Origin of the sequence: Streptomyces lincolnensis (genome assembly GCF_021173675.1) — a bacterium.
GTDB lineage: Bacteria > Actinomycetota > Actinomycetes > Streptomycetales > Streptomycetaceae > Streptomyces > Streptomyces lincolnensis_B.
Map to the genome: position 1 here is coordinate 677,862 of NZ_JAIHON010000004.1, position 55,142 is coordinate 733,003.

The 55,142-nt window shown below is 70.3% G+C and carries 55 protein-coding genes (2 of these 55 cut by a window edge); 26 read left to right on the forward strand and 29 right to left on the reverse strand.

Translation table 11 applies throughout. From position 1 onward, the window contains the following. On the reverse strand, window positions 1–10 hold the start of the coding sequence (gene nucS, locus K4B79_RS13935; RefSeq protein WP_232026837.1) for an endonuclease NucS. It extends 662 nt beyond the left edge of the window; the window shows 10 of its 672 coding nt (coding positions 1–10); the start codon lies at window positions 8–10; its stop codon lies off the left edge, out of view. 247 nt (window positions 11–257) lie between these two features. Here nucS and K4B79_RS13940 point away from each other — a divergent pair, with 247 nt between their 5' ends. Then, window positions 258–650: an SCO5389 family protein gene (locus K4B79_RS13940; RefSeq protein WP_067439746.1), complete on the forward strand. Its 393-nt coding sequence runs from the start codon at window positions 258–260 to the stop codon at window positions 648–650. 111 nt (window positions 651–761) lie between these two features. Here the strand turns inward: K4B79_RS13940 and K4B79_RS13945 are convergent, their stop codons facing one another. After that, on the reverse strand, window positions 762–1,790 hold the full coding sequence (locus K4B79_RS13945; protein ID WP_232026838.1) for an LLM class flavin-dependent oxidoreductase: 1,029 nt from the start codon (window positions 1,788–1,790) through the stop codon (window positions 762–764). A gap of 222 nt (window positions 1,791–2,012) precedes the next feature. On the opposite strand from K4B79_RS13945, the gene K4B79_RS13950 reads away from it, so the two are divergent. Next, the gene (locus tag K4B79_RS13950) at window positions 2,013–2,345 is read left to right on the forward strand and encodes an ATP/GTP-binding protein (protein WP_232026839.1); all 333 of its coding nucleotides are present in this window, start codon (window positions 2,013–2,015) and stop codon (window positions 2,343–2,345) included. Window positions 2,346–2,369: 24 nt separating this feature from the next. Here the strand turns inward: K4B79_RS13950 and K4B79_RS13955 are convergent, their stop codons facing one another. From K4B79_RS13955 to K4B79_RS13975, 5 genes are all read right to left on the reverse strand, one after another. Then, window positions 2,370–3,248 (reverse strand): ABC transporter permease subunit, encoded by an 879-nt coding sequence (locus K4B79_RS13955; RefSeq protein WP_232026840.1) that lies wholly within the window; start codon window positions 3,246–3,248, stop codon window positions 2,370–2,372. Further along, complete coding sequence (locus K4B79_RS13960) at window positions 3,245–4,543, reverse strand: ABC transporter ATP-binding protein (protein ID WP_232026841.1); 1,299 nt, start codon at window positions 4,541–4,543, stop codon at window positions 3,245–3,247. The genes K4B79_RS13955 and K4B79_RS13960 overlap by 4 nt, the downstream gene beginning before the upstream one ends. 131 nt (window positions 4,544–4,674) lie before the next feature. After that, entirely contained in the window at window positions 4,675–5,445 is a 771-nt protein-coding gene (locus tag K4B79_RS13965; RefSeq protein ID WP_232026842.1) for an ABC transporter permease, read from the reverse strand. A 2-nt stretch (window positions 5,446–5,447) separates the two neighbouring features. Further along, window positions 5,448–6,404 (reverse strand): ABC transporter ATP-binding protein, encoded by a 957-nt coding sequence (locus tag K4B79_RS13970; RefSeq protein WP_232026843.1) that lies wholly within the window; start codon window positions 6,402–6,404, stop codon window positions 5,448–5,450. Between the two features lie 10 nt (window positions 6,405–6,414). Continuing rightward, window positions 6,415–6,981, reverse strand: a complete 567-nt coding sequence (locus K4B79_RS13975) for an MFS transporter (RefSeq protein WP_232026844.1) — start codon at window positions 6,979–6,981, stop codon at window positions 6,415–6,417. A 66-nt stretch (window positions 6,982–7,047) separates the two neighbouring features. Here K4B79_RS13975 and K4B79_RS13980 point away from each other — a divergent pair, with 66 nt between their 5' ends. Continuing rightward, on the forward strand, window positions 7,048–7,242 hold the full coding sequence (locus K4B79_RS13980) for a TetR-like C-terminal domain-containing protein (protein ID WP_232026845.1): 195 nt from the start codon (window positions 7,048–7,050) through the stop codon (window positions 7,240–7,242). A 53-nt stretch (window positions 7,243–7,295) separates the two neighbouring features. Here K4B79_RS13980 and K4B79_RS13985 read toward each other — a convergent pair whose 3' ends face one another. The 3 genes from K4B79_RS13985 to mce all read right to left on the reverse strand — a co-directional run bounded on the left by K4B79_RS13985 (window position 7,296) and on the right by mce (window position 13,025). Next, the gene (locus K4B79_RS13985) at window positions 7,296–8,231 is read right to left on the reverse strand and encodes a cellulose-binding protein (RefSeq protein ID WP_232026846.1); all 936 of its coding nucleotides are present in this window, start codon (window positions 8,229–8,231) and stop codon (window positions 7,296–7,298) included. Between the two features lie 205 nt (window positions 8,232–8,436). Beyond that, window positions 8,437–12,351 carry a polarized growth protein Scy gene (gene scy / locus K4B79_RS13990; RefSeq protein ID WP_232026847.1) on the reverse strand — a complete coding sequence of 1,305 codons (3,915 nt, stop codon included), beginning with the start codon at window positions 12,349–12,351 and terminating at the stop codon, window positions 8,437–8,439. Window positions 12,352–12,584: 233 nt separating this feature from the next. Beyond that, window positions 12,585–13,025, reverse strand: coding sequence for a methylmalonyl-CoA epimerase (gene mce / locus K4B79_RS13995; RefSeq protein WP_093906564.1), 441 nt, complete (start codon window positions 13,023–13,025; stop codon window positions 12,585–12,587). 149 nt (window positions 13,026–13,174) lie between these two features. On the opposite strand from mce, the gene K4B79_RS14000 reads away from it, so the two are divergent. Next, window positions 13,175–14,377 carry an acetyl-CoA C-acetyltransferase gene (locus tag K4B79_RS14000; RefSeq protein WP_232026848.1) on the forward strand — a complete coding sequence of 401 codons (1,203 nt, stop codon included), beginning with the start codon at window positions 13,175–13,177 and terminating at the stop codon, window positions 14,375–14,377. Between the two features lie 49 nt (window positions 14,378–14,426). Then, entirely contained in the window at window positions 14,427–15,380 is a 954-nt protein-coding gene (gene meaB, locus K4B79_RS14005; RefSeq protein ID WP_232026849.1) for a methylmalonyl Co-A mutase-associated GTPase MeaB, read from the forward strand. 165 nt (window positions 15,381–15,545) lie between these two features. On the opposite strand, the gene K4B79_RS14010 is transcribed toward meaB, so the two are convergent. Next, window positions 15,546–16,232, reverse strand: coding sequence for a PepSY domain-containing protein (locus tag K4B79_RS14010; protein WP_232026850.1), 687 nt, complete (start codon window positions 16,230–16,232; stop codon window positions 15,546–15,548). 134 nt (window positions 16,233–16,366) lie between these two features. Here K4B79_RS14010 and K4B79_RS14015 point away from each other — a divergent pair, with 134 nt between their 5' ends. Continuing rightward, window positions 16,367–17,035 carry a response regulator transcription factor gene (locus K4B79_RS14015; RefSeq protein ID WP_232026851.1) on the forward strand — a complete coding sequence of 223 codons (669 nt, stop codon included), beginning with the start codon at window positions 16,367–16,369 and terminating at the stop codon, window positions 17,033–17,035. Continuing rightward, the gene (locus K4B79_RS14020) at window positions 17,032–18,531 is read left to right on the forward strand and encodes a sensor histidine kinase (RefSeq protein ID WP_232026852.1); all 1,500 of its coding nucleotides are present in this window, start codon (window positions 17,032–17,034) and stop codon (window positions 18,529–18,531) included. Before K4B79_RS14015 ends, K4B79_RS14020 begins: the two co-directional genes overlap by 4 nt. A gap of 57 nt (window positions 18,532–18,588) precedes the next feature. Here the strand turns inward: K4B79_RS14020 and K4B79_RS14025 are convergent, their stop codons facing one another. From K4B79_RS14025 to K4B79_RS14040, 4 genes are all read right to left on the reverse strand, one after another. Then, window positions 18,589–19,065: a MarR family winged helix-turn-helix transcriptional regulator gene (locus K4B79_RS14025; RefSeq protein WP_232026853.1), complete on the reverse strand. Its 477-nt coding sequence runs from the start codon at window positions 19,063–19,065 to the stop codon at window positions 18,589–18,591. A gap of 96 nt (window positions 19,066–19,161) precedes the next feature. Further along, window positions 19,162–19,950 (reverse strand): AIM24 family protein, encoded by a 789-nt coding sequence (locus tag K4B79_RS14030; protein ID WP_232026944.1) that lies wholly within the window; start codon window positions 19,948–19,950, stop codon window positions 19,162–19,164. A 14-nt stretch (window positions 19,951–19,964) separates the two neighbouring features. Then, window positions 19,965–20,615, reverse strand: coding sequence for an AIM24 family protein (locus tag K4B79_RS14035; RefSeq protein ID WP_232026854.1), 651 nt, complete (start codon window positions 20,613–20,615; stop codon window positions 19,965–19,967). 1 nt (window position 20,616) lies between these two features. After that, window positions 20,617–21,249 carry an AIM24 family protein gene (locus K4B79_RS14040; protein ID WP_232026945.1) on the reverse strand — a complete coding sequence of 211 codons (633 nt, stop codon included), beginning with the start codon at window positions 21,247–21,249 and terminating at the stop codon, window positions 20,617–20,619. A 526-nt stretch (window positions 21,250–21,775) separates the two neighbouring features. On the opposite strand from K4B79_RS14040, the gene K4B79_RS14045 reads away from it, so the two are divergent. From K4B79_RS14045 to K4B79_RS14080, 8 genes are all read left to right on the forward strand, one after another. Continuing rightward, the gene (locus K4B79_RS14045) at window positions 21,776–22,120 is read left to right on the forward strand and encodes a DUF3817 domain-containing protein (protein ID WP_232026855.1); all 345 of its coding nucleotides are present in this window, start codon (window positions 21,776–21,778) and stop codon (window positions 22,118–22,120) included. Beyond that, a complete protein-coding gene (locus tag K4B79_RS14050) occupies window positions 22,117–22,410 on the forward strand; it encodes an MTH1187 family thiamine-binding protein (RefSeq protein WP_232026856.1) in 294 nt (97 codons plus the stop codon). The genes K4B79_RS14045 and K4B79_RS14050 overlap by 4 nt, the downstream gene beginning before the upstream one ends. A gap of 148 nt (window positions 22,411–22,558) precedes the next feature. Further along, window positions 22,559–23,311, forward strand: a complete 753-nt coding sequence (locus K4B79_RS14055) for a hypothetical protein (RefSeq protein ID WP_232026857.1) — start codon at window positions 22,559–22,561, stop codon at window positions 23,309–23,311. Beyond that, the gene (locus K4B79_RS14060) at window positions 23,308–23,988 is read left to right on the forward strand and encodes a DUF4166 domain-containing protein (protein WP_232026858.1); all 681 of its coding nucleotides are present in this window, start codon (window positions 23,308–23,310) and stop codon (window positions 23,986–23,988) included. The genes K4B79_RS14055 and K4B79_RS14060 overlap by 4 nt, the downstream gene beginning before the upstream one ends. Further along, window positions 23,985–24,635 (forward strand): TetR/AcrR family transcriptional regulator, encoded by a 651-nt coding sequence (locus K4B79_RS14065; protein ID WP_232026859.1) that lies wholly within the window; start codon window positions 23,985–23,987, stop codon window positions 24,633–24,635. Before K4B79_RS14060 ends, K4B79_RS14065 begins: the two co-directional genes overlap by 4 nt. A 23-nt stretch (window positions 24,636–24,658) precedes the next feature. Beyond that, window positions 24,659–25,567, forward strand: coding sequence for an SMP-30/gluconolactonase/LRE family protein (locus K4B79_RS14070; protein WP_232026860.1), 909 nt, complete (start codon window positions 24,659–24,661; stop codon window positions 25,565–25,567). Between the two features lie 546 nt (window positions 25,568–26,113). Beyond that, a complete protein-coding gene (locus K4B79_RS14075; protein ID WP_232026861.1) occupies window positions 26,114–27,904 on the forward strand; it encodes a glycosyltransferase family 2 protein in 1,791 nt (596 codons plus the stop codon). A gap of 3 nt (window positions 27,905–27,907) precedes the next feature. Then, window positions 27,908–29,866, forward strand: a complete 1,959-nt coding sequence (locus K4B79_RS14080; RefSeq protein ID WP_232026862.1) for a kelch motif-containing protein — start codon at window positions 27,908–27,910, stop codon at window positions 29,864–29,866. A gap of 17 nt (window positions 29,867–29,883) precedes the next feature. Here K4B79_RS14080 and K4B79_RS14085 read toward each other — a convergent pair whose 3' ends face one another. Continuing rightward, a complete protein-coding gene (locus K4B79_RS14085) occupies window positions 29,884–30,885 on the reverse strand; it encodes a glycoside hydrolase family 6 protein (RefSeq protein ID WP_232026863.1) in 1,002 nt (333 codons plus the stop codon). A gap of 167 nt (window positions 30,886–31,052) precedes the next feature. Here K4B79_RS14085 and K4B79_RS14090 point away from each other — a divergent pair, with 167 nt between their 5' ends. The 3 genes from K4B79_RS14090 (at window position 31,053) to K4B79_RS14100 (ending at window position 33,720) form a co-directional block, all read left to right on the forward strand. Beyond that, on the forward strand, window positions 31,053–31,562 hold the full coding sequence (locus tag K4B79_RS14090; protein ID WP_232026864.1) for a MarR family winged helix-turn-helix transcriptional regulator: 510 nt from the start codon (window positions 31,053–31,055) through the stop codon (window positions 31,560–31,562). A gap of 43 nt (window positions 31,563–31,605) precedes the next feature. Beyond that, on the forward strand, window positions 31,606–31,944 hold the full coding sequence (locus tag K4B79_RS14095) for a DUF3817 domain-containing protein (RefSeq protein WP_232026865.1): 339 nt from the start codon (window positions 31,606–31,608) through the stop codon (window positions 31,942–31,944). 75 nt (window positions 31,945–32,019) lie between these two features. Beyond that, window positions 32,020–33,720 (forward strand): acyl-CoA mutase large subunit family protein, encoded by a 1,701-nt coding sequence (locus K4B79_RS14100; protein ID WP_232026866.1) that lies wholly within the window; start codon window positions 32,020–32,022, stop codon window positions 33,718–33,720. Window positions 33,721–33,784: 64 nt separating this feature from the next. Here K4B79_RS14100 and K4B79_RS14105 read toward each other — a convergent pair whose 3' ends face one another. Then, on the reverse strand, window positions 33,785–34,189 hold the full coding sequence (locus K4B79_RS14105) for a hypothetical protein (protein ID WP_232026867.1): 405 nt from the start codon (window positions 34,187–34,189) through the stop codon (window positions 33,785–33,787). A 154-nt stretch (window positions 34,190–34,343) separates the two neighbouring features. Beyond that, window positions 34,344–34,961, reverse strand: coding sequence for a TetR/AcrR family transcriptional regulator (locus tag K4B79_RS14110; RefSeq protein ID WP_232026868.1), 618 nt, complete (start codon window positions 34,959–34,961; stop codon window positions 34,344–34,346). Window positions 34,962–35,165: 204 nt separating this feature from the next. Here K4B79_RS14110 and K4B79_RS14115 point away from each other — a divergent pair, with 204 nt between their 5' ends. From K4B79_RS14115 to K4B79_RS14130, 4 genes are all read left to right on the forward strand, one after another. After that, the gene (locus K4B79_RS14115; RefSeq protein ID WP_232026869.1) at window positions 35,166–36,143 is read left to right on the forward strand and encodes a tetratricopeptide repeat protein; all 978 of its coding nucleotides are present in this window, start codon (window positions 35,166–35,168) and stop codon (window positions 36,141–36,143) included. 652 nt (window positions 36,144–36,795) lie between these two features. Continuing rightward, window positions 36,796–37,428 (forward strand): DUF6230 family protein, encoded by a 633-nt coding sequence (locus K4B79_RS14120; protein WP_232026870.1) that lies wholly within the window; start codon window positions 36,796–36,798, stop codon window positions 37,426–37,428. Window positions 37,429–37,531: 103 nt separating this feature from the next. Beyond that, complete coding sequence (locus tag K4B79_RS14125) at window positions 37,532–38,161, forward strand: DUF6114 domain-containing protein (protein ID WP_232026871.1); 630 nt, start codon at window positions 37,532–37,534, stop codon at window positions 38,159–38,161. Further along, complete coding sequence (locus K4B79_RS14130; protein WP_232026872.1) at window positions 38,151–39,500, forward strand: hypothetical protein; 1,350 nt, start codon at window positions 38,151–38,153, stop codon at window positions 39,498–39,500. The genes K4B79_RS14125 and K4B79_RS14130 overlap by 11 nt, the downstream gene beginning before the upstream one ends. Window positions 39,501–39,623: 123 nt before the next feature. Here K4B79_RS14130 and pyk read toward each other — a convergent pair whose 3' ends face one another. The 3 genes from pyk to pta all read right to left on the reverse strand — a co-directional run bounded on the left by pyk (window position 39,624) and on the right by pta (window position 44,491). Beyond that, a complete protein-coding gene (gene pyk / locus K4B79_RS14135) occupies window positions 39,624–41,054 on the reverse strand; it encodes a pyruvate kinase (RefSeq protein WP_232026873.1) in 1,431 nt (476 codons plus the stop codon). A gap of 90 nt (window positions 41,055–41,144) precedes the next feature. Further along, on the reverse strand, window positions 41,145–42,368 hold the full coding sequence (locus tag K4B79_RS14140; RefSeq protein WP_232026874.1) for an acetate kinase: 1,224 nt from the start codon (window positions 42,366–42,368) through the stop codon (window positions 41,145–41,147). Further along, window positions 42,365–44,491 carry a phosphate acetyltransferase gene (pta, locus tag K4B79_RS14145; RefSeq protein WP_232026875.1) on the reverse strand — a complete coding sequence of 709 codons (2,127 nt, stop codon included), beginning with the start codon at window positions 44,489–44,491 and terminating at the stop codon, window positions 42,365–42,367. Before pta ends, K4B79_RS14140 begins: the two co-directional genes overlap by 4 nt. A gap of 193 nt (window positions 44,492–44,684) precedes the next feature. On the opposite strand from pta, the gene K4B79_RS14150 reads away from it, so the two are divergent. Continuing rightward, window positions 44,685–45,710, forward strand: coding sequence for an ATP-dependent 6-phosphofructokinase (locus tag K4B79_RS14150; protein WP_067439853.1), 1,026 nt, complete (start codon window positions 44,685–44,687; stop codon window positions 45,708–45,710). Window positions 45,711–45,775: 65 nt separating this feature from the next. Here the strand turns inward: K4B79_RS14150 and K4B79_RS14155 are convergent, their stop codons facing one another. Then, window positions 45,776–46,483, reverse strand: coding sequence for a helix-turn-helix domain-containing protein (locus K4B79_RS14155; RefSeq protein WP_232026876.1), 708 nt, complete (start codon window positions 46,481–46,483; stop codon window positions 45,776–45,778). Between the two features lie 196 nt (window positions 46,484–46,679). Between K4B79_RS14155 and K4B79_RS14160 the strand changes: the two genes are divergently transcribed. Next, window positions 46,680–47,126, forward strand: coding sequence for a PPOX class F420-dependent oxidoreductase (locus K4B79_RS14160; RefSeq protein WP_374208464.1), 447 nt, complete (start codon window positions 46,680–46,682; stop codon window positions 47,124–47,126). A gap of 9 nt (window positions 47,127–47,135) precedes the next feature. On the opposite strand, the gene K4B79_RS14165 is transcribed toward K4B79_RS14160, so the two are convergent. Together K4B79_RS14165 and K4B79_RS14170 are read right to left on the reverse strand one after the other, a co-directional pair. Then, window positions 47,136–47,327, reverse strand: a complete 192-nt coding sequence (locus tag K4B79_RS14165) for a hypothetical protein (protein ID WP_232026878.1) — start codon at window positions 47,325–47,327, stop codon at window positions 47,136–47,138. Window positions 47,328–47,335: 8 nt separating this feature from the next. Beyond that, window positions 47,336–48,109, reverse strand: a complete 774-nt coding sequence (locus K4B79_RS14170) for a helix-turn-helix domain-containing protein (RefSeq protein WP_308280434.1) — start codon at window positions 48,107–48,109, stop codon at window positions 47,336–47,338. A gap of 871 nt (window positions 48,110–48,980) precedes the next feature. Between K4B79_RS14170 and K4B79_RS14180 the strand changes: the two genes are divergently transcribed. Then, window positions 48,981–49,196, forward strand: coding sequence for a tetratricopeptide repeat protein (locus K4B79_RS14180; protein ID WP_374208465.1), 216 nt, complete (start codon window positions 48,981–48,983; stop codon window positions 49,194–49,196). 73 nt (window positions 49,197–49,269) lie between these two features. Here K4B79_RS14180 and K4B79_RS14185 read toward each other — a convergent pair whose 3' ends face one another. From K4B79_RS14185 to K4B79_RS14195, 3 genes are read right to left on the reverse strand one after another with little or no spacing between them, the layout of a single operon-like run. Further along, window positions 49,270–50,124 (reverse strand): carbohydrate ABC transporter permease, encoded by an 855-nt coding sequence (locus K4B79_RS14185; protein ID WP_232026881.1) that lies wholly within the window; start codon window positions 50,122–50,124, stop codon window positions 49,270–49,272. Window positions 50,125–50,129: 5 nt separating this feature from the next. Then, a complete protein-coding gene (locus K4B79_RS14190) occupies window positions 50,130–51,014 on the reverse strand; it encodes a carbohydrate ABC transporter permease (protein WP_232026882.1) in 885 nt (294 codons plus the stop codon). Next, window positions 51,011–52,387: an extracellular solute-binding protein gene (locus K4B79_RS14195; RefSeq protein ID WP_232026883.1), complete on the reverse strand. Its 1,377-nt coding sequence runs from the start codon at window positions 52,385–52,387 to the stop codon at window positions 51,011–51,013. Before K4B79_RS14195 ends, K4B79_RS14190 begins: the two co-directional genes overlap by 4 nt. Before the next feature lie 169 nt (window positions 52,388–52,556). Here K4B79_RS14195 and K4B79_RS14200 point away from each other — a divergent pair, with 169 nt between their 5' ends. Beyond that, entirely contained in the window at window positions 52,557–53,096 is a 540-nt protein-coding gene (locus K4B79_RS14200) for a hypothetical protein (RefSeq protein WP_232026884.1), read from the forward strand. A gap of 22 nt (window positions 53,097–53,118) precedes the next feature. Here the strand turns inward: K4B79_RS14200 and K4B79_RS14205 are convergent, their stop codons facing one another. Together K4B79_RS14205 and K4B79_RS14210 are read right to left on the reverse strand one after the other, a co-directional pair. Then, window positions 53,119–53,802 (reverse strand): response regulator, encoded by a 684-nt coding sequence (locus K4B79_RS14205; RefSeq protein WP_232026885.1) that lies wholly within the window; start codon window positions 53,800–53,802, stop codon window positions 53,119–53,121. Next, window positions 53,799–55,142 carry the 3' portion of an ATP-binding protein gene (locus tag K4B79_RS14210; RefSeq protein WP_232026886.1) on the reverse strand. The gene runs 408 nt beyond the window's last position, so 1,344 of the gene's 1,752 nt are visible here — the last part of the coding sequence; its start codon lies off the right edge, out of view; the stop codon is at window positions 53,799–53,801. Before K4B79_RS14210 ends, K4B79_RS14205 begins: the two co-directional genes overlap by 4 nt.

Sequence of the window (55,142 nt, forward strand, 5' to 3'; positions counted from 1 at the left end):
CGAGACGCATGGTCGGCAACGCTACTCGACGGGCCCCTGCGCGCGCGATTCGGCCCAGAACATGCCTGTTCGGTTGTGGCCGATTGTGTGCCCAATGGGACCGCTCTTTGTACGCGTTTTCCTGGTGCCGTCACCGTCCGTTGCTTACCGTAGTAAACGGGAGGTCGCGAGGTGTGTACGCAGCGTGTTCGGCATCGCGAACTCCCTTTATCTGTCCGGCAACCCCTGAGTCAGTCGGGGGTGCGAGAGGAGAACCCATGTCGCTCGACGTCTCACCGGCCCTACTCGAGAAGGCCGAGCGAGGCGAGGTCGACGAAGCCGAATTCGTCGACTGCGTCCGGACCTCCCTGCCCTACGCATGGGAGATGATCAGCTCCCTGGTGGCCCAGCTGAAGGTCGACGGCGGCAACTTCGCCGACAACCAGACGCCTCCGCCGGACGAGCAGGCACGCGGTCAGCTGCTGCGTGCGCTTGCGAGTGACGCGATACGCGGCGCGCTCCAGCGGCACTTCGGTGTACGGCTGGCCTTCCAGAACTGCCACCGGGTGGCGGTGTTCCCGTTGGACGCCTCGGTCGACGAGACGTTGACGCGCTTCACCTCGGTGCGCAGTCAGCTGCTCAACCAGTCTCCGGAGTTCAGGGACTGCTGACGCAGCAAGCCGCTTGCTTGCCGCTCCGTACGCGGGAGGTGCATCAGTACTGGGGCGGCAAGCTCCCTGCCGGACGGGGCCGTTCGGCCCGCGGGGTGGTCGGGGGACGGGTCAACCGAGGTGCGGCAGTACCTCCGTACCCAGCCGCCGGATGTTCTCCTCGGTGGCCGCCAGGTCTCCGGACCCCTCGGTGAGCAGGGCGAAGCGGGAGATGCCGGTCCGCTCGCTGGTCGCGGCGAGCCGGTCGGCGCACAGTCGCGGGGTGCCCACCGGATGCAGTCCGCAGAGCAGTTCGGTGTAGGCGAGCGGGTCGCGCATCGGACGCTCGCGACCGTCGACCGTGACATGGGCACCGAGTCCTTGCTTCAGCCAGCCCGGCATCGCCTTCGTGAGGGTCTCCACCGCGTCGGTGCGCCGGTCCGCGATCTGGCAGACGCCGGCCGAGACGTGTGCCGCGTGCCGGACCTGCTCGGGCGGATGCCCGGCCGCACGCGCGAGCCGGCGCCACAGGGACACCATCTCGGCCTTCTCCTCGTCGCCGACATGCATGCCGAGCAGCATCGGCAGTCCGCGCTCGGCGGCCATGCGGACACTCTGCGGAGAGGTGCACGCGAGCACGACCTCGGGGCCCGCGACCTCCGTCAGGGACTCCGACGGCCGCGGCACGACGGGCACCTCACGGAAGGTGAACCGCTCCCCGGCGGCGCCCACCGACGGCTCGCGCAGCCAGCGCACCAGCAGATCGAGTGATTCCGGGAACCCCGTCTCGTACGCCTTCAGACCCGCGCCGAAGACCTCCAGATCGACCCACGGCCCGCCGCGCCCCACGCCCAGTGAGAAGCGCCCGCCGCTCGTCATGTGCAGCAGCGCGGCCTGTTCGCCGAGGGCCACGGGGTGGACGGTGGGCAGCACGCTCACGGCGGTGCCGACGCGCAGTCGCCGGGTACGGCCCAGCAGTAAAGCGGCCAGGGTGATCGCCGACGGGCACGTGCCGTACGGCACGAAGTGGTGCTCGGCCAGCCAGACCGCGTCGAGCCCGGCCTCCTCCGCGACCTCGGCCGAGCGGACCGCGCGGTGCAGCGCCTCCCCCTGCCCCTGCCCCGGGAACTGGGCCGCCAACACGAAACTTCCAACGTGCATCGCTTTTCCTGCTTCCTTGGCTCCGACGCGGAGCTCCCCCACCCGGCATAACCCTCTGACACGTGCCGAGGACACGGCTTGCCGAAGAGATTTGCCGATTGTCTGCGGAATCCGTCGCCCCGGAGGGGGACTTGTGGGGGTTGGTGCCCTACGCCTACCCGGGGCGGCGCCGCGTAGGCTGGACACGAGCCCTGCATCCTGTATAGCCCCGTGAGGTGTCCTGTGTCCCCGCGTCGCAACCGACCCAAGGGAGTCGGCCCGTCAGGCACGAGTGCCGAGGACGACCGGTCCGGCCGCTACGGCGGCTGGCAGTCCACGGAGAACTGGCGGGGCGAGGAGTGGAACGTACGCCATGTGGCCGGGGCAAGCGCCCAGGGCAAGACGTACCGCTGCCCGGGCTGCGAGCAGCTGATCCCGGACGGCGTCCCGCATGTGGTGGCCTGGCCCGACCACGTCGGCGTCGACGACCGCCGCCACTGGCACAAGGCCTGCTGGAACGCGCGGGACCGCCGCACCACGCGGGTGCAGCGGTCCCGTAACGCGCCGAGGTTCTAGGGCCGGGGTTCTAGGGCCGAGGGCTCACACGTCCCGCTTCTCCAGCAGCGCGAAGGCCGCGGCGAAGGCGACGGCCGTGATGCCCAGGGCGATCCACAGCGGGTCCCAGCCGGACGGGCCGGACTCGGTGAGGGAGTTGGCGTAGAAGACGCTGAGCTGGTTCGGGATCGAGTACTCGAACAGGGCCTCGCGCAGGCCGGCCAGCGACTCCGTGAACATGAACAGCGCGATGACCAGCGGGGCCAGCACCAGACCGATCATGACGGTGATCGCGCCCGCCGAGTGCCGGATGATCGAGCCGACCACGAGCGAGAGCAGGCCGAGCAGCGCGAGGTAGAGCGAGACGCCGACCGTGCCCTTGAGCCACTCGCCGCCGCTCGGCTCCCGGGCGCCGTCCAGCAGCGCGATGTCCGCGAAGGCCACCAGCAGCGACGACACCAGCGTCACCACGAACGCGACCACGAAGAACACGATCGACTTCGCCGCGAGGACCCGGCCGCGGGACGGGCAGGCGACCATCGTGGTGCGGATCATGCCGGTGCCGTACTCCGAGGCCGTGGTCAGCACACCGAGCGTGATCAGGCACATGCTGCCGAGCAGCAGCCCGAAGAACCCGAACGACAGCGGGTTCTCGTTCCGCAGGCCCTCCGGGTCCGCGTTGGCGGCGACCAGCGCGCCGGTCGCGATGCCGATGCCGACGACGAGCAGCACGAACACGCCGAGCGTCCACATCGTGGAGCGCACCGACTTGATCTTCGTCCACTCGGAGGCGATCGCGTGCCCGAGGTGGGTGCGCACGACCGGGATCGGCGAGTTGTAGGTGGGCTGGGGGTACGACGAACCGGGCGCCGCCTGCCAGGTCGGTGCGGCGGTCTGCGGCATCGGGGGCTGCGGGGTGCTCATCGGGCGTCCTCGGACTTGTTCGGGTCGGCGGCGGGGGCGGCGGGAGCGGGGGCCTGGGCGGGCGCCGGGGGAGCGGCGGCGGGCTGCGGGGCCGCCGGAGCCTGTCCCTGGGGCGCCTGCGGGACGTACGGGGCCTGCGGGGCGTACGGGTTGGGCCCACCGGCACCCGGGGCCGGAGCGCCGCCGGGAGCGCCGTAGGGACCTGCCGGCGGCTGCGCCTGGCCCGGCGCCATCGGGTGGCCCTGGGGCGGTGCGAACGGCTGGCCGCCCTGCTGGGGCGGCGGCGGGGCGTACCAGCCCGGCTGGCCCTGGCCCGGCACCGGCATCGGCGGCTGCGCGCCGGGCGGCAGCTGCTGCTGGAGGCCGGCCCGCTGGTCGACGGACGAGCGGTAGTCGACGGCGCCCTGCGTCATCCGCATGTACGCCTCCTCCAGCGAGGCCTGGTGCGGCGACAGCTCCCACAGGCGTACGTCGCTGTCGTGCGCGATGTCGCTGATGCGCGGCAGCGGCAGCCCGGTCACGCGCAGCCCGCCGTCCTGCTCCGGCATGACGTGGCCGCCCGCCTCGGTCAGCGCGGCGGACAGCTTCTCGCGCAGCTGCGGCTCGGTGTCGGGGGTGCGCACGCGCGCGAAGTCGGCGGAGTTCGCCGAGATGAAGTCCTTGACGCTCAGGTCGGAGAGCAGCTGCCCGCGCCCGATCACGATCAGGTGGTCGGCGGTGAGCGCCATCTCGCTCATGAGGTGGGAGGAGACGAAGACGGTCCGGCCCTCCGCCGCGAGCGCCTTCATCAGGTTGCGGACCCAGTGGATGCCCTCGGGGTCGAGGCCGTTGACCGGTTCGTCGAACAGCAGCACCTGGGGGTCGCCGAGCAGCGCGGCGGCGATGCCGAGCCGCTGGCCCATGCCGAGGGAGAAGCCCTTGGAACGCTTCTTGGCCACGTCCTGGAGGCCGACGACACCGAGCACCTCGTCCACCCGGCGGGCCGGGATGCCGGAGAGCTGGGCCAGGCTCAGCAGGTGGTTGCGGGCGGCCCGGCCGCCGTGCACGGCCTTGGCGTCCAGCAGCGCGCCGACCTGGCGGGGGGCGTTGGGCAGCTTGCGGTAGGGGTAGCCGCCGATCGTCACCTGGCCCGAGGTGGGGTTGTCCAGGCCCAGGATCATCCGCATCGTCGTCGACTTGCCCGAGCCGTTGGGGCCCAGGAAGCCGGTGACGGCTCCGGGCCGCACCTGGAAGGAAAGGTTGTACACAGCGGTCTTGTCGCCGTAGCGCTTGGTCAGGCCGACTGCCTCGATCATGCTCCGCACCCATCGCAAGGTTCAGGACAGCGGGGCGCACGCCCCCCGTAAGGGTTAGGAGCTTATCGGGGCGCTGACGGTTCCGCTCAAATGAAAGCAAAGCCCAAAGCTTGCCCAGCCCCTCGTCCGGGTCACGCGTCCCGCTTCTTCAGCAGGATGTAGCCGCCGATCAGGGCGGCCGCCACCCACAGTGCCATGATTCCCAGGCCGCCCCAGGGGCCGTAGGGAGTGTCGTCGTCGATCGGGGTGACCACCTGCATGATCTTGCTGCCGGCCTGGTCGGGCAGGTACTGGCCGATCTTCTTCGTCGCGTCCACGTTGCCGAGGATGTTGGAGATCAGGAAGAAGAACGGCATCAGGATGCCCAGCGACAGCATCGGTGAGCGCAGCATCGCGGCGACGCCCATCGAGAACATCGCGATGAGGGTCATGTAGAGGCCGCCGCCGATCACCGCCCGCAGCACGCCCGGGTCGCCGATCGCCGCCTTGTGCTCGCCGAGCATCGCCTGTCCGAGGAAGAAGGCGACGAAGCTGGTGGCCAGGCCCACGACGAGCGAGAGGGCGGTGGCCACGCCGATCTTGCCGGCCAGGAACGAGCCGCGCTGCGGTACGGCGGCCAGCGAGGTGCGGATCATGCCGGTGCTGTACTCGTTCGAGACGACGAGCACGCCGAACACGATCATCGCGAGCTGGCCGAGGCTCATGCCCGCGAAACTGATGAAGGTCGGGTCGAAGGAGAGCCGGTCGTTGCGGCTCATGGAGTCGAACTCGTTCTTCGACAGGGCCGAGATCAGCATGCCGAGCCCGATGGTGACGACCACGGCCAGGGAGAGCGTCCACACCGTGGAGGCCACCGACCGGATCTTGGTCCACTCGGACCGGACGACCTGGATCGCCGCCATGGTCAGTTCCCCTTCCAGCCGTCGCCCCAGGCCTGTTGCTGCGCGGGCGGCGTGTCACTGTGCGCGTGGTACTCGACCGACTCCGCGGTCAGCTGCATGAACGCCTCCTCCAGGGAGGCCTGCTGGGGGCTCAGCTCGTGCAGCACGATCTGGTGCTGCGCGGCGAGCTCGCCGATGTACTCGGACTTGCTCCCGTCCACCTCCAGCACCCCGGCGCCGGTCTCCACGACGGTGACCCCGGCGGCGTGCAGCACGTCGAGCAGCCGCTCGCGCTGAGGGGTGCGGATACGGACGTAGGACCGCGAGTTCTGCGCGATGAAGTCCGCCATGGAGGTGTCGGCCAACAGCCGGCCCTGGCCGATGACGACGAGGTGGTCGGCGGTGAGCGCCATCTCGCTCATCAGGTGGGAGGAGACGAAGACCGTCCGCCCCTGCGCGGCCAGCGACTTCATCAGGTTGCGGATCCAGTGGATGCCCTCGGGGTCGAGCCCGTTGACCGGCTCGTCGAACATCAGGATCCGCGGGTCGCCCAGCAGCGCGCCCGCGATGCCGAGCCGCTGCCCCATGCCGAGCGAGAAGCCCTTGGCCTTCTTCTTCGCCACCGCCGTCAGCCCGACCGTGTCGAGCACCTCGCGCACCCGCTTCGTCGGGATGCCGTTGCTCTGCGCCAGGCACAGCAGGTGGTTGTGGGCGCTGCGGCCGCCGTGCATGGCCTTGGCGTCGAGCAGGGCGCCGATGTAGGTCAGCGGGTCCTTGAGCTGGTCGTAGTGCTTGCCGTCGATCCGGACGTCACCGGCGGTGGGCCGGTCCAGGCCGAGCATCATGCGCATGGTCGTCGACTTGCCGGCGCCGTTGGGCCCGAGGAAGCCCGTCACGATGCCGGGTCTGACCGTGAAGGTCAGGTTGTTGACCGCCACCTTCTCGCCGTACCGCTTCGTCAGGCCCTCGAGCTCGATCATGCCGACCACGCTAGGGGCGTGCCTCGGCAGATGCCACTCGTATGGGCAAACAGAGACCGACGAGGGCGGCAACAACCGTGAACGCCGTCGACCACAGGAACGCCGACGGGAAACCGTCTCCTGCGAGTACGGCGGCCAGGACCGCGGTGCCGAAGGAGCCGCCGAGCTGCTGGAGGACCCGGGTCGTGCCGCTGGCGTCGGCGACATGCTCGGGCGCGAGGTCCTGGAACGCCCCGACCAGCAGGGCCAGGTTGGCGGCGCTCATCCCGAGTCCGCGGACGACCAGGGCCAGACAGAGCAGCACGTCGTCGTGGGTCCCGGTGCAGAAGGGGAGGGTGCCGAGGGCGGTCAGCAGCAGGCCGGTCACCACGACCGGGCGGGGCCCGACGCGGTCGGCGAGAGGGCCGGTCGAGCGGGCCGGCAGAGCGCCGACGCCCAGCGGGACGAGCAGCAGCCCGGCGGCCACCACGCTCTCGTGCCGCACCTGCTGGTAGTACAGCGGCAGCAGGAACATCCCGCCGAACAGCGTCAGCCCGCCCGTGAAGGTGAGCACCGAGGCCACGGCGAACGACCGCACCCGCAGCAGTCGTACGTCGATCAGCGGCCGTTCACCGCGCAGCGCGTGCCGGAAGTGGTGGGAATCATGCGGAACGTCATGACGACACTGCTCGAACGGGCCGCGGAGCGGGGCGAGATCCCCACGGCCGAGGTCTCACCGCGGATCATGAACCTGCCGACGGACCTGGTGCGGCACGAGATCGTGCTGCGTGGCGAGCCGGTGACGGAACGGGTGCTGACCGAGATCGTGGACGAGGTGTTCCTGCCGCTGGTGACATGACGAAGGCCCGCACCCCCCGAAGGGAATGCGGGCCCTGACGCCGTCGAACGGTGTTACCGGGACTGCTGAGCAGGCACCCCACGAGAGATCGGCTCGTCGTCGGCCGGCGTACCGGCGGCGGCCACGGCGGCCCCCGTCAGCGTCGCCAGCATCTCGCGCACGTTCGTCAGCTGAGCGTTGATCGAGTCGCGGCGGTTGGTCAGCGCCGCCAGCTCACGCTCGGATTCCGAACGGATGCGGTCGGCCTTGGCGTTCGCGTCCGCGACGATGTCCTCGGCCTGACGCTGAGCCGTCTCGACGGTCTGACGCGCACGACGCTCGGCGTCGGTACGCAGCTTCTCCGCCTCCAGACGCAGCTGCTCCGCGCGGTGCTCGATCTCCGCGAGGCGCTTCTCGGCCTTCTGCTGACGCGAGGCCAGGTCGCGCTCCGACTGCTCGCGACGCTTGGCGAGGTTCGTCTCGAAGTCGGCGGCGGCCTGCGCGGCCTTGGCGCGGGTCTCCTCGAAGAGGGCGTCGGCCTCCTCACGCTTGGACTGCGCGTCCTTGTTGGCCTCGGCGCGCAGCTGCGACGCGTCACTCTTGGCCTTCTCGACGATCCGGACGCCCTCGTCCTCCGCCTTGGCCTTGCGCTCCGCAGCGAACGATTCTGCGTCGTTGCGGACCTGCTGCGCCGCGGACTCGGCGAGTTCGCGGTGCTGTTCGGCGGCGCGACGGGCCTCTTCGCGCAGATCCTTGGCCTCTTCCTCGGCGAGGCGGAGGATCTTCTCGACACGCGCGCCGAGACCGGCGTACGACGGCTCGGCGTCGCTTACCTGGGCCTGGGCGTTCTGCGTTTCGAGGTGGAGCTCCTCGATGCGCTTTTCCAGAGCGGTGATGCGGGCGAGAGCGCTGTCACGATCGGAGACGAGCTTGGAGATCCGTTCGTCCACCTGAGCGCGGTCGTACCCACGCCGCACAAGCTCGAAGCCGTAGGGGGAAGTGTCGCTCATGGGGTTCCTGTCGAATGAGACCGGTGAGGTGATAGGTGGAATCCTAGGGGCCGAAGCGGTGTGTCATCGAGCGGATGCGTGTTTGATCTGGAGAATGACACCCCTTTTGGGTGGCTAACCCTCGGACTACTTGCCAAAGACTTGGTCAAAGGCCCCAGAACACACCGGAATCCGGTGACTCGGCCTCGGGCCTGCCCGACGAACCTTAGCCCTCCGAAGACTTGCCACCCGATCGAGGGGCACCGACCGCGGCGCCCGCCTTGACGCCGTTGTCCTTGCCCGCTCCCGGGGCCTCGAAGGATTCCAACGCCTCCAGGACGTCCTGGACACGGGAGATCTCGGCGTTGATGTCCTCGCGGCGGCGCACCAGCACCTCCAGCTCGCGCTTGCCCTCCTCGACCGTGCGTTTCGCCTCGCGGATCGCCTCGGCCTTGAGCTCCTCGGCCTCGCGGACGAGCGTGTTCTTCTTCTGCTCGGCCTCCTTGAGGAGTCCCTCGGCCTTCTTCACGGCGGCGATGCGCACCTTGCCGGCCTCGGAGTTCGCCTCCGACACCAGCTCCTTGGCCTTCGCCTCGGCCTTGGCGAGCTGCTCCTCGGCGGCCTTGATGAGCGCGTCGCAGCGGTCGCCGGTCGACTTCATCGTCTCGGCGGCCTCACGACGGGCCCGCTCGTGCAGGTTCTCGATCTCGGTCGTGATCCGGTCGCGCAGCTCCTCCGCGCGCTCCCTTATCGCGGTGGCGTCCCGGCGCGCGCCGACGAGCAGTTCGTCCGCGTCCGTACGGGCCTTCTCCACCAGCGAGTTGCCCTCGACCGTCGCCTCGGACACCAGCCGGTCGGCCTCGGTGCGGGCCGCGCCGACCATGGTGTCGGCCTGCTGCTCGGCGTCCGCGGTGGCCTTCTGGGCCTGCTGCTGCGCCTCGGTGAGCAGCTTGTCGGCCTCGGCCGTGGTCTCCGTGATGAGCTTGTCGACCTGCTCGGCCGCCTCGGAACGCCGCTTGTTGGAGTCCTTGCGGGCCTCGTCGAGCGTGCGCTCGGCCTCCTCGCGCGCGGAGTTCACCAGCCGCTCGGCCTCCGCCGCCGCCTCCGCCTTGACCCGCTGCGACTCGGTGCGGATCCGTTCGGCGTGCTGCTGGGCCGCCCCGACGGTGTCCGCCGCCTCGGCGCGCAGCCGCTCCGCCTCGCCGGACGCCTCCGCCATCAGCCGCTCGGCCTTGGCACGCGCCTCGGACCGTACCCGCTCGGCCTCCGCGACCGTCTCCGACCGCAGCCGTTCGGCCTCGGCGACCGTCTCCTGACGCAGCCGGTCGGTGTCGGTGAGCGTCTCGGTGGTGAGCCGCTCGGCCTCGTTGCGCGCCTCGGTGATGAGGGTGTCGGCCTGCGTCGCCGCGTCCGACCGGATGCGGTTGGCGTCCTCGCGGGCGTCGGCCCGGGTGCGCGACGCCGCCTGGTCGGCCTCGGCCAGGGCGTCCGAGGCCTCCGTACGCACCCGCTGGGCGTGCTCCGAGGCGTCCGACCTGAGCCGCTCCGCCTCCGCGATCGCCTCCGAGACGGTCCGCTCGGCCAGCGCCTTGGCGGCGTCCGTCTCCTCGGCCGCCTCCCGCCGGATACGGCCCGCGTCCTCGGCGGCCCGCTCGCGCTCGGCGTAGGCGTCTCCGCGGACCCGGTCCGCCTCCTCCTGGGCCTCCCGGCGCGTGCGGTCCGCCGCGTGCTCGGCGGCGGAGCGCAGGCCGGTGATCTCCTCCTGGGCCTGCTCGTGCAGTCCGGCGACCGAGTCCCGCACCTGCTGGGCGTGCTGCTCGGCGGCCGACACCATCTCGGTGGCGCGCCGGTCGGCCTCCTCGACCAGGCGCACGGCCTCGGCCTGCGCCTCCTCCACGCGCTTGCGCGCCGAGGCCAGCAGCTCCTCGCTCTGCTCGCGGGCCCGCTCGCGCTCCTGGTCGGCCTCCTGGCGCGCCGAGCCGAGGTACTCCTCGGCCTCGCGACGCCGCCGGTTGGCCTCCTCCTGCGCGGCGGCCAGCGTCTCCGTCGCCTCCGTCGCCAGCCGCTCGGCGGCGGCCTGCGCCTCCGTGCGTACCCGGTCGGCGCTCTCCTGGGCCTCCGACTTCAGCCGCTCGGCCTCGGACGCCGCCTCCGAGCGCAGGCGTACGGCGACGGCCTCGCCCTCCGCGCGGGAGGCGGAGGCGTCGGAGGCGGCCTCGGTGCGCAGCCGCTCGGCCTCGGTCTCGGCCTGCTGCTGGAGGGTGCGGATCCGCTCGGCGGCCTCGCCGCGCAGCCGCTCGGTCTCCTCGGCGGCCTCGCGGCGGATCCGCGCGGCCTCCTCACGGGCGTCGCCGAGCGCCTGCTCGGCGGCGGCGAGGCGTTCCTCGGCCTCGGTGTGCAGCCGGGACAGTTCCTCGGCGGCCTCGGTGCGGCGGGTCTCTATGGCCCGCTCGGTCTCCTCGCGCAGCTCCCGGGCGGCCCGCTCGGCGTCGGCCTTGATCGCCTCGGACTGCTCGACGACCTCCTCGCGGTGCCGCTCGGCCTCCTGGCGGGTGCGCTGGAGGGTCTCCTCGGCCTGCCGGCGCAGGGTGGTCGCCCGCTCGATGGCCTCGGTACGGACCTTCTCGCTGTCCGTGGTCGCCTTCTGGCGCAGCTCGTCGGCGTCGGCCTTCGCCTTGGAGAGCAGCTCCTCGGCGGTCTTGGCCGCCTCCTCGATCTGCGCCACGGCCTCCTTGCGGGCCTCCGCGCGGATCTTCTCGCCCTCGGCGACCGCGTCGGAACGCAGCTGCTCGGCCTCGCCGCGCAGCCGGCGGGCCTCCTCCTGGAGCTCGACCGTCTTGGCCCGGTACTCCTTGGTGTCGTCCTTCGCCGCGCCCTTGAGCTGCTCGGCGATGTCGTGTGCCTCGGCCCGCAGCCGGTCCGCCTCGGCCTCGGCCTCCCTGCGGATCCGCTCGGCCTCCTCGGCCGCGGCCTTGGTGGTGTTCTTGGCGTCCTCGGACGCCTTGTTCAGCACGTCCTCGGCGGTCTTGGCCGCCTTGGACAGCTGGGTGGCGCTCTCCTCGGCGGTGAGCGTGCGGGCCTTCTCGGCGGCCTCGGCGAGCAGCTTCTCGGCCTCGGAGCGGGCGTCCGCGACGATCTGCTCGGCGGACTCCCGGGTGGCCTCGGCCTCCTTGGTGGCCTCGCTGACCAGGCGGGCGACCTGCTCCTTGGCCGTGCGGGTGCGCTGCTCGTTGGTCGACTCGGCGCTGGAGAGGGCCTTCTCGGCGGCCGCCTTGGCCTCGGTGACCAGCTTCTCGGCCTCGCTCTGCGCCTTGCGCAGCGCCTCGTCGGCCTCCGCGATGCGCTGCTCGGCGGCCCGGCTCAGCTCCTGGGCCTCGCGGCGGGTGGCCTCCGACTCGGACGTGGTGGAGGTGCGCAGCTGCTCGGCGTGGTCGGTGGCCTCCTGGGCCTGGGTGGAGGCGGCGTTCAGCAGCCGCTCGGCGTCCGCGCGGGCGCGGCGCAGCAACTGCTCGGCCTCGGCGCGGGCCGACTCGGCCTCGCTCTGGAGCCGCTGGCGGGCCTCGGAGGCGACCCGCTCGGCCTCCGCGCGGGCCGCGGACAGCGCCTGCTCGGCCTCGGCGCGGGACTCCTCGAGGAGCCGGCGGGCCTGCTGCTCGGTCCGGGCGCGCAGCTGCTCCGCCCAGGCCACGTTCTCGTTGACGTGCGACTCGACGGTCTGCCGGCGCTCGGCCAGCTCCTGGTCGAGCTGCTGGCGGCGGTTGACCGCCTCCTGGTGCAGCTCCGCCTGGAGCCGCGCGGCCTGCTCGGCGTGCTCCTGGAGGATCCGCTGGGTCTGCGCCCGGGCCTGGCTGAGCTCCCGCTCGGCCTCCTGGCGCAGCTGGTCGGCCTGGACCTGCGCGTTGCGCAGCAACTGCTCGGCCTGGTAGCCGATGTCACCGCCGTCGAAGGCGGGCCGGGACATGATGGTGCGCCGCGCCTCGTGCAACTTGGCGCGCAGCACCTCGACCTGGTAGCCGAGGTCCTCGGCGTGCTGAATCGCCTTTTCCCGCTCGGTCTTCAGCCGCTTCATCTCGGCTTCGAAACGAGTGAGGTGATCGACGTCAGCCGCCGGTTCCCGCTCCTGGCTCTCGTAGCCCCGCACTGCGCGGTCCCATCCGTCCCCTGGTCGCAAGTCTCTCCAACGAGCTCCGTCCAACCGCCGAACGGGGCCCCCGGGGAATGGTGTCAGATCAACGGCGGAGCGCGGGCTGCCGCCCCGACGCTCGTCCCCCGAAACCCGGACCCCGGCCGGGTCCCGCCGCCACGGCAGGACCCCGGTCGCCCTGGGTGCGAGCGGCGACCGCCCCCAACCCTACCGGCCCATATGTACGGGGGTCAGTGCTCAGGTGACTCAACAGGCGCCGAAGTGACCAGTTCTGTCAGTACGCCATGGCAATCCTTGGGGTGCAGGAAGGTGATCCGTGACCCCATGGAGCCGCGTCGCGGCTCTTCGTACAGAACGCGTACGCCCTTGTCCTTGATGTCGGCCGCGTCGCCGTCCACATCCGCCGTACCGAAAGCGATGTGGTGGACACCCTCGCCGTTCTTGTCGAGCCACTTGGCGACGGTCGAGTCCGGCCGGGTCGGCTCCAGAAGCTGCAGGTAGGAGGCTCCGCCGTCCGACGTCTCGTTGATCTTGAGCATGGCCTCGCGCACGCCCTGCTCCTCGTTGACCTCGGAGTGGAACACCTCGAAGCCGTACGTGGCCCGGTAGAACTCGACGGTCTTGTCGAGGTCGAAGCAGGCGATCCCGATGTGGTCGATTCGCGTCAGCATGGAACTCAGTGCAGCGCTCCTGAGATGGTTACGCAACGTGCGCGCGATCACACCGACGGCCCGATGACGGCACGGAGTGCCACTCAGTACATTCGAAGTAAACCCTCGTTCACTCCTCGGCAGTGCAGCCGGTAAGGGGATCGCACCTCATGTCTGGATCGAACAGCACGACCTCGGTGATCGTCGCGGGCGCCCGTACGCCCATGGGACGGTTGCTGGGCTCGCTGAAGTCCTTCTCCGGAGCCGACCTCGGCGGCTTCGCGATCAAGGCCGCCCTCGACCGTGCGGGGATCGGCGGCGACCAGGTGCAGTACGTCATCATGGGCCAGGTGCTCCAGGCCGGGGCGGGGCAGATTCCGGCCCGTCAGGCCGCGGTCAAGGCCGGCATCCCGATGAGCGTCCCGGCGCTCACGATCAACAAGGTCTGCCTCTCCGGCCTCGACGCCATCGCGCTGGCCGACCAGCTGATCCGCGCGGGCGAGTTCGACATCGTCGTCGCCGGCGGCCAGGAGTCCATGACCAACGCCCCCCACCTGCTGCCGAAGTCCCGCGAGGGCTTCAAGTACGGCGCGATCGAGATGCTCGACGCCATGGCGTACGACGGTCTGACCGACCCCTGGGAGAGCATCCCCATGGGCGAGTCGACGGAGAAGCACAACACCCGCCTCGGCATTCTGCGCCCCGACCAGGACGAGATCGCCGCGCTGTCCCACCAGCGGGCCGCCGCCGCCCAGAAGAACGGCCTGTTCGAGGCCGAGATCACCCCCGTCGAGATCCCGCAGCGCAAGGGCGAGCCGGTCGTCTTCAGCAAGGACGAGGGCATCCGCGCCGAGACCACGGCCGAGTCCCTCGGCAAGCTGCGCCCGGCGTTCACCAAGGACGGCACCATCACCGCCGGTACCTCGTCCCAGATCTCCGACGGCGCCGCCGCCGTCGTGGTGATGAGCAAGGCCAAGGCGCAGGAGCTGGGCCTGGACTGGATCGCCGAGATCGGCGCCCACGGCAATGTGGCAGGACCGGACAACTCCCTCCAGTCCCAGCCGTCCAACGCCATCCGACACGCCCTGAAGAAGGAGGGCCTGGACGTCTCCGACCTCGACCTGATCGAGATCAACGAGGCCTTCGCCGCGGTCGCCGTCCAGTCGATGAAGGACCTCGGCGTGTCCCCGGAAAGGGTGAACGTCAACGGCGGTGCCATCGCCCTGGGCCACCCCATCGGCATGTCCGGCGCCCGTCTCGTTCTGCACCTGGCGCTGGAGCTGAAGCGGCGCGGCGGAGGTGTCGGCGCGGCCGCGCTGTGCGGTGGCGGCGGCCAGGGTGACGCGCTGATCGTGCGGGTACCCAAGGCCTGAGCACGTCGTACGTCGGTCCGCGGTACGCATTTATCGGAACGGAGCTGTGATGCAGGACGTCTCCACACTGGTCGCCCAGGCCAGGGAGGGCCGGCCGCGGGCCGTGGCCCGGCTGATCTCCCTGGTGGAGGGGGCGTCCCCGCAGCTGCGGGAGGTCATGGCGGCACTGGCCCCGCTCACCGGCAACGCCTACGTCGTGGGCCTGACCGGATCACCGGGCGTGGGCAAGTCGACGTCCACCTCCGCCCTGGTGAGCGCGTACCGCAGACAGGACAAGCGGGTCGGCGTCCTGGCCGTCGACCCCTCGTCCCCCTTCTCCGGCGGCGCCCTGCTCGGCGACCGCGTCCGGATGTCCGAGCACGCCTCCGACCCCGGCGTCTACATCCGCTCCATGGCCACCCGCGGCCACCTGGGGGGTCTGGCCTGGGCGGCCCCGCAGGCCATCCGCGTCCTGGACGCGGCCGGCTGCGACGTGATCCTGGTCGAGACGGTCGGCGTCGGCCAGTCGGAGGTCGAGATCGCCTCCCAGGCCGACACCAGCGTCGTCCTCCTCGCCCCCGGCATGGGCGACGGCATCCAGGCCGCCAAGGCCGGGATCCTGGAGATCGGTGACGTCTACGTCGTCAACAAGGCCGACCGCGACGGCGCCGGCGCCACCGCCCGCGAGCTGAACCACATGCTCGGCCTCGGCGAGTCCCGCGGCCCCGGCGACTGGCGGCCCCCCATCGTCAAGACGGTCGCCGCCCGTGGTGAGGGCCTCGAAGAGGTCGTCGAGGCCCTGGAGAAGCACCGCGCCTGGATGGAGGAGCGGGGCGTCCTCGCCGAACGCCGCCGCGCCCGCGCCGCCCGCGAGGTGGAGACCATCGCCGTCACCGCCCTGCGCGAACGCATCGCCAACCTTCACGGCGACCGCCGCCTCGGCGCGCTGGCCGACCGGGTCGTGGCGGGGGAGCTGGATCCTTACCAGGCGGCGGATGAGCTGGTGGCGGGGTTGACGGCCTAGTGGGGCTGGCGGTTTAGCGGGGCTTACGGCCCAGTTGGGCCTACGGCATGGGTGAACGCCGGTCCGGGCATCTTCAGCCCGTCCGGCGTTTGAGGACGAGGCCCCTTCAGGGCCGATCGGGGGTCCAGGGGGCGGAGCCCCCTGGGAACCTCACCGCATCCGACGTCAGTCGTCGTTGGAGTCGTCGGCGTCGTCGGAGTCGTCAGCCTTGTCCGCCGAGACCTTGCCGGTCTTCAGGTCGACGGTCCAGTCGTGCTCACCCTTGCCGGAGGCGTGCGTCTCGACGTCCCAGCCCTTGTCACGGCCGTCGTCGTCCAGGTCGACCGAGGTCACCGTGCCCTTGGCGGCGGCGGCCTTCGCGGCCTCCTGAGCCGTCACGGAGGACCCCTTCAGCGCGGCCCGCACCTCGGCGGTGTCGTCCTCACGCTCGGTCTGGGATCCGAGGACCTTCCCGTTCGCGGGGTCGATCCGCACGCTGTGCCAGGTGCTGCCCTTGCCGAGCACGTCGACCTCCCAGGCGGCCGGCCCACGGTCGTCGCCGTCCTGGTCGTCGTAGTCGACGGAGACGGCCGTACCCGGCGTGTGCTTCAGCGCGGCGGCGATGGCGTCCGCGGCGGTGACCTTCGCGGAGTTCGCGGCGGCCGAGTCGTCGGTGCGGTCGTCGTCCCGTGCGTCCACGTCGTCGCGGTCGTCGTCCCGGTCGTCGGCCTGCGCCTGGGCGCCGGTCACCTTCATGTCGGCGGCCCGCGGCGCCGTCCCCTCGCTGTCACCCGACACCGCGAGAGCCGTGGCGGTCCCGCCCCCGATCAGGGCGGCGGCGGTGACGGCGGCGATCACGATGTTGCGCTTCATGGGGATTCCTCCAGAGTCGTAGTGCTTCGATCGCTTCGTTCGCTTTCGACGTCAACCAACATCGCCCACCGACGCTGAGAGGAACCTGAAGCCCCCTGAAGAGATCTTCAGCTTCACTTTGCGAACCTTTACCCATGCGCCTGTTGATCGTGGAGGACGAGAAGCGGCTGGCCCTGTCGCTCGCCAAGGGACTGACCGCGGAGGGGTACGCCGTGGACGTCGTCCACGACGGCCGGGAGGGTCTGCACCGGGCCTCGGAGGGGACGTACGACCTGGTCGTCCTCGACATCATGCTGCCCGGCCTCAACGGCTACCGGGTCTGCGCCGCCCTGCGCGCCGCCGGCAACGAGGTGCCGATCCTGATGCTCACCGCCAAGGACGGCGAGTACGACGAGGCGGAGGGCCTCGACACGGGCGCCGACGACTACCTGACCAAGCCGTTCTCGTACGTCGTCCTGGTCGCCCGGATCAAGGCGCTGCTGCGCCGTCGCGGCCAGGGCCCCGGCGCCTCGCCCGTGCACGTCCACGGAGACCTGAAGGTCGACACCGCGGCCCGCCGGGTCTTCCTCGGTGAGGACGAGATCACCCTGACCGCCAAGGAGTTCTCCGTCCTGGAGCAGCTCGTGCTGCGGGCCGGCGAGGTGGTGTCCAAGTCCCAGATGCTGGAGCACGTGTGGGACTTCGCCTACGAGGGCGACCCGAACATCGTCGAGGTGTACATCAGCACCCTGCGCCGCAAGCTGCGCCCCGCGCTCATCCGCACGGTCCGGGGCGCCGGTTACCGCCTGGAGACGGACCGATGAGACGCCTCCTCGGCTCGGTCCGCGCCCGGGCGACCCTCGCCGCCACACTCGTCGTCGCGGTGGCGCTGGTCGCCGCCGGGGCCGCCGTCCTGCTGTCCCTGCGGTCGAACCTGATCGGCCAGGCGGGCACCCAGGCCGAGCGCACCGCGCGATCGGTCGCCACGGACCTCTCCATCGGGACCACGACCGGAAAGCTGGACCTGGACGAGGACGAGGAGCCGGTCCAGGTCGTCGACAAGAACGACAGGCTGCTGGCCGCCACCAAGGACCTCCAGCGCATCAGCGGCACGGCCACCGGCGCGGTGAAGGCGCCCACCGGGCGGCCCGACGCGCAGCCCTCCGCGACCGGCGCCGCCCCGCCCCCCGCGACCGCCGACGACAGCGACGACGACCCGGACGACTCCCAGGACGCGCAGGACTCGCAGGACGCCCAGGACTCCGACGACGGGGACGACTCCCTCGACGCCGGCGAGATCGACGACAGGACCACCTTCAGCAACGGCTCGGCGACCATCGACAAGGAGACCAACGACTACCGCTTCGCCGCGGTCAAGGTGGAGACGAAGACGCAGGGCACGCTCACCGTCTACGCCGGCGCCCCCCTCTCCGCCGAACAGAGCGCCGTACGCAGCGCGCTGACCGTCATGCTGATCGGCTTCCCGCTGCTGCTCGCGGTCGTCGCGGCGGTGACCTGGCTGGTCACCCGGCGCGCCCTGCGCCCGGTCGAGGGCATCCGGGGCGAGATGGCCGCGATCACCGCCTCCGAGGACCTCGCCCGGCGGGTGCCGGTGCCGGACACCCACGACGAGGTGGCCCGTCTCGCCCGCACCACCAACGAGACGCTGGCCGCCCTGGAGACCTCCGTGGAACGCCAGCGCCGCTTCGTCGCCGACGCCTCGCACGAGCTGCGCAGCCCCATCGCCTCGCTGCGCACCCAGCTCGAAGTGGGCGCCGCGCACCCGGAGTTGCTGGATGTGGAAGGGGCCGTCGAGGACACCGTACGACTTCAGCGTCTCGCCGCCGATCTGCTGCTGCTCGCCCGGCTGGACGCGGGGGAGCGGCCGGTCGCGGACGCCCGGTTCGACCTCGCCGCCCTGGCGCTGGAGGAGGCCGAGGGGCGGGACGGGGTGACGGTGGAGGCACCGGGTGCCGTGGTGGTGGCCGGGTCGCGGGGGCAGGTGGCGCGGGTGCTCGCCAACCTGCTGGACAACGCGCGGCGGCACACCCGGTCGACGGTCGTGCTGACCGTGCGGCGCGAGGGGGAGTGGGCCGTGGCGGGGGTCGCCGACGACGGGGACGGGGTGCCCGCGGGCGACCGGGAGCGGATCTTCGAACGGTTCGTACGGCTCGACGAGGCGCGGGCGCGCGACGACGGCGGCGCCGGGCTCGGCCTCGCCATCGCCCGGGACGTCGCCGTACGGCACGGCGGCACGCTCACGGTCCGGGACGCGCCGGCAGGCGGAGCTCTGTTCGAACTCCGCCTGCCGCTCGCCTAGTCGGTCGGGCGCGGGGACGCCGGACGCGGGGTCACCGGGTGTGGGTCGGGCGCGGGGTCACGGGCGGCCCCGGTGGCCCCTCAGGTGCTCCGCGATCGGCTTGAGGCCCTTGTCGAGCTCTGCCAGGGACTCGGGGGACAGCAGGTCGATGAAGTGCCGCCGCACAGACGCCACATGATGCGGCGCGACCTTCTTCATCGTCTCCATGCCGTGCTCGGTGAGGACCGCGTACAGACCGCGCCGGTCCGACTCGCAGTTCTCGCGGCGCACGAGGTCCGCGTTCTCCATGCGGGTGATCTGGTGGGAGAGGCGGCTCTTGGACTGGAGGGTGGCGGACGCGAGATCGCTCATCCGCATCCGTACGCCCTCCGACTCGGAGAGGTTCACCAGGATCTCGTAGTCGTTCATTGTCAGGCCGAACGGCTGCAGGTCCTTTTCGAGCTGGTACGTCAGCAGCCTGTTGACCTCCAGGTGGGTGCGCCAGGCGCACTGCTCCGCATCGGTCAGCCAGCGGGTGGCCGTTTCGGTCTCCATGAATGAAGTCTACCTAAAAGGTTGAAAGGCGAACTAGTGAGGGTTGGTGTGACGACGGCGCGCACACGTTCGACGTCACACTCCGCAGACTACCGCTCACAGCCCGAAGCGACGCTGGAGGTCTCCCAGCTGTCCGGGAAGGCGCGGTGCGCCCGGCTGCTGTGAGCCACCCGGTGGCACCCCGTGCCCGCCGGGTACTCCGGCCTGCTGCGGAACCGCTCCCGTGGCCTGCTCGGCCATGAGAGCCTCGGAGGACTGGAGCAGGACCGTGCCGGCCCCGACGAACTCGAACTGGTGCTCCTCGCCGGAGGCCCCGCCGAGGCCCGTCATCGCACGTAGGCCGCCCATCAGGCCGGTCATGTACCCGTGGTCGTAGTGGTGGCACGGCGAGGGGCAGTCCGCCCAGCCGACCAGCGCCTGCGGGTCCACCCGGATCGGCGGCTCCATGAACACCACCGGGCCGTTGGAGGCGGCCACGAACTTTCCGGTTCCGATGAGTGTCAGGAAACCCGGCACGATCGACTGCTTGAGGGCCAGACTTGGCTGAAAAGCGAGCAGATTGCCGGAGCGAATGGTCAGATTGCCGTCTTCCAGGTCGTACGAGTTCACGTCGAAGGCCCGGTCGGCGAGGAGCATCTTGCCCGAGCCCTCCGCCACGACCCAGTCGCTCGCGTGCAGAGGCGAATGGAACGACGTGCGGACCAGGCGGTCCAGGCGGCCGTGGCCGATGCCGTTGAAGTCCATCTGGCCGTAGTAGGCGATCATCTTCCCCTTCTGCAGGAACCACTGGCTCCCCTTGAGCTCCACGCAGAAGGTGTACGCGTTGACGTTGTCGTCGGAGGGGAGGGTCATGGGGTCGAAGACCGCCGGCCCGCCACCGGGCATTCCGTACGGGGTGCTCACAGCTTCTCCTCCGACGCCTGGACGTACACCGCGCCACTGCCGCTGAGTTCCAGCTGGAAGGCCTCGCCGGAGCCGCGGCCCACCATGTCCCGCCAGCCCAGCGCGGTGGACAGCTTGTTGCGGACGTCGCCGTGGTGGGCGACGTAGGCCTGGGGGTCGACATGGACCGGGCGCTGCGGGGTGATGGGGACCTCGATGACCCCGCCGTGCGCCATCACCGCCACCGAGCCGTGGCCCTTCAGCGTGGTGGTGAACAGGCCCTGGCCGCTGATCTGCCCGCGCACCATGCCCATGACGCCGCCCTGGGAACCCATGAACATCGTGCCCTGCTGGAGCGTGCCCTCGAAGGCGAGCAGGCGGTCCGCCTCCACGTAGAGCGTGTCGCCGGTCATGTTGATCACCTGGACGTGGTGGCCGCCGTGCCCGAACAGGATCGTGCCGCTGCCCTCCACCGTCATCAGCGGGGTGTCCTCGTTGGCCACGCGGCGGCCGATCATCGACATCACGCCGCCCTGGCCGCCCTGGAGGTTGGGCGTGAAGGACACCTCGCCCTTGTACGCGAGCATCGCGCCGCGCTGGCTGAACAGGCGCTGGCCGGGCATCACTGTCGCCTCGACCATCTTCGAGTTGATCTCACGAAAGGCCATGTCAGACGTCCCCCGCGATCGTGTTCCGCTCGCTCGGCTGGACGTAGACCAGGCCGTCGCCCTCGAAGCGGATCTGGAAGGCCTCGCCGCCGCCCTCGCCCATGAACGTGCGGAACGTCACACCTGACTGGAAGGACTGGCTCAGGTTTCCCTGGTGCGCGATGTACGCGCCCGGGTCGACGGTCAGCGGGTACTGCCGGCTCACGCGCAGCACCACCGCCGGGCCGTCCGACATGATCGCGGCCTGGCCGTGGCCCTCGATCGTCGTCGTGAACAGTCCGTTGCCCTGGGAGGCGCCGCGCAGGCCCGTGAACGAGGTGCCGGTGCGGAGGCCGGAGTCCGTGGCGAGCAGGTTGCTCGACTCCACGAACAGCTTGTCGCCCTGGAGGCTCACGAGGTTGATCTCCGAGGCGCGGTCGGCGAACCAGCACGTGCCGTGCCCCTTCACCTCCATCAGGGTCATCTGCTCACCGGTGATCCGGCGGGTGACCATCCCGCGGATGCCCTCGCCGCCGCCGCTGAGCTTCTTGAAGTCCATCTGTCCGTCGTACGCGACCATCGAGCCGTTCTTCGCCTTCACGGCGTCCCCGGTCATCTCGACGGCGAGCACCTTGCTGCCTTGAAGTCGGAACATCGCCACGGACTGAAGGTAGCCCGGGGGTGGGCCCCGCGGACAGGGCCTACGGGTGGAGAACGTCCCTGAGCTGGCCCCTAGGGGGTGGTGGTGGGTTGCGGTGCGTGATGCCTGCGGCGCGCTGTGCGGCTTCGGTGGGGGTGCGCGTAGCGCCTACGGTTGTGGGGTGGGTCGGGGCCGGGGCGGGGGGTCTCCGTCCTCGGTCCGGCGGAACTGTTCTGCCTAGAGGGTCTGCGTGTCGGACGCCGGCCGCTGCGGGCGGACACCCCCCGCCCCGTCCCCTCACCGCCGTGGGCGGCCGCCACTTTCGATCGCCGGGCGAGCGTCCTCACCTCAGGGGCGCGGGGAACTGCGCGACCAGCCACTACGGGCCCGCAGCCGCCCCACGACCTCACACCGCCCCCTACGGAGCGCACCGCACCCCCGAGGGCTGTCGCCCCCGGAGGGTTTGTCACAATGGGCGAACGCTTGTGCGTTCGTTCACAAAACGGCCGACCGTCGTCGCAACTCCCACCGAAGGTGACCCGTGGACCTCAAGACAGCCTCCGCCATCCGCCGCCTGCGTCTCGTCTCGGCGCCCGAGGCGGTTTCCTTCCTCCTCCTGCTGGTCTGCTCGGTGCTGAAGCGGACCACGGACTTCAACGCGGTGCCCGTGATGGGGATGGTCCACGGGGTCCTCTTCATCCTGTACGTGATCTTCTGGGCGGACGCCTGGAACCGTACGAAGTGGTCCCTGAAGACCGCGGCCCTCTACTTCGTCCTCTCGGTCCTGCCCACCGGGGGCTTCTTCGCGGAGCGCAAGCTCAAGCGGGAGGCCGAGGATGCGGTCATCGCCTCGCGGGCCCGTAAGGAAGGGGTTGTGAGCGCGTGATCGTCGCCTTCTCCGTCACACCGCTGGGTGTCGGCGAGGACGTGGGGGAGTACGTCGCCGACGCCGTCCGGATCGTCCGCGAGTCGGGTCTGCCGAACCGTACGGATGCGATGTTCACCTCGATCGAGGGGGGGTGGGACGAGGTGATGGACGTCGTCAGGCAGGCCGTCGCCGCCGTGGAGGCGCGGGCGCCGCGGGTGTCGCTGGTCCTCAAGGCGGACATCCGTCCCGGAGTGACCGACGGACTCACCTCCAAGGTGGAGACGGTGGAACGTCACCTCGCGCAGTAGCTGTCGCTGGACAAGAGGAATCCCCGGCCCGCGTGGACCGGGGATTTTTCTTGCCCAGCTGTTTGAGCGATCGCTCAAAGTGCGGTACGGTCTGGCCCAGGATGTTTGAGCAGTCGCTCAAACTATGGGCTCACCTTGGGGGATGTACATGGGGCTCTACATCGAGGCACATATCCGTGCCGAGCTCGACGACCTCTGGATCCGCACGCAGGACCCCTCCCGGCACCAGCGCTGGGACCTGCGTTTCACCGAGATCTCCTACCTCCCGCGCGCGGAGGGCGAGCCGCAGCGCTTCCGGTACGCCACCCGGGTGCTGCCGGGCCTCAAGGTCGCGGGTACCGGAGTCTCGGCGGGCGAGCGGGAGCGTCCCGACGGCACGCGCACCTCGGCTCTGCGGTTCGCCTCGCCGCATCCGCTCTCCCTGCTGGCCGAGGGCAGCGGGTACTGGCGCTACGTCCCGGACGGCGACGGTGTCCGCTTCCTCACGGGCTACGACTACCGCCCCCGCTGGGGCGCCTTCGGCGCGCTGGCCGACCGTCTGCTGTTCCGCCCCCTCATGGGCTGGGCCACCGCCTGGTCCTTCGACCGGCTGCGTCTCTGGCTGGAAGGGGGCATCAGCCCCGAGCGGGCCCGCCTGAACTGGCTGATGGAACTGCTGGTCCGGGGCCTGGTCCTGGCCGCGTGCGGGGCCGGTCTGGCCACCGAGGCGGTCCTCCCCGCCTTCGGGGCGCTCGCGGCATCGGTGGCGTTCCTCTGGCCGCTTCTCCTGGCGACCGTGTGCTGCCTGGCCCTCCTCGTGCCGCCGCTGCCCCGCACCCCGGCCGCCCGCCGCTGCCTGCGTCAGCCGCCCACCCGCGTCAGCGCCCCCCGCCTCCTGCGCACCCTGGAGACCCCACGATGACCTCGATCTTCCGCACCGTCATGGGCGCCGACTTCGACCGTCTCCACCCCCAGCTGCAGCGCCGCTTCTCCGTGGGCCTGGCGAGCGGCGAGGCCTGCACGGGCCGGGGGGTGATGGACCGCGTCTGGCACGGCCCCGCGTTCGTCAAGCCGTTCCTGGCCCTCGGCACGACCCGGAACATCCTGGTCCCGAGAGCCGGCCGCCACGTCCCCTTCACCATCGAGAACGTCCCGTACACGGACACCCACGGCCGTGAGACGGTGACCTTCGTGCGCACCTTCCACCTCCCCGGCCGCCCCCGCCGCTTCGACGCCCAGATGGTGCTGGGACCCAAGGGCGACCGCGTCCTCGACTACCTCGGCACCCACCAGCACCTCGCCAGCGACCTCCACCCGTACGCCCAGCCCGACGGCTCGCTGCTCATCCGCTCCGGCGAACACCGCTTCCGGGAGGGCCCGGTGGACGTCCGCGTCCCCGAACTGATCGGCGCCGACGCGGAGGTCCGGGAGTCCTACGACGACGCGACCGGCCGCTTCCACATCCGCGTCAGTGTCGTGAACAAGTACGTCGGCCCCCTCTTCGGCTACGAGGGCTCCTTCACGGCGACGTACACCGACATCGCGACCTGCGGCGTACGGCCCGGCCTGCGCCCGGTGCGCGAGGAGTCCCGCGCATGAGCCCCGAGACGGCCAAGTCCCAGGAGACGAAGGCCAAACTCCTCGAAGGAGCCCTGCGCACCCTCACCGAACAGGGCATCGCCAAGACATCGGCCCGCACGGTGGCGGCGGCCGCCGGGGTCAACCAGGCCCTGGTCTTCTACCACTTCGGCTCGGTCGACGAACTCCTCGTGGCCGCCTGCCACTACGGCGCCGAACGCGCGGTCGCGCCCTACCGGGAACGGTTCGCGGCGGTGACCTCGCTGTCCGAACTCCTCACGGTGGGACGGCGGATCCACGAGGAGGAGCGCGCCGGCGGCCATGTCGCCCTCCTCGGCCAGCTGCTGGCCGGAGCCCAGACCCACGACACGCTCGGCCCGGCCACCGCGGCCGGACTCGAACTGTGGATCACCGAGATCGAGAAGGTCCTCACCCGGGTCCTCGCGGACACCCCCTTCGGCGAGTTCACCGACCCGTCCGGCCTGGCACGCGCCGTCGCCGCGTCCTTCGTGGGCATCGAGCTCTACGAAGGCGTCGACGCGCCGGGAGCGACGGCGGCCCTCGACGCCCTGGAGCAACTCGGCGCGCTCGTAGCGGCGTTGGAGGACCTGGGCCCCGTGGCCCAACGAGCCGTGCGCCACCATCTCCGCAGGACCGGCCGCCGCTGACGACCCATCCCCGAGAGGACACCATGCCCACCGACAGCCCGTACGAGATCCTCGACGACCGCTTCCGCACCGAACGCTGCGTGAACGGGGACAGCAGGCTGGAGGTGCTGCACGACGGTTCGCGCTGGGCCGAGGGTCCCCTCTACATCCCCGCCTGGCGTCAGCTGATCTGGAGCGACATTCCCAACGACCGCCTCCTGCGCTGGGACGAGGCCACCGGCACGGTCGGCACCTTCCGCACCCCGGCCGGCCACAGCAACGGCAACACCCTCGACCGGCAGGGCCGCCTGGTCACCTGCGAGCAGGGCAACCGCCGCGTCACCCGCACCGAGCCCGACGGCCGGATCACCGTCCTCGCCGACCGCTACCACGGCAAGCGCCTCAACAGCCCCAACGACTCCGTCGTCCGCTCCGACGGCACCGTCTGGTTCTCCGACCCCGACTTCGGCATCCTCACCGACTACGAGGGGCACCGGGCGGACTCCGAGATCGGCGCGTGCAACGTCTACCGGATCGACCCCGTCACCGGCCGGGTCCACCTCGCCGCCGACGGCTTCGACGGTCCCAACGGCGTCATCCTCTCCCCGGACGAGCAGCACCTCTACGTCTCCGACTCCCGCGCCGCCCGCATCCACGTCTTCGCCGTCCGGCCCGACGGCACCCTCTCCGACGGCAAGGTCTTCGCCGAGGCCCGCGCCGGCGTCCACTTCGACAACATCCGCCTCGACGACCAAGGCCGCCTCTGGGCCGCCGCCCTGGCCGACGGCATCCACTGCTACGCCCCCGACGGCACGCTCCTCGGCCGCGTGCGTGTGCCCGAGCCCGTCTCCAACATCACCTTCGGCGGCCCCAAGAACAACCGCCTCTTCATCACCGCGACGACCTCCCTCTACTCCCTCCTGATGTCCGTCACCGGGCTGCCGCGCGTCTAGCCCTTGCGGTGCGGTGCGCTCCGCGGGGTGCGGTGTGAGGTCGTGGGGCGGCTGCGGGTGGGTGGGGGCTGGTCGCGCAGTTCCCAGCGCCCCTAGGGGGACCAGGGTTGCCGTAGGTCCAGAGTGCGGGCTCGGCGCCATCGGGGGTGCCGCGTGCGGTCGTAGGGCGGCTGCGGGTGCGTCGTGGTTGGTCGCGCAGTTCCCCGCGCCCCTAAAAGCACCGGCAGTCGCCGTCGGACATGAGGCGACCCCCGGGCCTTTGGCGTCGTAGCCGCCCACGGCGGTGAGGGGATGGGGCGGGGGGTGTCCGCCCGCAGCGGCCGGCGTCCGACGCGCGGTACTACCCGGAGACACAGTTCCGCCGGACCGAGGACGGAGACCCCCCGCCCCGGCCCCGACCCACCCCACAACCGTAGGCGCTACGCACACCCCCACCGAAGCCGCACAGGCGCCGCAGGCATACCCGGCTGGACGCCCCCAGTTCGACACGCCCTGAAAACTCCACTTTTGTGTGGGTAGAGGCTCGCTCGATCACTGGAGGGCGCTGTGCGGCCGGAGGGCTACGACTACGACACCTACAGCCGACTGACGGGACCGCTCACGGAGCCGTCCGGCTCGGCCGCCTACCAGGTGCAGTACACCTCGCTCCTCTCACGCGAGCCCCACCGAATACGAGCCGTCCTCCTGATGACCCTCGCGCCCCTCCTCACCGGCGCCCTGCTCGTCTACCTCGTCTGGCCCACCCACTGGGTGGAACGCGAGGGCGGCGAAGCCTGGATGGTCCACCTCGACATCGTGATGCTGATAGCCATCGGGCTCATCGAACTGTTCATGGTCGTCAACGTCGCCTCCGTAGCCCACGCCACCCTCGTCGCCCGCGACCCCGTCCCCGTCACCCCCGAGCCCGGCACCCGCGTCGCCTTCCTCACCACGTACGTCCCGGGCAAGGAACCGCTGGACATGGTCCGCGCCACCCTCGAAGCCGCCACGAGGATCACCCACCCCGGCCCCCTGGACGTCTGGCTCCTCGACGAGGGCGACGACGAACAGGCCAGGGCCCTGTGCACGGAACTGGGCGTACGCCACTTCACCCGCCACGGCGTCCCGGAGTGGAACAGAGCCAAGGGCGTCCACAAGACCCGCACCAAGCACGGCAACTACAACGCCTGGATCGCGATGCACGGCGACGCGTACGACCTCTTCGCCTCCGTGGACACCGACCACGTCCCGCTCCCCGACTTCCTGGAGCGGATGACGGGCTACTTCCGCGACCCGGACGTCGCCTTCGTCGTCGGCCCCCAGGTCTACGGCAACTACCACAACCCCGTCACCAAGGCGGCGGAGTCCCAGCAGTTCCTCTTCCACGCGCTGATCCAGCGCGCGGGCAACCGCTACCGCTCACCCATGTTCGTCGGCACGAACAACGTCGTACGCATCGAGGCCGTCAAACAGATCGGCGGACTCTACGACTCGATCACCGAGGACATGGCCACCGGCTTCGAACTCCACCGCCACCGCAACCCGCGCACAGGACACCACTGGCGCTCGGTGTACACCCCGGACGTGCTGGCCGTGGGGGAGGGCCCCGCCTCCTGGACGGACTTCTTCACGCAGCAGATGCGCTGGTCGCGCGGCACCTACGAGACGCTGTTCAAGCAGTACTGGAAGGCCCCGTTCACCATGCCCCCGGGCCGTCTCTTCTCGTACACGCTGATGCTCGTCTACTACCCGATGACGGCGGTCAACTGGCTGCTCGGCATCCTGAGCTGCGTCCTGTTCCTCTGGTTCGGCGCTTCCGGCACCCAGGTCGCCGCATCGGTCTGGCTGATGCTGTACAGCGACGCGGCGGCCCTCCAGATCGGCCTCTACCTCTGGAACCGCCGCCACAACGTATCCCCGCACGAACCGGAGGGATCGGGCGGCCTCGCGGGCATGGCGATGTCGGCGCTCTCCGCGCCGATCTACCTGAAGTCCTTCGGCGAGGCCCTCGTCCGCCGCCCCAGCCGCTTCGTCGTCACCCCCAAGGGCGGCGACGCGAGCCCGGACCGGCTGCTCACCTTCCGGATCCACCTCTTCTGGGCGCTGCTCCTGGCGACCTCGCTCGCCGCCTCGGTCGTCCTCGACCACACGCACGTGGCGATGCGCACCTGGGCGGTCCTGGCGACGGCGATCTCCCTGGCGCCGGTCGCGGTGTGGTGCGCCACGCAGCTCAGGGAGCGCAGGGAACGGCAGACCCTGCACGCGCCCGCACGGACCGCCGTCGACGGCGCCGAGCCCGCGCTCGCCACCACGGGAGCGTCCTCGTCCGTCTCCGGCACCACGACAGGAGGCAACTAGGCCATGGCCTACCAGCCGTCGAGAAAGACCAAGAAGACCCTTCTGGGCATCGGGGGCGTGGCGATCCTGGCCGGCCTGAACGCCCCGGCCGCGCTGGACTTCGCGGGCGAGAAGTACCACGAGTACAAGATCGCCCAGCCCGGGTACAAGGCCCGGTACGGCAGTTGGACCCAGGTCGACATCCCGGAGGAGTACCGCACCAACGCCATCCACGCGGCGCTCCTGCACACCGGCAAGGTGCTCATCGTCGCCGGGTCGGGCAACGAGCAGAAGAAGTTCGACGAGGGCTCCTTCGACACCGTCCTGTGGGACCCGAAGGCGAACACCTTCAAGAAGATCCCCACGCCGGACGACTTCTTCTGTTCGGGTCACGCCCAACTCCCCGACGGCCGCCTCCTCGTGGCCGGCGGCACCGCCCGCTACGAGCTCCTGGACGGCGAGGTGGAGCGGGCGGGCGGCGGGATGCGCGTGAAGAACGAGAACCCGGACCGGCCGGTGTTCCTGAAGAAGGGCACCCGCTTCCGCTCGCCCGCCGGGGTCGAGTACGTCAGCAGGTTCGACGTCACGGTCCCCAAGGCCAAGCGCTCCTTCAAGGTCTCCTACAACAAGCGGGGCGTGATGCAGCCCTGGCAGACGAGGGTCACCGCGAGCGAGGCCCGGGTCTTCGTCGAGGCCACCGAGGCGGGCCCGATGTCGGTCACCGAGAAGCGGGCGCAGTACGAGATCGTCGGCCTGAAGGGCAAGGACGCGGACAACACGTACGGTCTCAGCGAGCGGATCAGCCTCGACAAGCAGGACTTCCAGGGGATCCGCGCGGCCTACGAGTTCGACCCGGTCGCCGAGCGGTACATCCCCGTCGACCCGATGGACAAGGCCCGCTGGTACCCGACCCTCGTCGGCCTGGAGGACGGCCGGGTCCTCGCGGTCTCCGGCCTCGACGACGTCGGGGTGATCGACCCCGGCGACAACGAGATCTACGACCCGAGGACCAAGAAGTGGTCACCGGGCCCCAAGCGCTACTTCCCGACCTACCCGGCCCTGTTCCTCACCAAGGGCGGCAAGCTCTTCTACCCGGCCTCCAACGCCGGTTACGGACCCGCCGAGCTGGGACGCGAGCCCGGGCTGTGGGACCTGGAGAAGAACACCTTCCAGAAGGTGCCCGGTCTGCGCGACCCCGAGGAGACCGAGACCTCGGCCTCCCTGCTGCTGCCGCCCGCGCAGGACCAGAAGGTGATGATCCTGGGCGGCGGAGGCGTCGGCGAGTCGAAGAGGTCGACGCCGCGCACGGCCGTGGTCGACCTGAAGAAGGACAACCCGGTCTTCGAGGACGGCCCCAACCTGCCGCAGGGCACGCGGTACCTGAACAGCGTGATCATGCCGGACGACACGGTGTTCACCGCCAACGGCTCCGAGGACTACCGAGGCCGCGGCGCCAGCAACATCCTCAAGGCGCAGTTCTACGACCCCAAGGACAACGCCTTCCGCGAGGCCGCCGCCCCCGAGGTGGGCCGCAACTACCACTCCGAGGCGCTGCTGCTGCCCGACGGGAGGGTCGCCACCTTCGGTTCGGACCCGCTCTTCGACGACCGGCAGAACACCAAGCTCGGTCACTTCGAGCAGCGCATGGAGGTCTTCACCCCGCCCGCCCTGCACAAGAACGGCGCCGACAGGCCCGTACTGAAGGACGGTTCGGAGACCCTCGACGAGCGTCGCAGCGTGACCTACCCGACCGATCATCCGGAGCGGATCGTCAGGGCCCGGCTGATGCGGCCCAGCGCGGTCACGCACACGACCGACGTCGAACAGCGGTCGATCGAGCTCGGGTTGGCCAAGGACGCGGACTCGGTGACGGTCGAGGTGCCGAAGGACCCGGCGCTCGTGCCGCCCGGCTGGTACATGCTGTTCGTGACGGACGCGGAGGGCACGCCGTCGGAGGCCAAGTGGATCCACGTACGGAACTGATACGGAACTGAACGGCCTTACCGCGCCTTGGCGTTGCGGGCCAGCGCCAGAGCGTACTCGGGCCACCACCGCCCGGCGGCCGGCCCGCCCTCGCAGGTGCCGTCGGACTCGCCGGGCCGCTTGATCCACAGGTAGGCGTCGAGGACGGACTCGCCGGTGTCGGTGGTGGGCGGGGTGCCCAGGGCGCGTCCCGGCGGGTTGCACCAGACGCCCGGCAGGGGGCCGTTGCCGTTGCGGCTGCTGTCGATCACGAAGTGCTTGCCGCCGAGCTCGCCGGAGAGCTGGAGGCCGTACTGCTTGGTGGCGGCGTCCGTCTGGAAGTTGGAGACGTTGAGCGCGAAGCCGTCGGCGCCCGCGACGCCGGCCCGTTTCAGCGGGTCGACCAGCTTCCAGGGCTCGCGGATCCAGGCCGGGTTGCCGGCGTCCAGGTAGACCTTGGTGTGCGGCTGCTGCTTCAGGCGGAGGATCGCCTCGGTGAGCAGCCGCTCGCGTTCGGCCGCGTACTCGGCGGGCGTGCAGCCGTCCACGATGTGCGCGACGGCGTCGGGCTCCAGGACCACGAGGGCCTTCGCCTGGCCGAGGGCGGCCGCGAACTGCCCGATCCAGGACCGGTAGGTGTCCGCGTCCGCCGCCCCGCCCGCCGAGTGCTGGCCGCAGTCGCGGTGCGGGATGTTGTAGGCGACGAACACCGCGGTACGGTCCGCGGCGGTGGCCGCCGAGGTGGCCGCCTTCACCGTGGGCGTCGGGTCGATCTCGCCGGCCGGCCACAGCGCGACCGGTTCGTCGGCGATCCGTGCGAGCAGCTCGGCGTCCTGGGTGCGGCCCTCTCGCCGCCACATCTGGATCTGCTGGGCCGCTGGGCTCGCCGGATCGACCCAGAAGGGCGAGTCGGCGGCGGCGCCGGCCGGCCGTGAGGCGGCGCCGGCGACGGAGGCCTCGTCGATGTCGGCCGCGGACGAACAGCCCCCGACGAGTCCGAGCACCGCGAGTGCCGCGAGGGTGTGGATCAGCCGGGACATGCGGCTCCCTGGAGCGAGGTGACAAAAAGTGACGATTAGTGATCAATCGTTACACAGATGATGTATGGGTCCTGGAAAAGACATGGCTCCGGCCGCCCGATCCGGTCCTGGATCCGAAGGGCGAGACGGGGCTGACCACGATGTGACCGGCCGGTAAGGTCGGTGTCGTGCCGAAGCCGCTCAGCCTGCCCTTCGATCCCATCGCCCGCGCCGACGAACTCTGGAAGCAGCGCTGGGGAAACGTGCCGTCGATGGCCGCGATCACCTCGATCATGCGCGCCCACCAGATCCTCCTCGCCGAGGTCGACGCCGTGGTGAAGCCGTACGGCCTGACCTTCGCGCGCTACGAGGCCCTGGTTCTGCTCACCTTCTCCAAGGCCGGCGAGCTGACCATGTCCAAGATCGGCGAGCGGCTCATGGTGCACCCCACGTCCGTGACGAACACCGTGGACCGCCTGGTGAGATCCGGTCTCGTCGACAAGCGGCCCAACCCCAACGACGGACGCGGCACGCTCGCCGTCATCACCGACAAGGGCCGCGAGGTGGTCGAGGCCGCCACCCGTGACCTGATGGCGATGGACTTCGGTCTCGGGGTCTACGACGCCGAGGAGTGCGCCGAGATCTTCGCGATGCTCCGGCCCCTGAGGGTGTCCGTGCACGACTTCGACGAGGACTGACCCGGCGGAAGATCGCCCGGAACGCGTGGTTACGCTCGTACGCATGAAAAAGAGCGTGCTGACCCGCTATCGCGTCATGGCCTACGTCACCGGTGTGCTGCTGGTCCTGCTGACCCTGGGCGTGATCGCCAAGTACCTGCTCAAGATGGACGGGGCGGACGACTTCACCCGCGTCGTGGGTATCGCGCACGGCTGGCTGTACATCGTCTACCTGGTCTTCGCCTTCGACCTGGGCTCCAAGGCGAAGTGGCCGGTCGCCAAGCAGCTGTGGGTGCTGCTCGCGGGCACGATCCCGACGGCCGCCTTCTTCGTCGAGCGCAAGGTCAGCCACGAGCTGGAGTCCAAGATCGCCGACGACTCCCCGGCGGTCGCCAAGGCGTAGCGCTCACCGCCGTACGGATCGCGTACGGCGGTCCGCCATCGACATTTACTTGGACGTCCTAGTAAATTCGAGGGTATGGACGCTGACGCCATCGAAGAGGGCCGCCGACGCTGGCAGGCCCGGTACGACGCCTCACGCAAGCGTGAGGCCGACTTCACCACGCTCTCGGGGGATCCCGTGGAGCCGGTGTACGGGCCCAGGCCGGGGGACGCATACGAGGGCTTCGAGCGGATCGGGTGGCCGGGGGAGTACCCCTTCACGCGCGGGCTGTATCCGACCGGCTACCGGGGGCGGACGTGGACCATCCGCCAGTTCGCCGGGTTCGGGAACGCCGAGCAGACCAACGAGCGCTACAAGATGATCCTCGCCAACGGCGGGGGCGGACTGTCCGTCGCGTTCGACATGCCGACCCTGATGGGGCGGGACTCCGACGACCCCCGCTCGCTCGGTGAGGTCGGGCACTGCGGGGTCGCCATCGACTCGGCCGCCGACATGGAGGTCCTGTTCCGGGACATCCCCCTCGGTGACGTGACGACGTCCATGACCATCAGCGGGCCGGCCGTGCCCGTCTTCTGCATGTACCTCGTCGCCGCCGAACGGCAGGGCGTCGACCCGGGGGTGCTCAACGGCACGCTCCAGACCGACATCTTCAAGGAGTACATCGCGCAGAAGGAGTGGCTCTTCCAGCCCGAGCCGCACCTGCGCCTCATCGGCGACCTGATGGAGTACTGCGCCGCCGGCATCCCCGCCTACAAGCCGCTGTCCGTCTCCGGCTACCACATCCGCGAGGCCGGTTCGACGGCCGCGCAGGAGCTGGCGTACACGCTGGCGGACGGGTTCGGGTACGTGGAACTCGGGCTCAGCCGCGGGCTCGACGTGGACGTGTTCGCGCCCGGGCTGTCCTTCTTCTTCGACGCGCACCTCGACTTCTTCGAGGAGATCGCCAAGTTCCGCGCGGCGCGCAGGATCTGGGCGCGCTGGATGCGGGACGTGTACGGGGCGCGGAGCGAGAAGGCGCAGTGGCTGCGCTTCCACACGCAGACCGCCGGAGTCTCGCTGACCGCCCAGCAGCCGTACAACAACGTCGTACGGACGGCCGTGGAGGCGTTGGCGGCGGTGCTCGGCGGGACCAACTCGCTGCACACCAACGCCCTGGACGAGACCCTCGCGCTGCCTTCCGAGCAGGCCGCGGAGATCGCGCTGCGGACGCAGCAGGTGCTGATGGAGGAGACCGGCGTCGCCAACGTGGCCGATCCGCTGGGCGGTTCGTGGTACGTCGAGCAGCTGACCGACCGGATCGAGGCGGACGCGGAGAAGATCTTCGAGCAGATCCGCGAGCGCGGCCTCAGGGCCCACCCCGACGGGCGGCACCCCATCGGGCCGATCACCTCCGGGATCCTGCGCGGTATCGAGGACGGCTGGTTCACCGGCGAGATCGCCGAGTCCGCCTTCCAGTACCAGCGGGCGCTGGAGAAGGGCGACAAGCGGGTCGTCGGCGTGAACGTCCACACCGGCTCGGTCACCGGCGACCTGGAGATCCTGCGGGTCAGCCACGAGGTGGAGCGGGAGCAGGTGCGCACCCTCGCCGAGCGGCGCGAGCGGCGGGACGAGACGCGGGTCCGCGCCGCCCTGGACGCGATGCTGGCCGCCGCCCGCGACGGCGGCAACATGATCGCGCCCATGGTGGACGCGGTCCGCGCGGAGGCGACGCTGGGCGAGATCTGCGGGGTGCTGCGCGAGGAGTGGGGGGTGTACACGGAGCCGGCCGGGTTCTGACATCACAAGGACGGACGGCCGTACCCCTCGCCGAAGGGGTACGGCCGTCCGCGTTCCGCTGGGGTCACGCGACGCCGTGCGTCCAGCCCGGGTTGCACCAGACCACGTCCTCCTTGCCGCCGCCACCGTTCCACTCGCCGTAGCACGGGCGGTAGTAGACGGCGGTGCCCTCCGGGATCTGCGTCCCGTAGCCGTAGCTCAGGGTCGTGTTGTAACCGCCGTGGTTCCAGAGGTAGTTGGCGGCGTACGTGCAGGAGCCGGACGGGGCGCAGACCTGCGCGATGGCCGAGTGGCCGTCCGAGTCGGCGTCCCGGACGAAGATCTTGTCCCCGTCGTGGTCGAACCAGACGCAGGAGCCGCCGGCGCACAGCGTCGGGCCGTCGGAGCCCGCCTGCGCCACGGAGCTGAGGCCGAGCGTGAGGCCGAACGCCGCGAGCAGCACACCGACCGTGGAAAGGATTCGTCTCATCGTTCTCCCTCTCAGAGGCGGGCCGGGCCGAGGTCCGGAGCATGACGCCTCCTCGGAAAGAGGTGCGTTGCAGCGCGTTGCCTGTCCCCCCACGCCTTTGGCATGTACGGGCAATGTAAGGGGCGTCGGGTGATCTTGTGAAGGGGGCGAGTGATCAAGGGGACGCGGTGAGGCCCTGCAGTAGCAGCCGGGTGAAGGCGCGTACCCACACCTCGTCCGCGGGGCGGGCGCTGACCAGGGTGCGGTGGACCACCGTGCCCGCGACCATGTCGAAGATGAGATCCACCGTGCGGGCCGCCTCCTCGGGGTCCGTGGGAGGCAGTTCGCCGCGCGCCTGGGCGCGGGCCCGGCCGTCCAGGACCAGCCGCTTCTGGCGGTCGACGATGGAGGCGCGGATGCGCTCGCGCAGCGCGTCGTCCCGGATCGACTCCGCGATCACCGCCATCAGACCGCTCTTGGCTTCCGGGCGGGCCAGGATCGCCGCGAACTGCAGGACCACGCCCTCGATGTCGGCGGCCAGGGTGCCGCAGTCGGGCAGCCGCAGTTCGTCGAAGAGCTCCGCCACCGCGTCGACCACCAGCTCGTTCTTGCCGGCCCAGCGGCGGTAGAGGGTCGTCTTCGCCACTCCGGCCCGCGTCGCCACGTCCCCCAGGGTGAGCTTGGACCAGCCCAGCTCCACCAGCGCCTCCCGGGTCGCCGCCAGGATCGCGGCGTCCGCGGTGGCGCTGCGCGGGCGTCCCGAGGCGCGCGTGGCGGGAGTGCGGCTCTGCATCCCCCGACGATAACGGGCGATCCGTGGGGCGCAGTGAGGGAGATCACCGGGGCCCACTGTCGCGGAGGCACCCCGTGCCATTACGCTACGACTCGTAGCGAAACCGCTGGCGTGGGGTGGGGACCCGACGCCGATCATGACGCAGTACGACCGGCTTTCACACCGCTTTTCACGCACGCGCGGGTAACGGGGGAGGATAGACGCATGCAGCCACGGAACATGTCCATGAGCGGAGTCGTCGACCTCGCCGCGGTGAAGGCGGCCCAGGAGGCCAAGGCGAAGGCGGAGCAGGCGCGCGCCGAAGCGGCACGGCAGGGCGGCGGCGCCCCCGGTGCCGTCTCGCCGGCCGATCTCGTCATCGACGTCGATGAGGCGGGGTTCGAGCAGGACGTCCTCCAGCGGTCCGCCGAAGTACCCGTCGTCATCGACTTCTGGGCCGAGTGGTGCCAGCCCTGCAAGCAGCTGAGCCCGGTCCTGGAGCGGCTCGCCGTCGAGTACAACGGACGCTTTCTCCTCGCCAAGATCGATGTCGACGCCAACCAGATGCTGATGCAGCAGTTCGGGATCCAGGGCATCCCGGCCGTCTTCGCGGTCGTCGCGGGACAGGCGCTGCCGCTCTTCCAGGGGGCCGCCGCGGAGCAGCAGATCCGGGAGACCCTGGATCAGCTGGTGCAGGTCGCCGAGCAGCGTTTCGGTCTGACTGGTCTGACGGTCGACCCCGACGCCGCCGCGCCCGACCGCTCGGTTCCCGCGGAGCCGGTGGGCCCCCACGACGCGACTCTGGCGGCCGCCGTACAGGCCCTGGACGCCAATGACTTCGGCGGCGCGGTGCGCGCGTACCAGAATGTCCTGGTCGACGACCCGGGCAACACCGAGGCCAAACTGGGCCTCGCCCAGGCCGAGTTGCTCCAGCGCGTGCAGGGCGCGGACCCGCAGCGGGTGCGCAAGGACGCGGCCGATCGGCCCGACGATGTGCAGGCGCAGATCGCCGCCGCCGAACTGGACCTGGTCGGCGGCCATGTCGAGGACGCCTTCGGACGGCTCATCGAGACGGTGGGGCGTACGGCGGGTGACGACCGGGATGCCGCGCGCCTGAGGCTGCTGGATCTGTTCGAGGTCGTGGGCCCCGACGACCCCCGTGTGGGTGCCGCGCGTCGGGCGCTCGCGCGGGCTCTGTTCTGAGCGGGGCGGCGGCCCGGTTCTGACCAGTCGCTAAACACGCGGGCATGTGGTGCCCAAGTGAAAGATTTGCCGATCGAACGTCACTGCGGCCGCGCTTTGCCAAATCTTGGTAATCGCGGCCGCTGTTACTTGCAGTAAGCCAGAGGCGTTGATCTGTCGGATTCTGTCCATCGATCAACTGCTTTGTCCTGGCCCCGGTTGCCACCCTGTGTCGTCGGCCGAGACCGGGGGGTCGTTGTTCGGTTATCCGGCCGTTACTAGTGAGTAACGAAGCCCCTTGTGCGAGCGGCGAGAATGCACCACGATCGGCCACGCTCGGTCCATTCCCGTACCCCGGCAGCCGGTTGGGTCGACGGGATTCCCTGGGTCCCCACCGAGTAGAGCCGGCGGCAGTGGCGCCGTCTCTTGGACAGGGGGGTCTTCGCCCACCCGGCGAAGCCTGTCCAGCAAGGTTGTGCGTGATGCGTGTCAGGCGCGACCAGTGGTTGTCGCTCGGGGGTGAACGCCGGTGATTCGGGTGCGGTTCGCGCCACCGAGTACAGGCGCTCTCCTTCCCGAGGACGTAGCACTTCTCCCATCCCTGCCCGGCTGAGCCGTCATGTTCGACAGGGGCAGTCAGGGTCAGGAGATGTACGTCCGAGAAGGAGGAAATATGGAGTCCCAGGTGCGTGGCGGGACCAGATGGAAGCGGTTCGCTGTGGTGATGGTGCCCAGCGTGGCCGCCACGGCTTGTATAGGTCTCGCCCTCGCGAACAACGCCCTCGCGGCGTCGTTCAGCGTGTCGGGACAGTCGTTCAAGGTCACGGCGGACAAGCTCGTCGGTACGGGCTTCTCCCAGTACGGCGCCGTCGACTCGGGGTACACCCTCGACGGCAAGAAGACGGCACACCCCGTCGCGGTCTCGGCCTTCAAGCAGGCCCAGATCACGAACATGTGCCAGTCCGTGGTCACCCCGGACATCCCGCTGCTCGGCTCGGTCAGCCTCAAGCTGACCGCGGGCGGCGGCGGTACCCCGGTGGAGGCGGACAACCTCTACATCGACGTCGCCGAGCTCGGCGCCGACGCCACGTTCAAGAACATCAACATCGGCGTGGCGGGCAAGGACATCACCAAGGGTCCTGGCATCCGGAGCGGCGACACCGCGAACCCGTTCGGGTTCTCCCAGGAGGCCGACCAGGCCACCCTGACGAACGTGAAGCAGACGGCGTGGGCCACCACTGCCGGAACCTTCAAGCTCAGCGGTCTGAAGATGTCGCTGTCGAAGGGTGTCAGCGAGTGCTACTGAGCACTCGCTGACGGGCGGGGGAGCCGCTGGCACCCCCGCCCGTCCACTCTCCATCGAGCACCACTACTCACCACAGCAACGCCGTTCCAGGGAGCTGTTTTCCATGAGCGCCGAGACTCCTGCCGCACCCGGCCGTGACGAGCACTACCTCCGGGTATTTCGGCGGAACTTCCGCGCCTGGCGGGGTAGTCGGCCGTTCTGGTCCGGCCTGTTCGTCCTGCTTGCCGGATTCCCGATCCTGTACTTCCCGTACGCGAACATCCAGTTCGGTCACCTGACGCTGGCCATGGCCACCACGGCGGGGGCCGGGTCCCTGATCATCGGTGTGCTGCTCTTCGTCCTGGGTCTCAGCCTCTGGTTCCAGAAGCACGTCCGGGTCTTCGCGGGTGTGGCGGCGATCCTGCTGGGCCTGGTGTCGATCCCGGTGTCCAACTTCGGAGGCTTCGTCATCGGCTTCATGCTCGCCCTCGTCGGCGGAGCGATGGCCGTGTCGTGGGCCCCGGGAGAGCCCCCCGCGCCCCCGGTGCCGGGGACGGGCGGGCAGCAGGGCGGTGCCCCCGAGAGCGCTGTGCCGGGAGTCGGCTTCACCAAGGACACCCAGGCGCCCCAGGACACCCGGTCCACGGACCCCGACACCACGGTCCTCAAGCCGCTGAACGGGCTCGGCGAGCCGAACGATCTGTCAGGAACGAGCCCGGTCTACGGGGCGAACGGGAGGCACAGTGCCGGCTGACGAGGTGACCCACGGGACTGACGTGGAGGCGTCCCGTGTGAGAACCGGGCCGCGCCACGCGGCACCCAAGAAGCCGCTGTTCACCAGGTTCCACGTGCCGGCCGGCAAGGCGATAGCCCTGGCGGCGATGCCGACGGCGGTCCTCATGGGGATGGGGTTCACGTCGACCCTCGCCCTGGCCGACGAGCAGCCGACGTCGAAGAGCCTGACGGCCGACGAGTACAAGGACTGTGTCGCGGCCCTGGACGGCGCCTCGGCGTCCGCCAGCCCGTCGCCGTCCGCCTCGGCTGGCGACGAGGACAAGGACAAGGACTCCTCCGACTCCGCGGGTTCCTCCGACTCCGCGGACTCGGGCTCGGGCTCGGGCAAGGGTGACGGTGACGCGGCCGAGCCGACCCCGTCGCCGACCGGCGGTTCGGACGACTCTTCGTCGGATTCAGGTTCCGACGACACGGCCGAGCCCAAGCCGTCCCCCTCCGCCGGCGACTCGACGGGCGGCGACGCCGCCACCCCGAGCCCCTCGCCCTCCGAGAGCGACGGCAACCTGCTGGAGGACATCGGCGACGCGCTCACCGGCATCTTCACGGGCGGCAAGGGCTCCACGGACACCGCGAGCCCCACCCCGTCCGCGACCCCGTCGGCCTCGCCGAGCACGGACAGCGCCGACAAGGCCGCCGACAGCGCGTCCGACACCGTCAAGGACACCACCGAGAAGCTCACCGGCACGGTGGACGACACGGTGAAGGACACCACCGACAAGGCGTCCAAGGCGGTCGAGGACACCACCGAGACCGTGGAGAAGGCCGTCGAGGGCGCGGCCGACGAGGCCACTGCCTCGCCCAGCCCCTCGCCGAGCGCCAGCACGGACCCGGACGACTGCCCGGTCGCCACGGACGCGGTGGGCGACGTCGACAACACCCAGCTGGTGGCGGACAAGCCCTGGACCCTGAAGGCCAGTTCGCTGCTGCTGAAGGGCGCCGACTACCAGGGCGTCGTCGAGGTCAGGACCGCGAGCGGCCAGACCAAGAAGGTCCTCAAGTACGTCGTCTCCGACGGCACCGACATCGGTGACCTGCACCAGATCGTGAACGAGAACGGCAGGACGTACCACGTCCAGGCCGGCAAGGGCACCACGTCCACGATCCGCGACGGCAAGACCACCATGTACACGGAGAGCATCTCCGGCAACCTGCTGGGCCTCATCCCGATCACATTCAGCCCGGAGCACCCGCCGCCGCTGAACATCCCGCTGATCTACTTCACGAACGTGACGGTCACCCAGGCCGCCCAGTTCGGCGGCACACTGCACGTACCCGAGATGCGTCAGTACAGCGAGTGAGCCTTCCCCACAAGCCCGTTCGGGAGCCGCACAGACGCTGAGGGCGCCCCCTGCCACAGGGGGCGCCCTCAGCGCCGTACAGAGCCTGTCAGGGGCCTTGGATCAAGGCCCCTGAAACAAGGGTCACTTGCTGTCGCCGCCGCCCAGGTGGTGGACGCGGAGCATGTTGGTGGTGCCGGGGACGCCGGGGGGTGAGCCGGCGGTGATGATGACGATCTCGCCGGGGTTGAAGCGGTTGATCTTGGCGATCTCCTGGTCGACCATGTCGACCATCTCGTCCGTGGTGTTCACGAACGGCACGATGTGCGACTCCACGCCCCAGCTGAGCGTCAGCTGGTTGCGGGTGCCCTCGTCGGTGGTGAAGGCGACGATCGGCTGGGTCGCGCGGTAGCGGGAGAGGCGGCGGGCGGTGTCGCCGGACTGGGTGAAGGCCACCAGGCCCCGGCCGCCGAGGAAGTCGGCGATCTCGCAGGCGGCGCGGGCGATCGAACCACCCTGCGTGCGCGGCTTCTTGCCCGGTACGAGCGGCTGGAGGCCCTTGCTGAGCAGCTCCTGCTCGGCGGCGGAGACGATCTTCGACATCGTCTTCACCGTCTCGATCGGATAGGCGCCGACCGAGGACTCCGCCGACAGCATGACCGCGTCGGCGCCGTCCAGGATCGCGTTGGCCACGTCGGAGGCCTCGGCGCGGGTCGGACGGGAGTTGGTGATCATCGACTCCATCATCTGGGTCGCCACGATCACCGGCTTGGCGTTGCGGCGGCACAGCTCGATGAGGCGCTTCTGCACCATGGGGACCCGCTCCAGCGGGTACTCGACGGCGAGGTCGCCACGCGCGACCATCACACCGTCGAACGCCATCACGACGTCCTCCATGTTCTCGACCGCCTGCGGCTTCTCCACCTTGGCGATGACGGGGACCCGGCGGCCCTCCTCGTCCATCACCTTGTGGACGTCGGCCACGTCCTTGGCGTCCCGGACGAAGGACAGCGCGACCAGGTCGCAGCCCATGCGCAGCGCGAAGCGCAGGTCCTCGACGTCCTTCTCGGACAGCGCCGGCACGTTCACGGCCGCGCCGGGCAGGTTGATGCCCTTGTGGTCGGAGACGACACCGCCCTCGATGACGATCGTCTTGACCCGGGGACCCTCGACCTCGGTGACCTTCAGCTCGACGTTGCCGTCGTTGATGAGGATCTGGTCGCCCTTGGTCACATCGCCCGGCAGACCCTTGTAGGTCGTGCCGCAGACGGTCTTGTCACCGGGTACGTCCTCGGTGGTGATGACGAACTCGTCACCGCGCTCCAGCTCCACCGGACCCTCGGCGAAGGTCTCCAGGCGGATCTTCGGACCCTGGAGGTCGGCGAGCACACCGATGGCCCGGCCGGTCTCCTTGGCGGCGGCCCGGACACGGTCGTACCGGCCCTGGTGCTCGGCGTGCGTGCCGTGGCTGAAGTTGAAGCGGGCCACGTTCATGCCGGCCTCGATCAGCGACACGAGCTGCTCGTGGGAGTCGACCGCGGGGCCGAGAGTACAGACGATTTTCGAACGGCGCATGGGGCGATCCTATCGGTTTGTTTCGCTACGGAATATTCCGTCTGGCGGAAGATTCACATGGGCGGGGTCGCGCTCATTTGCGGTTACCGCTCAGTTGCTTTCTTCTCGGACCAGTGCGTAAGTCTGTGTCGCGATTTCCAATTCCTCGTCCGTCGGCACCACCGCCACGGCCACGCGCGAGTTCGCCGGCGAGATCAGCCGCGGCTCGTCACCGCGTACGGCGTTCAGCTCCGCGTCCACCAGCAGGCCCAGCTGCTCCAGGCCCGCCACGGCGGCCTCGCGCACCGGCGCCGCGTTCTCCCCGACCCCGGCCGTGAACGCGACCGCGTCCACCCGGCCGAGCACCGCGCAATAGGCGCCGATGTACTTCTTCAGCCGGTGAATGTAGATGTCGAAGGCCAGCTGTGCCCGTTCGTCACCCTCGTCGATCCGGCGGCGGATCTCCCGCATGTCGTTGTCCCCGCACAGGCCGATCAATCCGCTCTTCTTGTTGAGAAGAGTGTCGATCTCGTCCGTGGACATTCCGCCAACGCGCATCAAATGGAAGATGACGGCCGGGTCCATGTCTCCGGACCGCGTACCCATCACGAGTCCCTCCAAAGGCGTCAGCCCCATCGAGGTGTCCACGCACGTCCCGCCCCGCACGGCCGACGCGGACGCGCCGTTGCCGAGGTGCAGCACGATCACGTTGACCTCGGACGGGTCCTTGCCCAGCAGCTTCGCCGTCTCACGGGACACGTACGCGTGCGAGGTCCCGTGGAAGCCGTAGCGCCGGATCCGGTGCGCGTCGGCGGTCTCCACGTCGATCGCGTAGCGCGCGGCCGACTCCGGCATCGTGGTGTGGAAGGCGGTGTCGAACACGGCCACCTGGGGCAGGTCGGGCCGCAGCGCCCGCGCCGTACGGATCCCGGTGAGGTTGGCCGGGTTGTGCAGCGGCGCCACCGGGATCAGCCGCTCAATCTCGGCGAGCACCGCCTCGTCGATCACGGTCGGCTCGGTGAAGGTCTGCCCGCCGTGCACCACCCGGTGCCCGATCGCGGCCAGCTCCGGGGAGTCGAGCCCGAGCCCGTCCCGGGCCAGCTCCTCCGCCACGGCCTTCAGCGCGGCGTCGTGGTCGGCGATCGGCCCGGTCCACTCACGGGCCTCGCCGCCGGTCGCCAGCGGCGTGTGCTTCAGCCGGGAGGACTGCTCGCCGATCCGCTCGACGAGCCCCAGGGCCAGCCTGCCGCCGTCGCCCATGTCGAGCAGCTGGTACTTGACCGACGAGGAGCCGGAGTTCAGGACGAGGACGCGGGTGCCGCGGGTGCCGCTCACTGCTGGGACGCCTTCTGTTCGGGGGACTGGGCCGGTTCGGGGGACGGGGCCTGCTCGGGGGACTGGGCCTGGATCGCCGTGATGGCGACGGTGTTCACGATGTCCTGGACGAGCGCGCCCCGGGACAGGTCGTTGACCGGCTTGTTCAGGCCCTGGAGCACCGGCCCTACGGCGATCGCGCCGGCCGACCGCTGCACGGCCTTGTAAGTGTTGTTGCCGGTGTTGAGGTCCGGGAAGATCAGCACGCTGGCCTGGCCCGCGACCTCGGAGCCCGGCAGCTTGGTCGCCGCGACCGTCGGCTCCACGGCCGCGTCGTACTGGATCGGGCCCTCGATCCTGAGATCCGGGCGCCGGGAGCGGACCAGCTCGGTCGCCTCGCGCACCTTGTCGACGTCGGCGCCCGAACCGGACGTGCCCGTCGAGTACGACAGCATCGCGATCCGCGGCTCCACGCCGAACTGCGCGGCCGTGGCGGCGGACTGGATGGCGATGTCGGCGAGCTGCTCGGCGTTCGGGTCGGGGTTGACCGCGCAGTCGCCGTAGACGAGGACCTTGTCGGCCAGGCACATGAAGAAGACGGACGACACGATGTCGGCGTCCGGCTTGGTCTTGATGATCTCGAAGGCCGGCCTGATCGTCGCGGCCGTGGAGTGCACGGACCCGGACACCATGCCGTCGGCCAGGCCCTCCTGGACCATCAGCGTGCCGAAGTAGTTCACGTCGGAGACGACGTCGTAGGCGAGCTCGACGGTGACGCCCCGGTGGGCCCGGAGCGCCGCGTACTTCTCGGCGAAGGCGTCGCGCAGGTCGGAGGTGGCCGGGTCGGTCAGCTGGGCGTCGGCGAGGTCGATGCCGAGGTCGGCTGCCTTCTTGCGGATCTGGTCGACCGGGCCGAGCAGGGTGAGGTCGCAGACCCCGCGGCGCAGCAGGACCTCGGCGGCGTGCAGCACGCGGGCCTCGGTGCCCTCGGGCAGCACCACGCGCCGCCGGTCCGTGCGGGCCGTCTCCAGGAGCTGGTGCTCGAACATCATCGGCGTGAGGCGGTCGCTGCTCGGCGCGGAGACCCGCTTGCTGAGGTCCGCGGTGTCGACGTACCGCTCGAAGAGGCCGAGCGCGGTCTCCGCCTTGCGCGGGGTGGCCGCGTTCAACTTCCCCTCCAGGGAGAAGAGTTCGGCGGCGGTGGGGAAGCTGGTGCCCGCCACCGAGAGCACCGGTGTGCCGGGGGCGAGACGGGCGGCCAGCGTGAGGATGGCGTCGCCGGGGACCTCGTCGAGCGTGAGGAGCACACCGGCTATCGGCGGGGTTCCGGCGCTGTGCGCGGCCAGCGCGCCGACCACCAGGTCGGCCCGGTCCCCCGGGGTGACGACCAGGCAGCCCGGGGTCAGCGCGGCCAGGAAGTTCGGCAGCATCGCGCCGCCGAAGACGAAGTCCAGCGCGTCCCGGGCGAGCCCCGAGTCGTCGCCGAGGACGACCTTGGCGCCGAGGGCGTGCGCGATCTGGGAGACGGTCGGCGCGGAGAGCGCGGGCTCGTCCGGCAGGACATGACAGGGCACCGGGAGGCGGCCGTCGAGCTGCTCGGCGATGGCGTCCCGGTCGGCGCGGGCGACCCGGTTGCTGACCATGGCGAGGACGTCGCAGCCCAGGCCGTCGTAGGCGCGGTAGGCGTTGCGGGTCTCGGCGAGCACGGACTCGGTGGTCTGCCCCCGGCCGCCCACGACCGGGATCACCGAGGCGCCGAACTCGTTCGCCAGCCGGGCGTTGAGGGAGAGCTCGTCCGGGAACTGGGTGTCGGCGTAGTCGGTGCCGAGGACCAGGACGACGTCGTAGTCCCGCGCGACCCGGTGGAAGCGGTCGACCAGCGTCGAGACCAGCTCGTCGGTGCCGCGCTCGGCCTGGAGGGCGGACGCCTCGTGGTAGTCCATGCCGTAGACCGTGGCCGGGTCCTGGGCGAGCCGGTAGCGGGCGCGCAGCAGCTCGAACAGGCGATCGGGGCCGTCGTGGACGAGGGGGCGGAACACCCCGACCCGGTCGACCTGCCGGGTCAGGAGCTCCATGACGCCCAGCTCCACGACCTGACGGCCGTCGCCGCGGTCGATACCGGTCACGTAGACGCTGCGGGTCACGCGTGCTCTCCGTTCGTTTCGCGCCATCACACTCACGCCATAAAAATCGCCCACCCAGGTGAGCAGAACCCTCTTGACAGTACCTTCCGCGATGGGTAAGACGCCCGTCAGTGCTGTGTCGGCGGCCTCCTGTGGGACATGAAAGAATCGAAGTGGCTCACCGGTATCAACAGCGAGCAGGAGACACAGCACGATGCGTATCGGAGTTCTCACCGCAGGCGGCGACTGCCCCGGCCTGAACGCCGTGATCCGGTCGGTCGTGCACCGCGCGGTCGACAACTACGGCGACGAGGTCATCGGCTTCGAGGACGGCTACTCCGGCCTGCTGGACGGCCACTACCGCTCCCTCGACCTCGAATCCGTCAGCGGCATCCTGGCCCGCGGCGGCACCATCCTCGGCTCCTCCCGGCTGGAGCGCGACCGGCTGCGCGAGGCGTGCGAGAACGCCTCCGACATGATCCACGAGTTCGGCATCGACGCCCTGATCCCGATCGGCGGCGAGGGCACCCTCACGGCCGCGCGGATGCTGTCCGACGCGGGCCTGCCGGTCGTCGGCGTCCCGAAGACCATCGACAACGACATCTCCTCCACCGACCGCACCTTCGGCTTCGACACCGCGGTCGGCGTGGCCACCGAGGCGATGGACCGCCTCAAGACCACCGCCGAGTCCCACCAGCGCGTGATGGTCGTCGAGGTCATGGGCCGGCACGCGGGCTGGATCGCCCTGGAGTCCGGCATGGCGGCCGGCGCCCACGGCGTCTGCCTCCCGGAGCGGCCCTTCGACCCCGCCGACCTGGTCAAGATGGTCGAGGAGCGCTTCGCCCGCGGCAAGAAGTTCGCGGTGATCTGCGTCGCCGAGGGCGCCCACCCCGCCGAGGGCAGCATGGACTACGGCAAGGGCGAGATCGACCGCTTCGGCCACGAGCGCTTCCAGGGCATCGGTACGGCCCTGGCGTACGAGCTGGAGCGCCGGCTCGGCAAGGAGGCCAAGCCGGTCATCCTCGGCCACGTCCAGCGCGGCGGCACCCCGACCGCCTACGACCGCGTCCTCGCCACCCGCTTCGGCTGGCACGCGGTGGAGGCCGCCCACCGGGGCGAGTTCGGGCGGATGACCGCCCTGCGCGGCACCGACATCGTGATGGTGCCGCTGGCGGAGGCCGTCACCGAACTGAAGACGGTCCCGAAGGACCGGATGGACGAGGCGGAGTCGGTCTTCTAGTCCTTCTGGCCCTTCTGGCCCGCGAGGGCTCGCGGGCTGCGGCACGCACGGGTGCCGTGGCCCGGCTAGCCGCTGTTGAGCCGGATCGTGTCCCAGAAGTGGTCCACGATCCGGTCGAGGAACTCCTGTCCCGACGCGCCGGAGTGCTCACCGCCGCCGCCCCAGCTGAGGGTGGCGACCATCTGCCCCTGGTACTGCTGGTGCAGCTCGCGCAGGGTGTGTTCGAGCAGCCGCCGGCCCAGTGGCACGATCTTCGCGACCGGCCGCACATGGGCCTGCCAGCGCGTGCTGACCGCGCCGCGCAGATGCTCGGCGAGCCGCGGCTCCCGGCCCGTGACGGTGACGAGGTCCGGCAGGGACAGCTCCAGCAGGTCGGCGAGCAGGGCGGACTGGCGGTCGGTGCCGCGCCACTCGTCGTGCTCCTCCATGCTCAGGTAGGCGAGGAGTTCGAGCCCGAGGGTGCGGGCCACGTCCTCGGGGGCGAGGCCGCGGGCGACGCGGTGCTCGCGCAGGGTGCGGGGGCGGCCGATGAGTTCACCGGGGGAGCACCACAACACCCCCGCCAGAGCGGTCAGTTCGGGGCTGGTCGGGGAGAGCGTCCCGCGCTCCCAGGCGAGGACGAGATCCGGGGTGACATAGGGCAGTCCGTACGAGACGCGCAGCCCGTAGGCCACATGCTCGGGTCCCATGGCGAGCGCGGTACGCAGGCGGCGGGCGGCGAGGTTGTCGAAGGGCGGTCCGGGCTGGTTCGGCAGGGCTGGGGGGCGGCGCACGCGTCACAAAGTAGGCCCGTCCGCGTGCGGTGACTACGGTCTGTTCGGCCAGGATCACGGATTGTAGGAAGCTACGGTTTCGGCCGCGGGTTCGAGCTGGCCGAAGATCGTCTGTCGGCGGCGCGGCCGGGGTCGCGAGGATGGCGCCGGATGCCCGGACGGGTGGCCGGAAAGGGACGTGATCTTCGTGTACGAGGTGAATGGCAAGGTAGAGGGGCATATTCGCGAGCGGCTGCTCGCGCCGAACTTCTGGCATCTCGCCACGGTCGGCCCGGACGGAACCCCGCAGGTCTCGCCCATGTGGGCGGATCTCGAAGGTGAGTACGTCATGGTCAACACCGCGATCGGACGTGTGAAGGAACAGAACCTGCGGCGCAATCCGAACGTTTCCCTCTCCCACCACGACCCCGAGAACCCCTACGACCGCGTCGAGATCCGGGGCCGGGTCGTCCGCTTCGTCGAGGGCGAGGAGGCGGAGCGGTCCATGGACCGGCTCACGAAGAAGTACATCGGCGAGGAGAAGTACCCGTGGCTGCTGCCCGGGGAGCGGCGGGTGATGCTGCTGATCGAGCCGGTGCGGGTGCGGAGGGTGGTGGGGGTGGAGCCGTTCCGTCCCGGGGTGCTGCCGGAGGTCTCCGAGTAGGGGGCTGGGTCAGAGTAGGTGGTCGGCCTTGCCGGCCTTGATGTCCTGGATGAGGGTGCGGAGGGCTTCGCGGGTGTCGGTGAGGTAGGTGTGTTCCTGGCCGGCGATGGATATGTAGGCGTTGCCGTCGGGGTCGGTGCCCAGGCGGAAGCAGTTGGCTCCCTCGCCGCAGAAGGGCTCTTCCCAGGTGATGTCCGGCATGGGGGCTCCTAGAGGTCGTTGGCGAGTGTGCGGATGAAGTCGCGTGAGGCGCCTGGGGGGAGCGCCGCTTTCTCGGTTGCGTCGAGCTGGGCCCGGTACTTGCCGAGTTGCGCTTCTGTGTCGATGAACTCCGAGCCGTGGGTGCTGTCCAGTTGCACGGTGTCCAGACGGGGGACGGCGGCCTCGGCGTAGACCACGGATTGTCCGGCGCCGGGGAAGCCGCCTGCTTTGAACGGGATGACCCGGACGGTGACGCTGTCCTGCTCGGACCTGTGCAGCAGGTGCTCCAGTTGGCGCTTGGCCACCGCGGGCCCGCCGAACTCCATACGGAGGGCGGCCTCGTGCACGATCACGTCGAGGGACGGCGGCTCGGGGCGGTCCAGAACCTGCTGCCGGTCGATGCGGTGTGCTGTGCGGAGGTCGATGTCGGACTGGGGCAGGGGTGGGATCACGGCGGCGAAGAGGGCACGTGCGCGTTCCTCGGTCTGGAGCAGCCCGGGTAGATGCACGGTCGTCGCGATGCGCAGGCGCTGGGCGTGCCACTCCAGTTCGGCGATGTCCAGGAAGTCATCGCGGAGTTGACCCCGGTACGCCTCCCACCACCCCTTCTCGCGGCTGCTCGCCATGGCGGCGAGTGCCTCGACGAGTACCTGGTCCGTGCAGCCGTAGTTCTTCGCGAGGGTGCGTACTCGGTCGGGGCTGATGCCGGAGCGGCCGGACTCCATGTTGGGCACGTTGGTGCGGGGGACGTTCAGCAGGCCGGCGGCGTGTTCCGTGGTCATACCGACCGCGATACGCATCCTGCGCAGCTCTTCACCGAGGCGCCGCTGACGTTCCGTCGGTGTGCTCCTGGGCGGCATGGGTCCCCTCGTGTCCGGCTGTTGACGGGGCCAGTCTGCCTCCGGGGTGTGGGGTTGGTCCAACGAGAGATGCATGGATAGTAGTACACGTACTCCGCTCTTGCTCTACAGTCGGTAAGGGGTCGCTTACGGCGTGACGTCGTCGGAAGTGCATCGCGCGAGCCTGCCCTCGTTCGCGTGACGGAGCCACCAGACGTGCCGCGACTCATTGAACGTCCGTTGGAATCAAGGGAGTTGCCATGTCTGCTGTCGCCGTGACCGTCTCGGCGTGTCCGATCACCGCCGATGTGCCGGAAGCGGCGCCGCCGTCGCCGGAGTCTCTCGCGTACAGCTTCACGCTGCCTGCGGGGCCCATGAGTTCGGGCGTTGCGCGGGCTGCGGCTCGTGTCGCGCTTCGGGCTCATGAGCTGGAGGACATGACTGACGCGGCCGTTCAGGTCGTTGCCGAACTGGTCGCCTGTGCCTGCCGGTTCACGCCTGACGCCGAGGTGTATGTGTCGCTGCGGTTCCGGGACGGGGCGTTGCGGGTGATCCTCTACGACGGGCATCCCCGTCACAGTCACCCGAGGCTGGTCGCGGCTTGCGATGCTCGGCGGCGGGCCGCGCTTCGGGTGCTGGGGTGCGTGGTGCGGGTGTGTGAGGGGGAGTGGGGGTTCGGGGAGGCTCGGGAGCCGGGGGGTGGGACTCGGATGTGGGCGGTTCTGCCGAGGGTGGGGGTGGCGGGGGGATGGGTGGGTTAGGGGAGGGAGTCGGCTTGGGTGCGGGTGTCGGCGGCCTTGGTCGGAGCGTCGCCTTGGGGGACGCCGGTCGGGTGGAGGAGACGATCGACGCCCACACCCGCGCCCGCGACCTGTTCCAGGCCGCCGGGGACCGCCACCGCGAGGGCATGGCGTGGAACAACCTCGGTGTCGCCCTGCGGCAGGCGGGCCGGGCGGGGGAGGCGATCGAGGCGTACGGCAAAGACCTGGAGATCTGCCGCGAGTTCGAGGACTGGTACGGGACCGGTTAGACCCTCGCCAACCTCGCCCTCGTCCACGAGGGCCTCGACCGCCCCGCCGAAGCCCGTGCCCGAGCCGAGCGCCTCACCCCTTAACAGCCCCACCCAACGCAAACCCCCCACCCAACCGCCGCGCCACCAGCACATACAGCAGGATCACCGGCGTCGAGTAGATGATCGAGAACGCGGCGAGCTGGCCGTACGCCACCATCCCGCGGTTTCCGAAGAACTCGTTGATGCTGACCGCCGCCGGCATCTGGTCCGGGGTGAGCAGGAGCATGAAGGGGACGAAGAAGTTGCCCCACATCATGACGAAGGAGAAGACCGTCACCACGGAGACTCCGGGGCCCATGAGGGGGAGGACGATCCGGACCAGGGACTGGAGTGAGGACGCGCCGTCCGTCCAGGCCGCCTCCTCCAGTTCCTTCGGGACGCCGTCCATGAAGTTCTTCATCAGCCAGATGGCGAAGGGGAGTTGGGAGGCGGCGAAGAAGAGGATCGTGCCCTGCATGGTGTCGATGAGGTCGACCTGCACGAACAGGGCGTACACCGGCACCATGATCGCCGTGATGGGGAGGCTCGTCGCGAAGATGATCGTGAGGAGGAACGGGCGGTTGAGACGGGACCTGAAGCGGGACAGCGGGTAGGCCGCGAGGGCCGCGCACACCACCGTCAGGAGGGTCGCGCTCCCGCACAGGATCAGGCTGTTCAGCAGCGGTGTGAAGGTGACGTCCGAGGTCAGGATCGCGTCGAAGTTGTCCAGGGTGAGGCCGTCGGGGGCCTTCACCCGGAGGTCGGCGCGCGGGTCGAGGGCCGAGAGCACCACCCAGGCCAGCGGCAGCATGAAGGCGGCGGCGAGCACCAGCAGCCCCGCGTCGGCGGCCAGACGGCGGCCCCGGCGGCGGTCGGTGAGGGCGAGGCCCAGGTGGTTGAGGGCCATGTCTGTCAGACCTCCGTCCGCAGCAGCCGTATGTAGACGAGCGAGAACAGCGACCCCACCAGCAGCAGAAGCAGCGCCACCGCCGTGGCGTAGCCGATCAGGCTGTTCTGGAAGGCCTGTTCGTACATGAAGAGCGGGAGTGTCTGGCTCTTGTCGCCGGGGCCGCCCCTCGTCATCACCCAGATCAGGCCGAAGACGGACAGCGTCTGGAGGGTGTTGAGCATGAGGTTCGTGCCGATGGAACGGCGGATCATCGGCAGCGTGATGTGCCACATGCGGCGCCAGCCGCCGGCCCCGTCGACCTCGGCCGCCTCCGTGATCTCCTTGGGGATCTCATTCAGCGCCGCCGAGTAGACGAGCATCGAGAACGCCGTCCCGCGCCACACGTTCGCGAAGGACACCGCGAGGATCGGCAGCGTGAACAGCCAGTTCTGGGACGGGAGATGCAGCCAGCCCAGGATGGCGTTCAGCGTACCCTCGCGGCGGAAGAAGGCGTACAGCAGGAATCCGGCCACCACCTCCGGCAGCACCCACGCCGTGATCACGATGCCACCGGTGAGCGTGCGGACCGGCTTCGAGGCGCGCTGCATCAGGGCGGCCAGTGCCAGCCCCAGGGTGTTCTGGCCGATCAGCGACGACAGCACGGTGAAGACGAGGGTGAGCCATACGGCGTTCAGGAACTCCTCGTCCCCGAACGCCTCGCGGAAGTTCTCGAAGCCGACGAACGACGACTGCGCCTGACCGGTGAGCCGCAGGTCGGTGAAGGCGATCCACACGCAGTAGACGATCGGGCCGGCCAGGAAGAGGAGCAGCACGATCAGGGCGGGGGAGACGGGCAGGGCGCGGACGAGCGAGCGACGGAGCTTCGGGGGCGCCGAGGCGGTCGTCACCTCTCGACCACCTGGTTGTCCGTCGCGTCCCTGAGCGCGTCGTCGTAGCCGCTCGCCGCCTCCGCCACCGACAGGTCGCCCGTCGTCACCCCCTCCATCGCCTCCTGGATCGCGACCGAGACCTGCGGGTACGCGGGGAACGCCGGCCGGTAGTGCGTGCTGGCGACGAGATCCGTGAAGAACTCGATGCCGGGCTGCGCCTTCACGTACGCGGGGTCCTCGGCGACGTCCTCGCGTACCGCGATACCGGAGTTGGCGATGTACCACTTCTGCGCGTTCGCCTTCGTCTGCATCGTCTTCACGAACTCGAAGGCGAGGTCGGGGTTGGCCGCCTTGGCCGGGATCGACCAGGTCCAGCCGCCGGACATGCTGACCTTGCCGGGGGCCTGGCCGTGCTGCGTCGGCATCGCGGCGAGCCCCAGCTCCTTCGACCACTCGGGCCACTCATGGCCGCTGCCGGGCAGCCAGTCCTGCGGGAGCCAGGAGCCGTCGAGGGCGATGCCGAGCTTGCCCTGCGGGAGCCAGTCGCCGCGGACGTGGGTCATGACGTTGGGGTCGAGGGCGTCGGGGACGTCCGGGCCGAGCTTCTCCCTGTAGACCGTCTCGACGAAGGTCAGGGCGTCCTTGAAGCCCTGGCTCTTCGCGACCCACTTCTTCGACGCGCGGTCGTAGAGGGGGTCTTGGCTCCCGGCCGCGTCGGTGCCGTAGAGCAGCATCTCGAAGGTCTGCATGGTGGCCGCCTCGCCGACCGGCTTGCCGGTGTAGACGTTGAGCGGGATGACGTCCGGGACCTTCCGCTTGATCGCGCGGGCGGCGTCGAGGACCTCGTCCCAGTTCTTCGGCTGCCAGTCGGCGGGGAGACCGGCCTTCGCGAAGATGTCCTTGCTGAACCACAGGCCACGGGTGTCCGTCCCGTCCGGGACGCCGTACGTCTTGCCGTCCTCGCCCTTCGCGGCCGCCTTCGCCGTGTCCATGAACCGGTTCCAGTCCGGCCACTTGGCGAGGTAGGAGTCGAGGGGCTTGAGATAGCCGCTGGTGATGTCCGAGTTGATCAGGAACGTGTCCTCGTAGACCAGGTCAGGGGCGGTCTTCGCGGACCTGAGCATCTGCTGGAGCTTCGTGTAGTACTCCGAGTCCGGGGCCTTGATCGGGACGAACTCCACCTTCTTGCCGGGGTTCTCCTTCTCGAACTGCTCCTTGATACCGGCGAGATAGTCGTCCATCACGCGGATCGAGTTGTCCGTGGACTGCTTGAACGACACCTTCAGCGTGTCCGGATCACTGCCGGACCCGCCACCGCACGCCGTGAGCGTGGTGACGGCCAGCGTGGCGGCGAGCAGTGGGGTGACTACGGCGGTGGGGCGCACGGGCATGACCTCCTGCGGGCTCACGTCGTTGTGGCGCCGGGTGGCTGCTCGGTGAACGTAAGAGGAGTGGTCTAGTCAGGTCAATGCGTGTGCGGCGGATTCGACGCGGCCAGGGCGAGAACGCCGGGGAGGATCTCCGGCACACTCGTGATGTAGGCCGGGGGAAGGGAAGAACGTGCCGGAACAGGACGTCACCGTCGGGCAGTTGCTACTCGTCGAGTACGAGAGTGTCAAGGGGGAGCAGAGGGCGCGGATCGGGTTCCGGGACAATCTGCTCTATGTGACGCTGGCCGTGGTCGCCGCTGTGATCGCCGCCGCCGCGCAGGCCAAGCGGCCCTCGATGCTGCTCGCGCTGCCGCCGGTGTGTGTCGTGCTGGGGTGGACCTATCTCGTGAACGACGAGAAGATCTCGGCGATCGGCGCCTACGTCCGTGAGGACCTCGGTCCCCGGCTGGCCGCCCTGGCCCAACCCGGTGGCGGTTTCCAGGCGTTCGGCTGGGAGACCGCGCACCGGGGGGATGCCCGGCGCCGGTCCCGGAAGGCCTTGCAGCTGGCGGTGGACCTGACCGCCTTCGGTGCCGTGCCCCTGGCCGCGCTGGTCGTCTTCTGGGCCGACGGCGACGGCGGCCGGCTGCTCGTCGCCATGTCGGTGCTGGAGGCGCTCGCCGTGGCCGGCCTCGCCTCGCAGATCGTGCGGTACGCGCGGGGCGCGTGAACGGGCCGGCCCAGGGCCTGTCCTAGCCCCGCATCCACCGGTACTGCAACTCCGGCCGCCCCACCGCCCCGTACTGCGGACTCCGTGCCGCGCGGCCCGCGTCGACCAGGTGTTCCAGATAGCGGCGGGCGGTGATCCGGGAGATGCCGACCGCCTCGGCCACTCCGGTGGCGGTGAGGCCGGCGGTGGAGTCGCGCAGGGCGACCGAGACGCGCTCCAGGGTCGGGCCGCTCAGGCCTTTCGGCAGGGCCGCGGGGCCCGGGGCCCGCAGGGTCGCCAGGGCCCGGTCGACCTCGTCCTGCCCGCTGGCCTCGCCGGCCGCCGCGTGGAACTCGGCGTAGCGCACGAGCCGGTCCCGCAGGGTGGCGAAGGTGAACGGCTTCAGCACGTACTGCACGACGCCCAGGGACACGCCCTCGCGCACCACCGTCAGATCCCGTGCCGAGGTCACCGCTATCACGTCCGCCTGGTGTCCGGCGGCCCGCAGGGAGCGCGCCAGCTGGAGCCCGTGGCCGTCCGGGAGGTGCAGGTCGAGCAGGAGGAGGTCCACCTCGGTACGGTCCAGCGCGCGGCGCGCCTCCGCGCCGGTGTGGGCCTTGCCGACGGCGGTGAAGCCGGGGACGCGGTTGACGTACATGACGTGCGCGTCGGCGGCGACCGGGTCGTCCTCGACGACCAGGACGCGGATGGGCTGCTCGGGGGTCATGCGTCGCCTCCAGGGACCGTACGACCGGAGACGGCACGGTCGGTTTCCACGGCCCGTTCCGCTTCGAGGGCGCGTTCCGTTTCGACGGTACGCCCGGCTTCCACGGCGCGTTCCTCGGCGTGGCCCGCATCGGGTTCAGCAGGACCTTCCCACGTCCCGAGCGGCAGCCGCACCTCGAACTCGGCCCCGCCCCCGGCCGCCTCCGCCACCGACAGCGTCCCCTCGCGCCGGTTCACGGCCTGGCGGACCAGGGCCAGCCCGAGGCCCCGTCCGCCCGGCCCGGCCGGCTTGGTGGAGAAGCCGCGTTGGAAGACCGTCTCGGCGTGCTCGGGATCGACGCCGGCGCCCGTGTCGGACACTCGGAGCACCAGCTCGCCGCCCTCGGCGTACGCGGTCACCGTCACGCGTGCCCGCACGCTGCCCTGGGCCGCGTCCACCGCGTTGTCGATGAGGTTGCCGAGGATGGTGACCAGGTCCCGGGAGGGGAGGGTGGGAGGGAGGAGGCCGTCGTCGAGGCGGCTGTCCTCGGAGACCACCAGCTCCACGCCCCGCTCGTTGGCCTGCGCGGTCTTGCCCAGGAGGAGGGCGGCCAGGACCGGTTCGCCGACCGCCGCCACCACCTGGTCGGTGAGGGCCTGGGCCAGCTCCAGTTCGGCGGTCGCGAAGTCCACCGCCTGTTCCGCACGGTCCAGTTCGATGAGGGAGACCACGGTGTGCAGCCGGTTCGCCGCCTCGTGGGCCTGTGAGCGCAGCGCCTGGGTGAAACCGCGCTCGGAGTCCAACTCGCCCATGAGGGACTGGAGTTCGGTGACATCGCGCAGGGTGACCACGGTGCCGCGGCGCTCGCCGCCGGACACCGGGGAGGTGTTCACCACCAGCACCCGGTCCGCGGTGAGGTGCACCTCGTCCACCCGGGGTTCGGACGCCAGCAGCGCCCCGGTCAGCGGTGCGGGCAGCCCGAGCTCCGCCACCGACCGGCCGATCACCTCGTCCTCCGAGGACACACCGAGCAGCTCCCGTCCGCCGTCGTTGATCAGCGCGACACGGTACTGCCCGTCCAGCATCAGCAGTCCCTCGCGTACGGCGTGCAGCGCGGCCTGGTGGTAGTCGTGCATGCGGCTGAGCTCGGCCGCGTTCATGCCGTGGGTGTGGCGGCGCAGGCGGGCGTTGATGACGTACGTCCCGACCGCGCCCAGGGCCAGCGCGCCGCTCGCGACGCCGATGAGGGCGGTGAGCTGGCCCGAGACCCGCTTGCTGATCTCCTCCACCCTGATGCCGGCGCTGACCAGGCCCACGACGTCGTCGCCCGACCAGACCGGGGTGACCGCGCGGACCGAGGG

What these genes read in the sequence shown, in the direction of transcription:
- K4B79_RS13940 (WP_067439746.1), top strand. Translation starts at nt 258, where the DNA reads ATGTCGCTCGACGTCTCACCGGCCCTACTCGAGAAGGCCGAGCGAGGC.
- K4B79_RS13945 (WP_232026838.1), bottom strand. Translation starts at nt 1,790, where the DNA reads ATGCACGTTGGAAGTTTCGTGTTGGCGGCCCAGTTCCCGGGGCAGGGG.
- K4B79_RS13955 (WP_232026840.1), bottom strand. Translation starts at nt 3,248, where the DNA reads ATGAGCACCCCGCAGCCCCCGATGCCGCAGACCGCCGCACCGACCTGG.
- K4B79_RS13960 (WP_232026841.1), bottom strand. Translation starts at nt 4,543, where the DNA reads ATGATCGAGGCAGTCGGCCTGACCAAGCGCTACGGCGACAAGACCGCT.
- K4B79_RS13965 (WP_232026842.1), bottom strand. Translation starts at nt 5,445, where the DNA reads ATGGCGGCGATCCAGGTCGTCCGGTCCGAGTGGACCAAGATCCGGTCG.
- K4B79_RS13970 (WP_232026843.1), bottom strand. Translation starts at nt 6,404, where the DNA reads ATGATCGAGCTCGAGGGCCTGACGAAGCGGTACGGCGAGAAGGTGGCG.
- K4B79_RS13980 (WP_232026845.1), top strand. Translation starts at nt 7,048, where the DNA reads ATGCGGAACGTCATGACGACACTGCTCGAACGGGCCGCGGAGCGGGGC.
- K4B79_RS13985 (WP_232026846.1), bottom strand. Translation starts at nt 8,231, where the DNA reads ATGAGCGACACTTCCCCCTACGGCTTCGAGCTTGTGCGGCGTGGGTAC.
- mce (WP_093906564.1), bottom strand. Translation starts at nt 13,025, where the DNA reads ATGCTGACGCGAATCGACCACATCGGGATCGCCTGCTTCGACCTCGAC.
- K4B79_RS14000 (WP_232026848.1), top strand. Translation starts at nt 13,175, where the DNA reads ATGTCTGGATCGAACAGCACGACCTCGGTGATCGTCGCGGGCGCCCGT.
- meaB (WP_232026849.1), top strand. Translation starts at nt 14,427, where the DNA reads ATGCAGGACGTCTCCACACTGGTCGCCCAGGCCAGGGAGGGCCGGCCG.
- K4B79_RS14010 (WP_232026850.1), bottom strand. Translation starts at nt 16,232, where the DNA reads ATGAAGCGCAACATCGTGATCGCCGCCGTCACCGCCGCCGCCCTGATC.
- K4B79_RS14015 (WP_232026851.1), top strand. Translation starts at nt 16,367, where the DNA reads ATGCGCCTGTTGATCGTGGAGGACGAGAAGCGGCTGGCCCTGTCGCTC.
- K4B79_RS14020 (WP_232026852.1), top strand. Translation starts at nt 17,032, where the DNA reads ATGAGACGCCTCCTCGGCTCGGTCCGCGCCCGGGCGACCCTCGCCGCC.
- K4B79_RS14025 (WP_232026853.1), bottom strand. Translation starts at nt 19,065, where the DNA reads ATGGAGACCGAAACGGCCACCCGCTGGCTGACCGATGCGGAGCAGTGC.
- K4B79_RS14030 (WP_232026944.1), bottom strand. Translation starts at nt 19,950, where the DNA reads ATGCCCGGTGGCGGGCCGGCGGTCTTCGACCCCATGACCCTCCCCTCC.
- K4B79_RS14035 (WP_232026854.1), bottom strand. Translation starts at nt 20,615, where the DNA reads ATGGCCTTTCGTGAGATCAACTCGAAGATGGTCGAGGCGACAGTGATG.
- K4B79_RS14040 (WP_232026945.1), bottom strand. Translation starts at nt 21,249, where the DNA reads ATGTTCCGACTTCAAGGCAGCAAGGTGCTCGCCGTCGAGATGACCGGG.
- K4B79_RS14055 (WP_232026857.1), top strand. Translation starts at nt 22,559, where the DNA reads ATGGGGCTCTACATCGAGGCACATATCCGTGCCGAGCTCGACGACCTC.
- K4B79_RS14060 (WP_232026858.1), top strand. Translation starts at nt 23,308, where the DNA reads ATGACCTCGATCTTCCGCACCGTCATGGGCGCCGACTTCGACCGTCTC.
- K4B79_RS14065 (WP_232026859.1), top strand. Translation starts at nt 23,985, where the DNA reads ATGAGCCCCGAGACGGCCAAGTCCCAGGAGACGAAGGCCAAACTCCTC.
- K4B79_RS14070 (WP_232026860.1), top strand. Translation starts at nt 24,659, where the DNA reads ATGCCCACCGACAGCCCGTACGAGATCCTCGACGACCGCTTCCGCACC.
- K4B79_RS14080 (WP_232026862.1), top strand. Translation starts at nt 27,908, where the DNA reads ATGGCCTACCAGCCGTCGAGAAAGACCAAGAAGACCCTTCTGGGCATC.
- K4B79_RS14085 (WP_232026863.1), bottom strand. Translation starts at nt 30,885, where the DNA reads ATGTCCCGGCTGATCCACACCCTCGCGGCACTCGCGGTGCTCGGACTC.
- K4B79_RS14095 (WP_232026865.1), top strand. Translation starts at nt 31,606, where the DNA reads ATGAAAAAGAGCGTGCTGACCCGCTATCGCGTCATGGCCTACGTCACC.
- K4B79_RS14100 (WP_232026866.1), top strand. Translation starts at nt 32,020, where the DNA reads ATGGACGCTGACGCCATCGAAGAGGGCCGCCGACGCTGGCAGGCCCGG.
- K4B79_RS14105 (WP_232026867.1), bottom strand. Translation starts at nt 34,189, where the DNA reads ATGAGACGAATCCTTTCCACGGTCGGTGTGCTGCTCGCGGCGTTCGGC.
- K4B79_RS14110 (WP_232026868.1), bottom strand. Translation starts at nt 34,961, where the DNA reads ATGCAGAGCCGCACTCCCGCCACGCGCGCCTCGGGACGCCCGCGCAGC.
- K4B79_RS14115 (WP_232026869.1), top strand. Translation starts at nt 35,166, where the DNA reads ATGCAGCCACGGAACATGTCCATGAGCGGAGTCGTCGACCTCGCCGCG.
- K4B79_RS14120 (WP_232026870.1), top strand. Translation starts at nt 36,796, where the DNA reads ATGGAGTCCCAGGTGCGTGGCGGGACCAGATGGAAGCGGTTCGCTGTG.
- K4B79_RS14125 (WP_232026871.1), top strand. Translation starts at nt 37,532, where the DNA reads ATGAGCGCCGAGACTCCTGCCGCACCCGGCCGTGACGAGCACTACCTC.
- pyk (WP_232026873.1), bottom strand. Translation starts at nt 41,054, where the DNA reads ATGCGCCGTTCGAAAATCGTCTGTACTCTCGGCCCCGCGGTCGACTCC.
- K4B79_RS14150 (WP_067439853.1), top strand. Translation starts at nt 44,685, where the DNA reads ATGCGTATCGGAGTTCTCACCGCAGGCGGCGACTGCCCCGGCCTGAAC.
- K4B79_RS14165 (WP_232026878.1), bottom strand. Translation starts at nt 47,327, where the DNA reads ATGCCGGACATCACCTGGGAAGAGCCCTTCTGCGGCGAGGGAGCCAAC.
- K4B79_RS14170 (WP_308280434.1), bottom strand. Translation starts at nt 48,109, where the DNA reads ATGACCACGGAACACGCCGCCGGCCTGCTGAACGTCCCCCGCACCAAC.
- K4B79_RS14185 (WP_232026881.1), bottom strand. Translation starts at nt 50,124, where the DNA reads ATGGCCCTCAACCACCTGGGCCTCGCCCTCACCGACCGCCGCCGGGGC.
- K4B79_RS14195 (WP_232026883.1), bottom strand. Translation starts at nt 52,387, where the DNA reads ATGCCCGTGCGCCCCACCGCCGTAGTCACCCCACTGCTCGCCGCCACG.
- K4B79_RS14205 (WP_232026885.1), bottom strand. Translation starts at nt 53,802, where the DNA reads ATGACCCCCGAGCAGCCCATCCGCGTCCTGGTCGTCGAGGACGACCCG.